This window comes from Sphingomonas sp. SORGH_AS_0789 (genome assembly GCF_031453055.1).
Taxonomy (GTDB): Bacteria; Pseudomonadota; Alphaproteobacteria; order Sphingomonadales; family Sphingomonadaceae; genus Sphingomonas.
The window spans coordinates 3,565,738-3,622,584 of record NZ_JAVIYV010000001.1 but is presented as its reverse complement, the minus strand read 5'-3'; the positions used below and the strand labels follow the sequence as shown (position 1 = coordinate 3,622,584).

Sequence of the window (56,847 nt, the reverse complement as noted above, 5' to 3'; positions counted from 1 at the left end):
CGGCAATGTGGCGGTCATGCATGACAGCAATCTCGGCCGCACGACCAACGCCTATAGCGCGGTCAGCGGCGCCACCGAATATGATCCATATACGGGGCGCGGCTATAACCCCAATGTCGATCAGTTTCCGGGCGAAACCTATAAGCTCGCCCTGCGCAAGCCCAGCCTGTCGGGCTATACCGACAGCCGCTTCACGCGCCTGCACGATATCCTCAGCGCCGTCCGCGACCAGAAGATCTCGATGATCCTGTTGTTCGACGTGAAGGACGTCGCCGTCGCCAAGGCGGCGTGGGAGATCGTCAAGGGTTACAAGAACGCCTGGGGCACGCCGGCGGAACGCTGGGTCTATTTCAAGATGCCGGTCAGCTCGATCGGCAAGACGCCCGCCGAATTCGAGCAGAAGGGAATTTTCGATCCGTCGACCGAAGGCGGTCGGTTCCGGCTGATCCCCGTGTTCGGCGCCGACTTCATCGATGCGAGCGGCGGCCCGTCCAACGCGCTGTCGAATTGGCAGGCCTATTACGACAAGGGCTATGTCTATGCGACCGAAGTGCGGATGAAGCAGTATGATAATTCATTGAGCTATCCGCTGGATAACATCGTCAACCGCTATTACGGCCTGCGCACGACGCAGCGGACCACCAAGATCCTGGGCGCGTACCAGCCCGTGCCCGAAACGCGCAACAATACCTATTTCGCGCTCGACGGCCATTGCTGCACCGAGCCGAAATACTGGCTGTGGAAATCCCAGCATGGCTGGGGCCAGGAAACCGCCGACAACCGGCCGGACCTGAACTGGCTGACGGATGTGGTGAGCGGAAGCTTCTCCTACATCATCACCGACGACCCGATCACTGCCATTTCCAACCTGCGTGGCAAGAATCGCCGCAACACGTCGGTCATCAGCAACTGAATCCGCCGGGGGTGGGCCATCATCGGATGCGCCCATCCCTGGTCACGGCATCCCAGGGGATCGGATGATATGCGCTTTGCAGCCGGGGTGGGAATGGCATGTATCACGGTGCTGACCATCGTCATCACCGTGTCGTTGCTCGTCATGCGGTCACACGGTCCTGCGTCGCCACGCGATACAGGCCGCGTCCAGGTGGTCGGCGGCGGCGCGACATCGACGCCGCCGGCTGTCACCGCCCCCAGGCCAACCGCGCCGATCGCGGCGGCGGCGATTCCGGCCGATGATGGGCAGCACCTCGTCACGCTCGTAACTGCCCGCTTCCCGATGATCCGGGAGGGGCGGATCGAATGCGATCGATCCTGCAAGCTCATCCTGGCGCTGGGCGACCAAAGCCAGGGGCCATCGCCATTCAACGGCACGCTAGAACGCTATCTCAGTGAACAGGGCTATATCCTGACCGGGCCTCTGGTGGTCGACCAGCCGGGCGACAACGACACGTTGCTGACGCTTCCATTGCGTGTGCCCATGGAAGTGTCCCGGATCGGAGGCGGGGCGCGCGCACTGACGATGAACAGGTGATTTCCAAAGGACAAGTTTCACCCATCGCCGGTCGGCAGGATCGCCACCTCCGCATAGCTATGCTTCTCTTAGGGGATGTCCCCATGTAAGCCGTTCTCGTTGGGAACCGCTAGCGCGACGGGACGAGCGCAACGGTCTTTCCTGGGCCTATAGGCGGCAGTTTTGCCACAATCTATTCCCGACCACTCTTTCCTGAAACTGTCCCGAGAGATGGAGAACTGGGACTGCCAAATGCGTAGCCCAGCAGCAAGTGCCGGGTCTGAGAAGCGTACGACGAACGGCTTGCAACGGGGCGATGCTGGTCGCTTGGTCGAGCACCTGCGACTTACCGCTTTCGGCCAAAGCAGCCATTTGGATCTTGCTTCCCGAAAGACCTCGATTGGTAGCCTGCTGCCGGTCGTTCGTGGGACGAAGACGACGTTCCGAACTGGTCCGCGAAACGGCGGTTTCCGACAACAGCCGACGTTCGCGCGCTGAGCCATTAAAGATCGGCGGCGGTGAACATCAGCCTGCCTGCTTTCAACGGAATGACCTACATTCGGTCATTCATTCATAACCTGGTTTGGCGGCAGCCCGAACCAAGGCACCTGCTTAGTCCGGACGAGCTGATGCGAGCACCCGTGCTGGAATTACAGCATTTTGATTTGCCTGAGCCACAGTTTGACCAGCTCCGGCCATTTTCCGACCGGCTCCTTCGGATGGCGGAGTGCAAAGGCGTGTCCGCCATGCGCAAATAGGTGCAATTCGGTGGGCACCCCCGCCTTGTCGAGCGCGGCGGCATACATCAGGCTGTTGCAGACGGGATCGGTCTGGTCGTCCCAGGTCTGCACGATGAACTGCGGGGGTGCGGCTTTCGTCACGGGCAGTTTCGGATCGAACGACCCGTCGTCGCGGCAGATATGACCGGGATAGAGCGCGATGCCGAAGTCCGGACGGCTGCTGATCTTGTCGATCGCATCGACGGGGCGATAGGTCGGCGCGAGGATGGTGCTGGTCTGCGCCACCAGATAGCCGCCAGCGGACATGCCCAGGACGCCGATCCGGTTGGAATCTATCCCCAGTTCGGCGGCCTTAGACCGCACCAACCTTATGGTGCGCTGGGCATCCTGCAATGCGCGGGGGATCTTCGGCGTGATCTGGCGCTGTGTAACCGGATCCCAGAAATCGTTACCGCCCGGCGCCCGGTATTTCGAGACGATGCAGGTGATGCCCCGGGCCACCAGCCAATCGCAGATTTCCGTTCCTTCCAGCCCGACGAAGACCTTCTGGAAGCCGCCGCCCGGAAAGACGATGACCGCCGTCTTCGTTTTCGGCTCTTTGGGTGACATGATGGTCATCGTCGGAACCGCGACGTTCATGACAACCTGCGACCAGCCACCTGCCACGCCGGGATCGCGATATGTTCGGACGGTTTCGCCGCGCTGCGGCCGGAACGTTCCATCGGGCGCCGCGCCCGGCCAGATATTCATCTGCCGCGACCCGGTGGGCGCTCTCCAGGTCTCGACTTTCTCAACCGCATCGTCAGGCGGCGAAACAGGCTTGCTCTGCTCGGCTGCCGTCGAGCCACCACAAGCACAAAGAGCACCTGCCACGGCAAGCAGCCATATCGTATCCGATCGGGTCATGCCTGATCTCCTCGTCATGATGAATGGATGCGACCTCCGCGCGCGCCGCGTAAACCTCCTGGCTACATTCCCTGCCAGTCCTGGAGGGAGCATATGTTCGGGGCTCACGGGCCGACAAAGGATATTAAATCGCGTCAGATCATAGATTCTCTCATGGCGGATATTGGGCCGTCTTCGGACTGCCGGATCGACGCGGCCACCGTTTCTGAAGGGCCGGTCCTATGACCTCGACCCGGTCCGTCCAGATCAGGCCGCCGAAACCATCCGGGACTTTGGCAAGCTCGTCGAGCGTATCCAGCCGGGTGAAGTCGTTGGAACCCAGGCCGGATACCGATCCGATCAGCATGACATCGGCGTCGGCGCTCGCCATCCGCCCGAGAAAGCGATTGGGCCATCCCCAGGCCAAGGCTCGCATGTTCATCGCGACGAGCATCGTGCCATCTCGACATGCCTTCGGACCGTAACCTGTCCAGCCCAGCGCGGCATAGGTGAGCGTGCATTTCGCGCCGCGTCGGTCATGGACCACCGGCACCTGTGGTCGAAGCTTTTTGGCTGCCTCCGTCGCTGGCGTGTCGCCGAACAGGGCGATGCGGCCCCAGGCGTCGGGATGTCGTTTGTCGATGTACAGGACAAGGTTGGTGCCCGACGACGGGCCGTCCTTTAGCTGGACGAGGAAGCGCTGCTTCGGAAAGGCGCCAAACGCTTCGTCCAGCGTGGTCATCAGCCCGCGGCCCCGACCCCGGAGCGGGTAGGTCTTGCCGCCGTCCGCCGTATAGCCATAGCCGACATCCAGGAATTTCATGTCGGCGAAGGTCGTCTGATTGACCGCGCCTTTGCCATCCGTGCGACATTCGAGCCCGAAATCATGGAACAGCACGAACTCCCCATCGGCCGTCTCCCTGACATCCACCTCGACGATATCAGCGCCGGCTGCGATGGCGGCGCGGATCGACGGCAACGTGTTCTCGATGAAGGGATTGCGGGGCGGCAGGATATGCCGGGCCTTGCAATCCTGGGGATCGTCCGAACTCCTTTTGAAAAGCGGATGCACGCCGCGTTGCGCAATGAGCGTCGGCCGCCCCGTCGGCGGGTTTGCCAACCAAGACGCGTTCGCGAGGTACAGAGGCACCAGGATCACGCCCGCGCCTATTGCCGCCCGATACCGACGTTTCATGTGTCCCCCCATTGTTCAACGCGATGGTTCAGTCGGCGTGGCCTCGCCACGCTGGGCGACCTGCGGGCGCGGCCAGCGCCGCAACACCGCAGGGCCGATCTTCTCGACATCGTCGGTTATGATCCCGCCGTCGAACGCCTGGGGAATCGCGGCCAACTGCGCGGGATCGGCAAGGCCCTGATCGCCGTCCTTGTTACCGATCGGTGCCACCATGAAGACGTCTGCGTCGGCGTCGCGCATCCGCTGAAGAAAGCGGTTGGGCCACCCCCAATAGGCCCAGCGCAGGTTCACGGGCACGCCGATCGCGCCGTGGCGGCAGCTGTCCGGGACATATCCGCTCCAGCCAAACGCCACATATCCGAAGGCGCACGCCTTGCCGCGCGCCGTCGACAGCAGCCTGGCCCGCGGGGCGACGACCCGCATGCGATCCAGCACGGGGTCGCTGGCGACGACGTGCAGCCGTTCGTCCGTGGGATCGCCCTTCGCGCGAAGATAGGCAACGAGTTTGTCAACCTCGGATGGATCGTTGCTCTTGATGTTGATGAGGAACTGCTTGCCGGGGAAGGTCGCCAACACCTCGTGCAGCGTCTTCATCTCGCCGACGAACTTGCCGCGGAAAGGATAAGTCTTGCCACCGTCCGCGGTATAGCCATAGCCGAGATCGAGCGTGCGAAGGTAGGTCATGCTCTGCTCGCGGGTGACGCCCTTGCCGTTGGTCCGGCACTCGAGCGACCAGTCATGGAACACTGCGAACTCACCGTCGGTGGTGGGATGCACGTCCAGTTCGATCTCATCGGCGCCCAGCGCAGAGCTCGCACGCATCGAACCGATCGTGTTCTCGAGATAGGGGTTGGTCGGCGGCCGCATGCGGGTCGCGGTGCAGCTGTTTTCCTTGAGGTCAGTCCGATCAAACGTCTGATGAACGCCGCGATGCGCCAGCAGCATCGGACGCCCCTGCGGCGTGGCCGCAAGCCACGATGCATTCGCCAGATACAGGCCGATCAGCCCGACCCCCGCCACGATACCCGCTGACTTGCGCTTATGCATCCATACCTCCCCTCGGTACGGATATGTAGCATAGCTACGGATTGTGGTCCGTCAATTTTGGTCGAGGTGCTCTTCGATACCCTTTACCACCCGTGCGACGACCGCGATGACATCCGCTCGCGTTGCCGGCGTCAACTGAGTCAGGATCGTTTCCATGATCGCGATGCGATTGGCCGCGACCTGCTCGTACAAGGTGCGCCCTTCTGCAGTCAGGGCGACATGGCGAACACGCTTGTCAGAGGACCCGCCGACGCGCTCGACGAAACCGGACTGGGCCAGGCCACTGATGATGCGGCTCATGGTCGGGTGGGACACGCGTTCGGCGCGAGCGACCTCGCCAAGCGGCAAGGTGCCGCGCTCACGGAGAACAGACAGCGCGGAGAATTGCGCGCTGGTGAGCTTATGGTCGGCGTGAGACGAGCGCGCGAGCCGGAGCATCCGCGTGGCGAGTATCTGAAGCCGGACCGCTGAGGCATGAACGTCGTCATCCATTCAAGCGGCGTAACGCAGTGGATCGCCTGCGAACAGTGAGGATGCCTGATCGATCAGGGGTACCTGCTATAATCCGATGTCGGCGCAACCTCGATCCATATCCTGCCGCACAACCGAACTGTCGCAGATGCTGATCCGTCGCCGTAAGCGACATGTTGAGAGCGGCACGGCGAAAAGTGGGACAAACTTGCCAACCACCGAGGCCAAGCCGACCGGCGAGTTCAACCGAGAGCAGCCGTTCACGAGCGTCCCGGTCGGGATGATATATTAGAGTAACCCTATCCGTCCCAGGTCACTGCCACCCTGCCGAGCGTCTTTAGGGTCGTCTCGTCCGCCGGCCGCACATCCTCCGAGAAATTCGGGTTTTCGAAATAGCCGGTCACGATCAGGGGGCTACGACCTCCCGGAGGCATGAGCACCGCCAGATCGTTGGTCTTGTTGCCGACGCCGGGGCGCATGCCCGTGCCGGTCTTGTCGAGACCATGCCAACCAGCGGGCAGGCCCGCCCGGATGCGCTTCGATCCGCTCTGCGTCGCTGCCATCCAGCCACGCAGCCGGTCGCAGCTGGCTGGGCGCAACACATCGCCAAGGACGATCCGCCGCACCGTTTCGGCCATCGCCCTCGGCGTGGTACTGTTCTCCTGCGTGCCGGGCGGGATCACGTTGATGGCGGGTTCGTAACCGTCAAGCCGGCTCACGGCGTCCCCGATGTCGCGCCAGAACTGTGTGACCGCGTCGGGGCCTCCCAGGCGGCGCATGAGCACGTTCGCAGCGGCATTGTCGCTCGTAACCTGCACGGCTTCCGCCAGCGCTAGGATAGGGAGTGTCCCCTTATCCAGATTCTCCTCGACGACCGGCGAATAGGCGACGATGTCGGCACGGCTGAAGGGGAGCGTCTCCATCGGGTCGAGGCGCCCGGCATCGGCTTCGCGGAGCGCCATGGCGGCCAATGACAATTTGAACGTCGAGCAGTGACAGAAGGGTTCGTCGGCGCGCCAGCCAAAGCTACGTCCGCTGCCGGTGTCGAATACGAATGCACCCAGCCTGCCGCCCGATGCCCGCTCGATCGCACGAAGACGCGCGGTCGGATTGCGCATGTGCGTCCCTGCATCAACGCGGTCGGCTAGGACCAGGCTCGCGCCAATCGCCAGCATCACATCGCGGCGATTCATCATGCAACTATCGTCATTTTACCGACCACGCCACTGATACGATCCGCCATCCGCTGTTGGTATTGACGAGAAGCCAATGCTCCATGCCGGTGTTCAGGACCACGCCGTCGATCCTGAACGCATAGTCGAACGACATTGCCGCCGATTCACCATCCCCTGCGATACGGATGTCGTTGAAATCCTCATCCGCGTTACCCTTTCGGGCAACGATGCTGTCGATGAACGCGACCGGATTGTTCCCTGGATCATAGGCCGCCTTGATACCCTTACTCGAAGCGTCCTTTGCCAAGGCCTTCATACTCATGACCTCCTGCCAGTTGGTGGCAGCCGGATTAAGGAAGAGTGACAGGAACTCCGCTTTATCCCGGTGGCGGATCGCATGCTGAAACCTGACCGCTACAGCCCGAACATTCCTGTCCGTGCGGTCGGGGGTCTGGGCGGAAACGGGACCGGCAACGGCAACGGCGATCAGCATGGCGGCTGTAAGGTGTAAAGTCACGGGCGATGTCGTCCTCTGGCGCGATACTGATCTGTTCGGCTCATCTCCGTTACGGGACTAGGCGATCCCGCAAGCCCCCCCACTCTATCGACGCGGGGATGCGTTTTCTACGACCGCCTGGAATATCTGCGAGCGATCCGGCCCCTCCGCGATGTGCAGCACGACCCAGCTATCGGCGCGCTGGGCGATGAGCACCCGTATCCCGTCGTTGAACAGGCCGTCCGCAAGCCCGACCGGCGCCACCTTGCCGGAATTCAGGATAAGCGCGCCCATGTCGCGCCCGCAGGACGGGCCGACGCACGAATAGGCGATCGAGAACCCGGCTTTTTTTAGCATCTCGCCGTAATAGCGTTCGATCTGCAACGGCGCGGTGGCGGGTTTCACTCGATAGTCGATATGGGTGATCTTGCCTTCCAGCACCTTTCTGTTCGCCTGCGCCTCTATGTTGGCGATAGGGCCGGTCGGTATGACAATTTCGTCCAGCGAGGGCGCGCGATAGCCGTCGATGACAGATTGCGGGTAGCGCGGGAGATCGGGGTGATCCTGACCGTCGCTGTCCTGTGCCAGCAGCGGACTGCTCAGGGCCAGCGATGCCCAAGCCGCAATGCGCCAATATCCGCTCATCGGTCGCTCCACGTTCGCTCTCCCTTCACAGTAAGGCACTACTGTATTGTCCAGATAGACCACAGACAAGGCGCACCAGCTGATCAACCAGATTCTGGATTTAGAAGGTTGGGCGAGACGGCGGGGACATTCCCATTGGGATCGAGTAAGGAGAATCGGTCGATCTTCTCAAAAGACATATTCGGAAGGCAATAAGAAAGCGGCTTTCCGATTTTGCCCAACAGTATGGGCGGATCGGTGCCGAGACTATCGACAGAATTTACCAAGTGCCATGACGGAAAAGGCGGGCCGATGTTCGACGTACAACTGACCGCCCCTTTCGTATCAGAACTGCTTCCGGACCTGCACCCCGGTGGTTGCGGCGCGTTCGCCGTTGGCGACCCGGACGCCGAGGTCGATCCCGAGGTCCCAGCCCGATGGCAGGGTCAGGCCGATGCCCGGTGCGAACAGAAGTTGTTCGCGCGACCATCCCGATGCGATCAGGCTGTAGTAGGACGGCCCGGTCACATCGGCATAGTCCAGCCCCTGGCGGGTACCATCGGTGAACTCATGCAGCCATTCGGTCCGCAGCCGCCCGGTCAGCACCCCGAACGGTAGCTGGCGCTGCCACCCCAGACGGACGCCGAGCGCACCGGTCACGGATTCCAGGGTGCGATCGTCGAAGCGCAGATTGTAGATCCCCGCGCCTTCTTCGACGTAGCGGCCAAGACGTCCGTTCAGATACTCTGCACGGCCATAGAGCGACCAGCGCAGTTCGCCGGTGGTACGATCGATCCCCGACGACAAGGCGCCGGTGGTGAACGTCCCAGTCCGGTCGGCGGTGGCCAGCGCTCCGGCTCCCGCATCGAGGCGACGCAGCGAATAGTCCAGCCAACCGCGTGCGAGCATGCCGTCGACGAACAGTCCCTGGACCGGGGCCACGCTGCCATAGACGGCCAGCACCTGGCTGTCGCTGTTCACCTGACCGGCCCCGCCCGCGATCGTGCTGCGGTCGTGACCAAGTCCCCCGCCGACACCAAGGGTCACACCCTTGGCGACGTGCAGGTCGACACCGGCACTGACGCCCGAGGTCGTGGCACTTACCTTCGAACGGCCGGTGATCGCATCGCGCGTACCGATGTCGATGGTACCACCCGCCCAGACGCCGACCTTGCCGCCGCACCCGGTCGGCGCTTCGACCGGTGCTTCGTCCCGTGCCGCCGCTTCGGTGGTACGCGAAGTCCGTCGATTGCCATCCGGTGCGCTACCTTCGATCGGCTGCCCCGGCATGTGCCGTTGATACGCCAGGTCGGTCGAACCCAGGCGCAGGTTGTTCGTCGACCGGGCGCAATCGGCCCCGTGCAGCGTCTCGGCATGGTTCATGAAGTTACCGACCTGCGTCCGAGAGAAGCGACGTGCCGCTTCTGCCTGTGCATCGCTCATCGCCCGGACGTTTGCGTCCTGAGCCGGGTTCGGACGCGCGGTGACGGTTACCGTCACGATGGCGGGTGTCGAGGTACCAAAGGCGTTGGCAAGGGTATAGCCGACCGTGATCGTCCCGCTGAAACGCGCCTTCGGCGTCATCTGCAGACGGAAGGTCCGGGCATCGGCAGTTCCCCCGGCAACGATCGTGGCGGTCGCCTGATCGGCAGGCGATACGCTGGTGACCGTTGCGGCAGTGAACGGTCCGCCGCTGGCCGCAGCGGTCAGGTCAATCGAGACGGGCTGACCATCGATCGCCGATGCGGTGATCGCCTGTGCCGCGGGTGCCGTGCCGACCACCTGGATGGTGGCGGTAGCCGGTGTCGACGTGCCACCTGGTCCAACCGCGACATATTGGAAGGTGTCGGTGCCGTGATAGCCCGCTTCCGGGGTATAGACCGCGATGACCTGACTCGGGACCGACACCGACGACATCGCCAGCGCTGCGGCCATCAGCGGTGAGCCACCAAAGCCGCGCATGGCGAGCGTCCGCGAGATCGTGACCGTGCCATGGGCGGGCTGGGTAACGATGCGGATGTCGTCGAACTGACCGGTGACCAGGCTCGACAGGTTCAGGCTGACGCTCTGCCCCGCCTCGGTCTTGGTGTTGGCCGCGACCGAGGTCGTCACCGGATTCGCCGCAACCGGCGGGGGCGGCGCGCTGACAGCGAGCGTGTAGCTGGCCGTACCGGCGGCACCATTGGCGTCAGTGACGGAAACCGTGGTGCTGTAGGTGCCGGCGGTGGTCGGCGTACCCGACAGGGTGCCGTCGCTTGCCAGCGTGACACCGGCGGGCAACCCCGTGGCGGTGTAGCTGTACGGCGCGGTGCCACCGGTGCTGGTCAGCGTGGTGGTGTAGGCGGTGCCGACGGTAGCCGCAGGCAGCGGACCCGACGCCGGCGCGACGACCAGCGTCGGTGCGGTCACCGTGATGGTGACGGTTGCGGGCGTGCTGGTGCCGGAGGCATTGGTCGCGGTGTAGGTGAAGCTGTCGCTGCCCGAATAGCCGGCGGTCGGGGTGTAGCTGATGCCGGTGCCCGAGGCGGTGGCGGTGCCGTGTGCCGGTGCGGTGGCGACGGCGACCGACGTCGCCGCGCCGCCCGACAGGGCGAGCGTAACGGCATTGGCGGTACTGTTGGCGGCAACAGTCGTGCTGACCGCACCGGCCACTGGTGCCTGGACGCTGACGGCGAGGCTGTAGGTCGCGGTGCCGGTGGCTCCATGCGCATCGGTGGTGGTGACGGTGACGGTGTAGTTGCCCGCAGTGGTCGGCGTACCCGACAGGGTGCCGTCCGCGGCCAGCGTGAGGCCGGCGGGCAGACCCGTGGCGGTGTAGCCATAAGGCGCGGTGCCGCCAGAACTGGTGAGCGTGCTGCTATAGGCGCTGCCGACCGTAGCCGCAGGCAGCGGCCCCGAGGCCGGTGCAACGACCAGCGTCGGGGCGGTCACCGTGATGGTGACGGTCGCAGGACTGCTGGTGCCCGAGGCATTGGTCGCGGTGTAGGTGAAGCTGTCACTGCCCGAGAAGCCGGTTGCCGGCGTGTAGCTGATGCCGGTGCCTGAGGCCGTGGCCGTGCCGTGGCTGGCCTGGGTCACGACTGCGACCGAGGTCGCGGCCCCGCCCGACAGGGCGAGCGTCACCGCCTTGGCGGTGCTGTTGGCGGCGACGGTGGCGCTGGCAGCGCCTGCGACCGGTGCCTGGGCTGCAACGGTGATGGTGTAGCTGCGCGCGGTGGTGAAGCTCTGCGCGTCGGTCGCGGTGACGGTGAGGTTGAACGTGCCCGCTGCGGTCGGCGTGCCGGCGAGCGTACCGGTGCTCGACAGGATCAGCCCGCCCGGCAGTGCGCCGGCGGTGACGGCATAGCTGTAGGGCGCGGTGCCGCCCGAGGTGGCGAGCGCCTGGCTGTAGGCGGTGCCGGCTGTCGCACCCGCCAGCGTTGCCGGCGAGATCGCCAGCGTCGGCGCGGTCACCGTGACGGTGACGGTCGCAGGGCTGCTGGTGCCCGAAGCGTTGGTGGCGGTGTAGGTGAAGCTGTCGCTGCCGGAGAACCCAGCGGTCGGGGTGTAGCTTATGGCGGTGCCTGAGGCCGTGGCCATTCCGTGGCTGGCCTGGGTCACGACTGCGACCGAGGTCGCGGCCCCGCCCGACAGGGCGAGCGTCACCGCCTTGGCGGTGCTGTTGGCGGCGACGGTGGCGCTGGCAGCGCCTGCGACCGGTGCCTGGGCTGCAACGGTGATGGTGTAGCTGCGCGCGGTGGTGAAGCTCTGCGCGTCGGTCGCGGTGACGGTGAGGTTGAACGTGCCCGCTGCGGTCGGCGTGCCGGCGAGCGTACCGGTGCTCGACAGGATCAGCCCGCCCGGCAGTGCGCCGGCGGTGACGGCATAGCTGTAGGGCGCGGTGCCGCCCGAGGTGGCGAGCGCCTGGCTGTAGGCGGCGCCGACGGTCGTGCCTGGCAGCGTTGCCGGCGTCAGGGCTAGCGTCGGTGCGATGACCGTGACGGTGACGGTCGCGGGCGCGCTGGTGCCGGACGCATTGGTGGCGGTGTAGGTAAAGCTGTCGCTGCCCGAGTATCCGGCGGTCGGCGTATAGCTGATGCCGGTACCCGAGGCGGTGGCGGTGCCATGGCTGGCCTGCGTATCGACAGCCACCGATGTCGCGGTCCCGCCCGACAGGGCGAGCGTCACCGTGTTGGCGGTGCTGTTGGCGGCGACGGTCTTGCTGACCGCACCTGCCACCGGTGCCTGGATGCTGACGGCGAGCGTGTAGGTCGCAGTGCCGGTGGCGCCGTTGGCGTCGGTGGTGGTGACGGTGACCGTGTAGTTGCCGGCGGTTGTCGGCGTACCCGAGATCGTGCCGTCCGCAGCCAGCGTGACGCCGGCGGGCAGACCCGTGGCGGTGAAGCCGTACGGCGCGGTGCCGCCCGAGGTGGCGAGCGCTTGGCTATAAGCGGTGCCGACGGTGGCTGCAGGCAGCGGACCCGAGGCTGGTGCTACGACCAGCGTCGGCGCGGTGACCGTGACGGTGACGGTTGCGGCCGCGCTGGTGCCGGAGGCGTTGGTCGCGGTGTAGTTGAAGCTGTCACTGCCCGAGTATCCGGCGTTCGGGGTGTAGCTGATGCCGGTGCCCGAGGCGGTGGCGGTGCCGTGTGCCGGTGCGGTGGCGACGGCGACCGACGTCGCCGCGCCGCCCGACAGGGCGAGCGTAACGGCGTTGGCGGTGCTGTTGGCGGCAACGGTTTTGCTGACCGCGCTGGCGACAGGTGCCTGGACGGCAACAGCGAGCCTGTAGGTCGCGGCACCGGTGGCGCCGTTGGCATCGGTGGTGGTGACGGTGACGGTGTAGTTGCCCGCAGTGGTCGGCGTACCCGACAGGGTGCCGTCCGCGGCCAGCGTGAGGCCGGCGGGCAGACCCGTGGCGGTGTAGCCATAAGGCGCGGTGCCGCCAGAACTGGTGAGCGTGCTGCTATAGGCGCTGCCGACCGTAGCCGCAGGCAGCGGCCCCGAGGCCGGTGCAACGACCAGCGTCGGGGCGGTCACCGTGATGGTGACGGTCGCAGGACTGCTGGTGCCCGAGGCATTGGTCGCGGTGTAGGTGAAGCTGTCGCTGCCCGAATAGCCGGCGGTCGGGGTGTAGCTGATGCCGGTACCCGATGCGGCAGCGGTGCCGTGGCTCGGTGCGCTGGCGACGGCGACCGAGGTCGCAGCCCCACCCGACAAAGCGACCGTCACCGCATTGGCGGTGCTGTTGGCGGCGACGGTCGTGCTGAGCGCACCCGCCATTGGTGCCTGGCCGGCAACGGTAATGGTATAGGCGCGCGTGACGGTGAAGTTCTGGGCGTCCGTCGCGGTGATCGTAAAATTGAACGCCCCCGATGTGGCGGGCGTGCCCGACAGCGTGCCGGTGCTCGACAGGGTGAGGCCGTTCGGTAACGCGCCAGCGGTCACCGCATAGTTGTACGGCGCGGTGCCGCCCGAAGTGCTGAGCGCTTGGCTGTACGCAGTCCCCGCAGTCCCGCTCAGCAGCGTTGCCGGCGCCAGCGTTAGCGTCGGTGCACTCACCGTCACGGTGACGGTCGCGGCCGCGCTGGTGCCCGAGGCGTTGGTCACAGTGTAGGTAAAGCTGTCGCTGCCCGAATAGCCGGCGTTCGGCGTGTAGCTGATACCGGTACCCGAGGCGGTGGCAGTGCCATGCGCTGGCGCGGTGGCGACGGCGACCGAGGTCGCAGCCCCGCCCGACGAGACGAGCGTCACCGCATTGGCAGTGCTGTTGGCAGCGACGGTCGTGCTGACCGCGCCGGCCACCGGTGCTTGGACGGCGACGGTGAGGGTAAAGGCACGAATAGCCGTGAAGTTCTGCGCGTCGGTCGCAGTGACGGTAACGTTGAACGTGCCCGCAGCAGTTGGCGTGCCGGACAGTGTGCCGGTGCTCGACAGGGTGAGCCCGGCCGGCAACGCCCCTGCAGTGAGGGCATAATTGTACGGTGCGGTCCCGCCCGAGGTGCTGAGCGCCTGGCTGTACGCAGTCCCCGCAGTCGCACCCGGCAATGTTGCCGGTGCCAATGCCAGCGTCGGCGGGGTTACAGAAATGGTGACAGTCGCAGGCGCGCTAGTGCCCGAGGAATTGGTCGCAGTGTAGGTGAAGCTGTCGCTACCCGAGTATCCGGCGCTCGGCGTGTAGGTGATGCTGGTGCCATTGGCCGTTGCTGTGCCATGAGTTGGCAAACTTGAGACGGCCACCGAAGAAGCCGAGCCGGAAATCGAAAGGGCTACGGCGTTGCTCGAACTGTTGGCCACCACTGTTGCGGCAACATTGTTGGCAATCGGTGCAGCTTCGGCTCTCGTCACGGTGACGGAATAAGATTTAGTAGTTAGGCCATCGGCCGCCCTGACGATGATCGTCAGCGAGTTCGAACCGACTGCGAGGTTTATTGGCCCTGAGGTATTGCCCGACGCAACTGAGGAGCCATTGACATTAATGGTGCTTCCGCTGTCCGTGGCGGTGGGCATAACCGTCAGCGATGTCGTCGCGTTGCCGACGAGGGAACTGTAATTGGTTGTGCCGCTGGAAAAGACTGGTGATAGACTGCCCGTGGAAAGCGACAGCCCCGAAAGAGTCGCGTCCGTGGAAGCGGCCGAACGACTAGTGCAGGTGAACACTAGGTTGCTGATCTGACCACGAGAGGTGCTCGCTCTTATGCTAGCCCCATAAGCCTCGAGACTGCCAGCCGGAACAGTAATTGTAACGTTGTTCGTGGTATTGCTGGTAGAATTCGTGGCGTTGTATGCTTGGGTATTTGAAAGGTCGTAACGCGCTATGGCTACGCTGTCCGTATTCCTAGGGTCCAGCCCCTTGCCAGCGCCGCTATCTGTGAACCGTAGCGTCAAGGAGTCACCAGTCGCAAACTCTGACGCGCTGTATCTATTGCTGCCGTAGGAAAGAGACGAAGAACCGGAGAGCGCGTTGATAGCGCTGCAGCCATTCGACATTGCTAGAGCCGGATTGATGTTCACAAACATCAATAATGAAAGCAAGGCGGTAGGGAGCAATGACCGTTTGATTGCGCCACAAGCTCTGGCAGGATGTTTTCTGCCCAATAGGGGTGAGGATGGCAAGTCGGTTGTGCCGACAGCCATCGCTCCTGTGATCAGCCTCAGAGTGCGCCAATCCCTTTTTTGGCTCATATGGAACGTCAGATCGATCAACATGGCTGTGATTTTCATCAAATTTTCTCGATGCATTCGCCACGGCATTCAATATTCGCCTTGTAGTACGGCGACTTACGAATTCGTCGCCGAGGGTAATCACGTATGTCTAAATATCTAGGAGCAAGCCCAGTGGCTGCATAATTCCAGCCATATGTAGAGCGAAGATTATTGGGAAACGGTAAATATTCGTTTAAATGCGAATTAGTGTGGATGCATCACCGTTTTGATCTTGGTACTGTTATGTCGCTTTCATCGAATTCAGCCATGTGTGGCCCGGTGGCGGCTTTGAGCCCTGTTCGAAGGCGGGGGGGGGGCGGGAGCATCTCGAACTGCGGTGCGAGCGCTCGGCGAGGAGGTCGATTGCATCTTCGTCCATGAAGTCGGCGACCTTGCCCCCCTCAACACGCAGATACTAAGTGGCGAGGCGACATCACGATGGCCACCGCGACCGATGCCCTCATCGTCAAGCGGAATGGTGCGACAGCAGAGTTCTTCCCTTTGCGTACGGCGTAGGGCCTCGCGCAGCCTGCGACGCGCCCCATCGATTGACGGCAAGTGACGGCAGCCGACCAAGGTGCTTTCTCGATCGCGATCCAGACCGTGCGAAAACTCGCGGTCATGAAGCCGCCCGTCGTCCTTTTGGTCAGAGTGGCAGATACTACTGATATGTTCGGGTTTCCCGCTGCATCGGGGTCAGAACGGCGTTGTGGGAAAGATATCAGACGCTGCACTGGCCCATATAGCAGCGAGGTTCAGGCTTGTACCGCCCGGATCAGCCCCTGTACGCCGACGAGGTTGATCGCCCGCCTGAGGTTGTAGGTGAGCGCCGTCAGGCTGAACTCGGCGCGCACCTTTTCCAGCCCGCGCATCAGGAACGCGCCCTGGTTCATCCACTGCTTGATGGAGCCGAAGGGGTGTTCGACCGTCTCGCGCCGGATGTTCAGGATCTCAGGCCGCACGGCGAGGCGTGTCGCCATGCGGTTGAGCACCGCCTCGCCTTCCCACCGCGTGATGCGGCGGAAGCCACCGCGGGTGAGCTGCCCCCTTCTGAGTGGTCCATTGGCTATGACAGTCTGGACCAAGGAAGGGACAACGAATGCCTTCGAAGAAGCACAAGCCCGAGGAGATCATCGGCAAGCTGCGTGAGGTTGAGATCGTGCTGGGCCAAGGCGGCACGACCGCCGAGGCGTGCCGGCGGATCGCGGTCAGCGAGCAGACCTATTATCGCTGGCGCAAGGAATATGGTGGCCTGAAGACGGACCAGGCGCGTCGGATGAAGGATCTGGAAAAGGAGAACGCCCGGCTGCGGCGTGCGATTTCGGATCTGACGCTGGACAAGCTCATCCTGCAGGAGGCGGCAAAGGGAAACTTCTGAGCCCCGCACGGCGCCGGGGCTGCATCGACCAGGTCCGGGGGGTACTGGATGTGTCCGAGCGGCGCGTGTGCCGCGTGCTTGGCCAGCACCGGTCAACGCAGCGCAAAGTGCCGTGCGGGGCAGATGATGAGCAGGCGCTCACCGACGACGTCGTCGCGCTGGCAAAGCAGTACGGGCGCTACGGTTACCGTCGGGTAACCGCGCTGCTGCATGCGGCGGGCTGGTCGGTGAACCACAAGCGGGTCGAGCGGATCTGGCGGCGCGAGGGGCTGAAGGTGCCGCAGCGCCAACCGAAACGCGGCCGGCTCTGGCTCAATGACGGCTCCTGCATCCGGCTTCGAGCAGAGTATCCGGGGCACGTCTGGGCCTATGATTTCGTCGAGGAGCGTACCCACGATGGGCGCAAGTTCCGCATCCTGACCATCATCGACGAGGCCAGCCGCGAGTGCCTGGCACTGATCGTGTCACGCCAGCTCCGCCACGAAGACGTGCTGGCCGCGTTGGCCGACCTGTTCATTGAACGCGGTCCGCCAGCGCACATCAGGTCGGACAATGGCAGCGAATTCATAGCCACCGCCGTCCAGACCTGGCTCGGCCAGATCGGCGTGAAGACGCTCTACATCGCCCCGGGCTCGCCATGGGAGAACGGCTATAACGAGAGCTTCAACGGGTCGCTTCGCGACGAGCTGCTCAATGGCGAGATCTTCTACAGCCTCGCGGAGGCCAGGGTGCTGATCGAGGCATGGCGCCGTCACTACAACACCGTCCGGCCGCACAGCAGCCTGGGCTACCGCCCGCCGGCCCCGGAAGCGGTGACACCGCCATTACCGGCCTCCGGTTCCGCTTCGCTCCACCTACGCCCGGCAATGGCGGCGGAGACGACAATGCACTAACTAACAAGCCGGACCACTCGGTGGGGGCTGTTCACTGCTGGAGCAATATGAGGATGGGCAAACACCGGGCCATCCGTTCAAGGATGCGCTCAAGGCGGCGTTCGAAAAATTTCTGGGCAGCTACCTTTCCGACGAGATTCGAAACTGCCGGTCGGAGCAGGACTTCGACAGCCTGATCGACCATCTCGAATATTTTGGCCGAACGTTCGCGTTCGACGTCGACAATCAGATCGCGTCGGCCAATGAGGCGCGTGACGAATATGTCGATTACGAAGAGCGGCGCGCTGATCAGCATATGGACGAGTATAAGGAATATATGCGCGAGGAACGCGCCAACGAGGACGGCATCCGCGAAATGTTCGGCTCTCTCCGCCAGGAGGGCTAAAGCCAAGCTATTCTTCCATCCGATAGCGGATAAGGACTTTAGGAATTTCAGCGATAACTTGCTTTTTGCGCTGGTCACCGCCCAGATTCTGCCACATGCGCTCGCGCTTGCGGGCGCATGTGAGCGACAAGTCCATCAGGTGCGCCACCGCCAACGCTGACTTGCCCATGTCGAAAAGTTGGTAGCACGTCTCGACGCCGCGCGGGGTCAGCCGGCCCCGATCATAGCGATTGTCCGGCCAACCCGGATCGAACAGGCCGGTGAGTGGCGATCCAGCCACGCTTAGCTCGTCATTGAGGGTGGCGATTGCGTCGCGACGCTGGCGGACTAGCTTGCGTATGCGGCGATTGAGCGCCTTGATGTCCGCTGACAGCGCGCGGTCGGTGGCATCGAAGAACAGCGACCGCATCGAGATTTCGCTCACATAATGCTTCGCGATCATGCGATCGGACAGCAGGCGGCGAGCCGCGCGCAACTTATCGAGCGCCTCATAGTCATGGCTTTGGCGATCGGGCATAAGGGTGAGCCAGTCGAGGACGAACGGATCGGTCGAGAGGTCGGCAGTTACCTGATCAAGATGGTGGGCGATGCTGTTCCGCTTCTCGATCAGAGCGACCATGTCGCGTCGCTCGTCGGCGGTGAGAACGCCGTCCTGAACAAGATGGGCGAAGGCCCGCTTGAGCTTCGTTCCCTCCTTTACGACTTCTGCCGGCGTGGCGGCGTCATCATCCGCGATGGCAGCGCGCAAGTACGCCTGCGCCGCCACCCCGTTGATGACATCACGCTTCAACTCTTCGGCATGGTAGATGATCAGTATCATCTGAAGCGCACGATGACGGATGAGGCAGCGTTCAAGCTCTGGGAGCGCGCCGCGCAACGGATCGGTGTAGCGCCGCTTGCGCCCCTCATGAATTTCGGCCGCTAGATCGATGTTCTTCCTCATGGCTTGGGTACTGGCACGGCATAATCGAGGTCGTGCCCGACATCGTCGTTGAGCTGGGCGCGAAGATGTTCGGCCGCTTCGGGTGAAGCGCTGAAGGCATCGACATCGAATTCGAAGCGCTTGAGGTCAGGACCAAGGCCAAGGTCGGCCTTGCCCGCGGCTTCTAGTTCGGCATTGACCGCGTCGAACAGTCGCTGGTAGCGATCCGCGATCTCTTTCAGGCGGGTTTCGAGCAAGGCCGCCAGCCGCGCCGAGAACGCCACTTTGTGCGCCGCGCGCGTGGTGTAGGTGCCGATCCGGGTCTTGCGGCGGTCTCCGTCCAGATAGAGACTGAGCACGACCGCTTCCTTTACCAGCGGGCCATCGAAGAGTGACTCGCCTCGGCCGAAGTGCGCGATAGCCTTGTTGCGCATGTCCATCGCCTCGTCATGTGTTGCGCGCTGATCGGGGTCGAGCTTGGCTTCGCCGAGCAGCTTCGGCCGATCGCCCTGGGTCTCGGTAGCGCGTGCGTAGAGAACGACGGCCTGGGTGAACAGCGCCCCCGTCCGCACGGTTTCCTCGTGCCGGGAGTTTTCGTTCGGCTCGGAGAAGCTGCGATCTTGAATGTCGACGATCTGCCGCAAAGCGTCGTGTGAGCTGCTGCCGGTTTCGTGGACACCGAGATAAGGTGTTTTTGAGACCGGAGGGTGTGCATGCAACGACGGAAGTTCAGTCGTGAGTTCAAGCTGGAGGCGGTGAAGCTGGTTCGGGAGCGCGGGGTGTCGGTATCGCAAGCCGCCCGCGATCTGGACCTGCACGAGAACGTGCTGCGCAAGTGGGTGCGTGAGCAGGCAGCGGACCCGGGATCGGCGTTTCCCGGTCACGGGGTGATGAAGCCCGAGCAGCAGGAGATTGAGCGGCTGCGCCGGGAGTTGGCCCGGATGAAGGCGGAGCGCGACATCCTAAAAAAAGCGGCGGCCTACTTCGCCAGGGACTCGATATGAGGTTCGAGTTCGTAGCGAAGCACCGAGGGATCTGGCCGGTATCGTGGATCTGCGAAGCGCTCGGAGTTTCGCGCAGCGGCTTTCACGCCTGGCTGGTTCGGGCACCCAGTGCGCGCGCCCGCAGCGACGAGGAGTTCGGCGCCTGGATCCGCGCCAGCTTCATCTCCAGCTATCGCACGTACGGTGCACGCCGCGTCTGGCACGACCTTCTGGCCGAAGGCCTCTCATGTGGCCTGCATCGCATCGAACGGCTGATGCGTGTGCAGGGCCTGAGGGCGCGTCCGCGACGTCGTGGCTTGCCCAAAGACGATGGTCTGCGGTCCGTCATCGCCGACAACATCCTCGACCGCCAGTTCACGGCCGAGGCGCCGAACCAGAGGTGGATCGCCGACTTCACCTACATCTGGACCGCCGAAGGATGGCTCTACGTCGCTGTCGTCATCGACCTGTTCTCCAGGCGTGTGGTCGGATGGTCGATGAACGACAGCATGACCGCGCAGCTCGTCACCGACGCACTGATGATGGCGATCTGGCGGCGCGGAAAGCCGGATGCCCTGCTGCACCATTCAGACCAGGGCAGCCAATATACGAGTGAGAAGTTCCAGCGGCTGATGACTGACAATGGTGTGACCTGCTCGATGAGCCGGTCGGGCAACGTCTGGGACAATGCCGCCATGGAGAGCTTCTTCTCATCGCTGAAGACCGAGCGGATCGGGCGCAAAACCTACCGCTCGCGCAATCACGCTAAGGCCGATGTGTTCGATTACATCGAGCGCTTCTACAATCCGACGCGCCGCCACTCGACGCTGGGCTATCTCAGCCCCATGGACTTCGAGCGGCAAGCGCAGGTAGCTTAACCTCGTGTCCGCGAAACCGGCAGCAGCTCAGTGCGCGGTTCGCAAATCCTCGCGGATTGAGCCAGCAGCAGCCGCGCGATCAATCGCCTTGACGAGCGCGGCATGGCGTCCGGTATCGCGCAAATGTCGCGCTAGGCTGGTTAGATCGATACGGCCGACAACGCGCATATGGGTACTCGTGAATTTACCCCTCAAACATGTTCTTGATGTGTGACGTAGGCGATCAAAAGTCCATGTTCTGAAAGTTCTCCCAACGGCGCGACCAAGCCTCGATAAAGGCGTCGACTACCTCCGGCCCCTCGGCGATGGCCTCGGCATATTCGGCAGAGTGCGCAGCGTCAAAATTGGGGTCGACGCCCCAGCGAACGAACTCGTGCGGGCTGGCGAGCGCGCCAGTGCTGAGAAGCGCATCAAGCGCGTCGAATGTCTCGCAGACCCCCGCATGGTCATCGGCACCGACGGGAATTACCGAAAAGCGGATGCTGTCGCCGAAGCGCGTAAAGTTGGTGGGTATCATGCCGATCTTTGGAAGGTGAAAATGGATGGACCCCTTGTCGTTTTCGACGCCTCCATGAGAGAATGGGTTGCGGATGCGCTCCTTGATGCGGCGCATGCGGCGAATGATTATTGCCGCCTCCGTTGAATAGGGCAGCCCAAGAACGTCCTTTAGCTTGTCACCCCAACGCATCTTAAGAAGCTTAAGCACCTCCCCCGGTCCAAATGGGCGCCCAGTGAAAGCGCGCAGCAAAATAAGACGATGCTCGAGACAGCTGAAATAGGCGTCGATCATCGCAGTGGAGTGGAAAAAGGCCTCGCGCTGCACCGTCGCCATGCGGTTCATCCGTTGGGTGATGTCTCGGCTGATGAACCCGGAATGCGTGGCGGCATCTCCTTGTGCACCGACGATGTCGTCGTGCGGCTCGAGTTTAAAGCGGTGCGCGGCATCGGCAAGCTCGCGATGAAACCGATAACGATCTTCAAACTCAGAAAAGTGATTAGCGATGACGACTTCACCGGCTTCGACCTGGGCTTCAGCAAATTCGGATAGATAAGTCTCGACCTCGCCCAGTGCGGCACGCAACTGCCCTTCTACACGCGCCTTCAGGTCTGCCCGATCCTTGGGAAGGAAAATGGTGAAACCGAACTTCTGCCGTTCGAACGCGACCCGTTGACCGTCGATCGTACCGCGCACCGTCCAAAGGACTTTTTCGCCGTGGCCGTACCACCGCCACCCCATGCCTTCGCGTAACGCGAAGAGAACGAGCTCCGGCACGGGAAATAGCGCTCGATCGGGACGGTAGGGGCGCACGGGGGTCTGCTCGGCTTCAGCCGATATTTCAGCGCTGAAGCCCTTGAGTCTAGCCGCAAGCGCTAGACGGAACGCGGCAGACCGGGCGCCTCCCTCACGTGAATTATGTTCCGTCTTGTCCACATGAATTCCCCGATCCGATGAGGAGCAGATTGCCATGATCATGTAAATCCGCAAGATTGATTGACACCATGAAGATCGTCGATCGCGTGCTTAATCAATCGGATTAATTCACCTACATCAAACTGAAATGCAGTGCCGGAAACAGTTGGAATTTCTTTTCTAATACCGCGGCTCTCATACTAGTCTAATTACGTCGCAGGGCGGCACTGCGATCATTTCATGCCAATGACGATTGTCGCTCGATGCTGACGCTCGAATAGGCGCAATGCTGATGGTGTGGTTCTGTCGACTTGTATGTCCGCTTCTGGCAGGATGCGACGTAGATCGGTTCATGTTTGTACGACCGAGTCTGGTCGGCATCCGACGGCCCTGTGGTTACGCCAGATATGCACAAGCTTCCGATCGCGACGTTGCCGCGTATTCCCGGTAGCGTCCGGTGAATTGACAACCGACGAACCATCTGTACTATTTGTAGTAGTACGGAGATTCTCTCATGAGCCGCATTACCCCTCTAGCAGTGTCCATTACTCCCGGCGACGGTCGTCCGCTCGTGCGGCAGATCGTCGATGCGGTGCGGATGCAAATTACCACCGGAGAACTGGCCACCGGCGCGCGACTGCCGAGCGTGCGCGGCCTCGCCGAGCAATTGGGGATCAATCCCAACACCGTGGCCAAGGCCTATGGCCAGCTCACGACCGAGGGCTGGCTGCTGTCCCAGCCAGGACAGGGCCTGTTCGTCGCGCCCCAGCGTCAGCGGCTCGATCCGACCGAGCGACAGCGCCGGTTCGACGATGCGCTGGAGGTGTTCGTCAGCGAGATAATCAGTCTGCAATATCCGCCCAGAGACGCGGTCCAGCGTCTCGACGATGCACTGGCCGCGCTTGATGCGCGCAAGCGGGCCTGAGCGGTGCCCTCGCTTCCCGACGCCATTCAAACACGCGCCCTGACCTGTCGCCATGGGCAGAAGCTGGCGCTCGACACGCTCGACCTGATCCTGCCGGTCGGCGGTGTGCATGCCATTGTCGGTGCGAACGGGGCGGGCAAGTCCACGCTCTTCCGTATCCTGTTGGGTATGATGGCGCCCACCTCTGGCGATGCCTTCGCGCTCGGTCGGGACTGCACGAACCTGACCGCCGGGGATCGTGGTCGGATTGGCTTCGTTAACGAAGAGCATAGCCTACCGCCCTGGATGACGGTGACGGCGGTCATCGCGATGCAGCGCGCCCATTATGTCGCGCGGTGGGACGAACGCCCGTTCGACGCCGTGCTCGCGAGCTTCGACCTGCTGCCCGGGCAACGGATCGCACAACTGTCGCGCGGCGAGCGGGCCGGGCTGAACCTGGCGCTGGCCCTGGGACAGAATCCCGAATTGCTGATCCTCGATGAGCCGACGCTGGGGTTGGACGTGGTCGCCAAGCGCCGCCTGCTCGACGCGCTGATCGACAGCGTCGCTTCGGACGGGCGCACCATCATCTATTGCTCGCACCAGATCGAGGAGGTGGAGCGACTGGCCGACAGCCTCATCATCATGGAGCGCGGACGGTTGCGCAGCCAGTCGGCGCCGGACGCATTCTGCGAACGGATCGATCACTGGATCGCCGACATGCCTTCGGAAGGACCGGCGCTGGCGCACGTGCCGGGACTGCTGCGCCATCGCCGGATTGACACGCTCCATCATTACACCGTGATCGACCAGGGCGAGGCGTTCGCAGGCTTCCTGCACGCGCACGGTGCACGGCACGTCCAGCGACAGGACGTGCCGCTGGATCGCGCCGTCGATGCCTTTCTGACCCGCCATCACGCCGGCCCGCAGGGCTGAGGCGAAAGGACCACCGATGTTCGCTTTGTGGATCGCGGAAATCCGCCGCTTTCGCTGGCTGGCGCTCGCCGCAACCCTCCTGCTGAGCGGCACGTTGCTGTTCGTCGACCGACTGGCCGATGCCTTGTTGCAGCCCCTCTCGACCTATCGTCTGGCGGCGGCGGTCTGCGCCCTGCTGGGATTGGCGCTGGGGCTGTATCAGGCGTCGAGCTATCGTCGGACCAGCCAGTGGATCACGCTGATCCATCGCCCGATCGCCCCCGTTCGCATCCTGGCGGCGCTGGGGCTGGGAGGCGGAGCCACGCTGATGATCGTCACGATCCTTCCCGTGTTGCTCATGCTGAGCGCCCATCAGGCGGGGAGCGGATCGGCCCCCGACAGCCGCCATTGGCTGCTGCCCGCCGCCGCGTGGCTGATCGGCATGATCGGTTATCTGGCGGGGCTGTATCTGGCGCTGGCACCGCGCCGCTATGGCTGGCTGGCGATGGTCCCGGCCTTCCTGCCCGCCGTCAGCGGAGCGGCCGGGTGGCAGGCGCTCGCCGTCCAGGCGGCGGTCACGCTGGTGCTGGCAGCGATGGTCGCGACGGTCTTCAAGCCCGATCTGGATGGTCCACCTCGAACCGGCGTCGCCCTGGCGGTAACGGCCTTGGCCGTGGCGACAGGAGTCTGGGCGGTCGGCACGATTATCGGCGACCTGGCCTTCCAGACCATCTGGATCGCGACCGGCACCGACCCGCTGAACGGCGAGGCGCCGCGCGGCGGTATCGTCGAGGCCAGCCGGGCGGACGGACAGGCGCTGATCGCCGCCGCCCTCATGCCCAGCAAGGCGCCCGAGGCCCGATTGTGGCGCGAGCAGGCGGCACTGTCCGAGGTCTATCGGATCGATCCGTTGACGACGGACTGGCCACAGCATGGAGCCCTGACCAATATCGGCGCGATCCGTTTCACCGACCCAGACCGGCATGTCGAATGGACCTTCCGCCATGACGATATGCGCTTCCACGGCCGGGCGACGGCGACGAAGCGTCGCGGTGGCGTGTTGGGACTGGGGGACGACAATAAGCCGCTCGGCCAGCCGCCGCTCGTCATCGACGACGGCCGGTTGCTGATGGCGTCGGGCATGGCTGCGTTCGACGAGGCAAGTGGCAGGATCGATCCGTTGCTGACCCTGCTACCTACTCATGTGATCGCGTCGCCGCCGGTCCCGATCGGCGATGCGGTGGCGCTGCTGACCAATCGCGACCTCCGCCTCTATGACGCGCGGATGCTGGAGGATGGAGACCGGCTCTATCCGGTGCAGGCGGTGCTGCCGCTGCCCGGCCCGGTCGGCAGCCTGATGCGGATCGACCTGATCGAACTGCTCGACGGCTATCTGGCGGTCTTCACCTTTGGTCGTGACATCAACTCGCCCGATGCGACGTGGCAGGCGATATTGCGTATCGATGACCGGCACCGCGTGACGCGGATCGCGGAGCGACGGCTGACACCGGATTATCCCGCGCTGTCGCGCTTTGCGAGCTGGTGGCTATCGCCTTCGCTGGCGACCGTGCGGGACGCGATCGTGGCGACATCCAGCGATCGCCATCCTCTCACCGTTCGGCGAAACGATCCGCCGCCCGGCATCATCTGGATGCTGGCATTGACCCTGTCGCTGGCATCCGCCGCTGCGACCTGGTGGCGCGCGCAATCATGGCGGATCGCGCGAGGCCGAGCCGCCTTCTGGTCGATCGCGACGCTCCTGATCGGCCTGCCGATGCTGGTCGCACTGGTCCTGATCCGTCCGGCACCGCGCCGCTAAGGGGGAACCTGTCCATGACGAAGCCGTATCGGTGGCTGCGCGGCGTCGCAGCCGCGCTGATCACCTGTGCCTTCACGCCTTGCGCCGCCATGCCGCTCGACAAATATGTCGCCATGGAGCGCAGCCGTCCCGTTCCGCCTGCCATAGCGCGCGATCGGTTTCTGATCGAGCCTGCCATTACCTCGGTCCAGTTGTCGCCGGACGGGCAGCGTGTCGCCTGGCTGCGCCGTCAGGGAAACAATACGGGTCTGTGGCTGACCGCGACGGACCGCATTACACCTCGGCGATGGCTGCGACGGGTCGATGCCGAGCGGCTATACTGGTCGCATGACGGGCGGTGGCTGTTCCTCGTCGCGTCAAAATCGCTTCGTGCGATTCCGATCGACGGTGCATCCGGGGCGGGCGTGATAGCGTCATTCGATCGACCGCAGGACTGGCGCGTCGTCGGTCCAGACCCGTGGCAACCGGCGGCGATGCTGTTGCTGGAGACCCAGCATCGCTTCGGTGTGCGGGAGCCGATCGGCACAAGGCTGCGGCGCGTCACGCCGGGCGGTCGCCGGACATTGGTGGCCTTCGCGCGCCGCCGCATCGTCGATGTCGCGGTTCGTCCCGATGGCCATGTCGCGTTTGCCAAGCTGGTCGATGGCAACCGGCATCTCGTCACGGCGCGTTCGGACGGCGGGCGTTACCGGGTCATCGCCCGCTGCGAGCATCTGCGCCGCTGCGATCTGCTCGGAACCGATACGACGGGCCGTAAGCTCTTCCTGCGCGGCGATCTCGACGGCGACCTGCAAGGCGTCATGGAGATGCGAGGTGATGGCCGGATCGAACGGCTTCAGACGGACCCTGCTCATGTCGCGGACATTGATACGGTGGCGCTCGCCCCAAAAAACGGACGTCCGTTGATCGCCACCTATCGCGGCCCCATCCCCTCGCTCACCGGGCTGACGCCAGAAGCGAACGCAACATTGCAGCAGTTATACCGCGTCCTTCCCGGCAGCGAACATCGGGTGCAGCCGTCCAGCGGGCGCGTGTGGCTGATCGAAGAACGTAACGCGCGAATGCAAAGCGGGCGCTGGCATCTGTTCGATAGCGGCAGCGGCCGATTGCGATCGCTGATCGACGATCCGGGCATGACCCCACGCATCGCGCCCAGCAATCTCGCGCGGGTGATGCCGTTCGCTTTCCGTGCGGGCGACGGCATGACGATCCGCAGCCTGCTCACCCTGCCACCCGGCCGCGATGTGTCCCACGCGCCGCTGATCGTTTTCGTCCATGGCGGCCCCTGGTCCAGCGATACCACCGATTATAGCGCGCAGACCCAGTTACTGGCGAACCGGGGCTATATCGTCTTTCGTCCACAATATCGCGGCTCCACCGGCTCTGGGCGTCGCTATCTGTTCGCGGCGCACGGCGATTTCGGCGATGGTCGCGTCCAGCGCGACATTGAGGATGGCACCCGCTGGCTGTTGGCCAGCCGGATCGGCGATCCCAAGCGCGTCGCGATCGTCGGCGCCTCCTATGGCGGTTACGCGGTGTTGCAGGCGCTGTCGGACGGTTCGCGCCTCTATCGCGCCGGCGTAGCGGCGGTGCCTCCGCCCGATTTCGGACGAACGATCGCACGCATGGTCGCCCGAGATATTGGCGGCGACTATCAGGGCATCGATTTCGCGTCCCGCCTGCGGGCGCTTGACCTGGACCCAGCAAACCCGACGATTATGGGTCGCCTAACGCACGAGGCACCGGTCAGGCGGATCGCCCGACTGTCCGCGCCGCTGACGATCGTCGCCGCCGAGCGGGACGACCGAATAGCGCTACGCGACGTACTCGATTACGCCGCCCGAGCCCGGCTATGGGGCAAGCCCGTCGATATGATCGTCGCCAAGGACCAGCCTCATGCGCCCGACGACATCCTGCCCCGCCGGGCCATGCTGTTCCTGATCGATGATGCGTTGGCCCGCCACCTTGGATTGCATGGTGCAGAGCCGCCCATCCGGCCCGTGCGCAAGTGGATGGCTGCTAATCTTCGGCGTGCCGACAAGGGGGTTCCTTGAGTCCATTTATCCAATGCACGAAGCCATTGCGCAGCAGCGATCTGGATTACGAATGGCTGGTTTTGACACTAGCCGACGTCACTCCTTCGCATCGGAACGACTTAAGCTGGTCGAAAGTGGACTGGCTGACGGTCGATTGTATGCGGGCGTCCAAACGACCGCCAGCGATGTAACAGCACTGTTAGCGTTGATGGTACGCACATCTACGCGCCGACGAGGCTGGCGACGTTTATGCCGCCGCCCTCACCACCTCGATCGGTGTCGCGTCGGCGTAGCTGCCCCCGGCGGGTATGAAAACCGAACCGTGCAATTCGATGCCGCGCATCTGATCGGCAGCTTCCCGCCAGCGCCGGTGCGCGCGCTCGATGCCGCGCTTGATGCGGCTGCGGGACGGCAGCGGCGACGCGGTCAGGATGGAGCGTGGCCCAACCGACCAGCGATGCGTGTCGCTGAGCAGTTCGATGATCCCGTCATCGCTGGCGAGGTACGGCTGCACGTCCGCGTGCCACTCGACAAGGACGTTGCCGCGTGTGGCAAGCGAGATGCCGACCGGCCCGTCGGCGATGGGCAGGTCGAATTGCACGAGGACGAAATCTCGGTTCGTCTGTTCGACGATGGCGGCGATTTCCAGCGCCTCGGCGAAGTTCTTGCGCCCGCCCGAGGCATAGGCGATCGGATTGCCGATGGGCGCATATTGCGGATAACCCATCGCCAGGCGCAGGCCGATGGTCCAGGCCTGCATCGTATCCATTGATTCGATGACGCTCATATCGTTGATCCTTCTTTCTTTTCCGCCCCTTCGAAGAGGCCATCATCACGGCTCAGTTGCAGGCCGAGGCTCCCAAGGTTTCCAGTTTGCGGGCTTCCGCCGCGAAGGATGCGGCGAGCAGGTCGTCGGCGTATCGCTGCCAATCGGCGGCGTAGGGTCGGTGGGCGCAGTGTTCGGCGACGAAGCCGGTCAGCCGACGTGCCGCCTCCAGGACGGAAACGGTGCCGCCGGAGAGGTGACGCCAGCGCATCAGCAGTGCCGTGGTGGTCAGAACGTCCCCTTCCGCGACCGAGCGCACGGCCGACCATTTGCCCTGCTGCATCAATTTCGAGACGAGGTTCGGCCGACAGGTCAGTTTGGCCGGGATGCCCAGCCGGGCGGCGACCTCGGCGAGGTGCGCGGGTGCCGCCCCGCCACAGATCTCGCTGCAGAGGTCGAGATGGCCCGACGCATCGCGCCGCCACGGCGACAGCAGACCGGTGAGGCTCGGCGGCAACCGCAGCCCCGCGTCGATCGCCCCGATCAGGATTTGCGGCAGGTCGGCGTGGAATCCACCCCAGGTCACGAGCTGGACATGGCCCAGTTGCTCCATGTCGGCGAAGAAGGCCTTCAGGACAGCGGATTCGTCCTGCTCCGGCAGGCCGCGCGTTTCCAGCCTGACCGGGCGCAGGCCGTCCTCGGCCTCGGTCATCACCAGCCAACTCAGCGTGGTGATCTGGTGACAGGGCCAGCGCGGCGTCACGCGCGGGTCCGTGTGCAATTCGCGCGAAGGCAGGTTTGCGGCATCGGCGGGCAGGAAGCGTTCGCTTGCCTGGTATCGGCCATGCGCTTCATGATCATAGGCGAGCTCTGCATCGAGGACGACGACGAAGCGGGGCGTGTTGCTCTTCCAGAGCGATGTCAGGTCGTGGTGCATGGTGATTCTCCGGCGGGCGGTCGTGTGCCCGCATTTCGATGGGTAAAGGTCAGCGGGCGGCGGGCTGCTCGCCCCGCCAGCGGTCCAGCGCCCGGAGGGCGGCTTGTGCGGGATGTTCGGCGTCGTCGAAATCGCCGAAGCCTTGAGCCCAGCATCGCCATCCGGCGATCGCCTCGCCGATCAGTTCGACAGCAGTCGTGCTCGGATCCGGCAACAGGAAGGTCGGCATTGACCCCTCGCATTCGTCGACTGGCGTCTGCAGCGGGCACATGCAGGGCATGAGATGCGCGCGTGCCTGACGAAGGTGCCATGTGTGGCCGGGCGGCAGGGCCCGCCATCGCCCCGCGGTGTCGGCTGCAGCTATGATGATCTGCGGATGGCGCGCCGGATCGGCCAGTGCGAGCAGACGGTAGGGCACCGCGCCGAAATTGTCCCAGCTGATCACGGCACCGGACGATGCGACGTGCGGCTCCAGCCAGTCGAGCAGATCAAGGACGGTATCCCCTTCGCCGAGGCAGCGAGCCTCGGTCGAAAAGCGGTAGCTGTCATGACCCGGGGTGACAGTGAGCACGCCGATCCCGCAGAGGATGCGGGCATCCGGTCTGTTACGCGCGGCGGGGCAGGCCCCGATGGTGCGGATGGCGAGTGCGATCGATGAGGGCGCGAAACCGCGCTCCTCGACCGACAGGTCGACGAGAGACATGGGCATTTCCTTGAACATTGGCCGTATGGCGGCCGTGTGGGATCAGTCGGCGGCGGACAGCAGGTCCGCGACATGCGCTTGCGCCGCGGCGTGATCGCTTTCGCCGAGCCAGACGGAGAGATGGTCGCTGAGGACGGCGGCGATGCTGTGTCCGACCGGATTCAGTGCAGAGAAGCGTCGTATGACGAGGCGGAAGGTGGCGATCGCATCGACTTGCACTTGCCCCTCGATCTCAATGATGTCCGACCGCAGCCAGCTGGCGAAGCGGCGCCCCCGATCGACCTGGGCATGGAGAATGTTCATGTTTGTGCAGGCCTGCGCGAAGGTCAGCCGTTTGTCGTCATGGCTGGCGGTCAGGTTCAGGGCATATTGCTGACCGCATCCCGCGAGCGCGCGGATGCAGGGCGACCATTCGGCTCCCGGCAGGTGGTCGAGAAGTGCCGCGTCATCGTCGAGGCAATATCCGGCAATCGTTGCCCCATCGCGGAGCAGCTGTTCGTCGAGCCAGGTCAGGAGCCATTCGGCGGGATCAGAAGGCTGGAGGACACAGCTGTCGAGGGTGAAGTGGATGAGCTGGCCGCGCAGTTCGGCTGTCAGGATGGCGGCACCGATGGGGATCTGGCGGTCGACGCCCAGGCGATGACCGATATCGAGCCGGGCGACGCTCAGGGCCGTGATGATAGGTGAGGGAAGCATAGGCGGATAGCTCCAGGCACGCGCCATAGGCCCCAGGCTGCGTGAAGCGGCTGGAGGGTAGGACACGCGGATGGTGGGGGATGACCGGCAGGACCGATCGACGACGAAAATTCTGACCCAAGGCCGAGCCGGCGGATGCCAACCCTATTTTTCCCTTCATTCAGAACCTTCGCTTCATCCGTTCGTACGGATCAGCGCCAACGGCGCCCCTTTTTCATGCCAGCAGCATGGCTGTGCCTATCCAGTGGCCCGTCGGACTGTCGCAATTTGTTAAGGATTGGCCTATAGCCTGAGGCGGTTCGCGGATTTTGTCCGTGAACCGGGGCGTCGAAACCCCGTAGCGAAGCCGGTCGCAAGACCAACAAACGGTCGCAAAGCTCTTTGTGACCGGGTGGCGGACGCGTATGTCCAGGCCACCCGGCTAAAGGCGCCCGCGCCTGTTCGCTACAGGTTTCGAACATCCGGTCTCCAGAGGGCCGGCACCCCGCCATTTCACGGGGTGCCGCCGGCTGTCCGGCGTGCATCCCCATCGGGGGATGATGATGGTTGCAATACGGGGGATTAGGGCAGCGTCGGTCAGCATGCTGGCGTTGACGATCGCCGCCTGCGGGGGCGGCGGCGCGATCAGCAGTTCGGGCAGCGTAGCGCCGCCACCGCCGACTGGCGGCTCGACGCCGACGCCGAGTCCATCACCGACACCGACGCCCGCGCCGACGCCATCGCCAAGTCCGACACCGTCGCCAACACCGTCGCCGAGCCCAACGCCAACGCCGTCTCCGACGCCTTCACCCACGCCGACACCGGCTCCCACACCAACGCCAACGCCAACGCCAACGCCAACGCCGCCCGTCTATTCGGCGCCGGTGCCGCCACCGCCGGGCTATGTCATCACGCCATCGGACCGCCAGCCGATCCGCTCGGTCAACGACACGCCCGAGTTCCGCCGCAACTACGGTGCGAACGAGTTCATGAATGCGCTCTACGCGCTCGACAGCGGGCACACCGGTCAGGGTGTCACCGTCGCCGTGGTCGACGATGGCGTGATGAACGTGAACGGCGAGCTCGACGGCCGCATCGACCAGACGCTGTCCAAGGACTTCGGCTATATCGTGGCCGCCGACGGCACCCGGACCAAGCGCAACGAGCTGGGCAGCGCAGCGTCGGACCACGGTACGGCGGTCGCCAACATCATCGCCGCCCGCATCAACGGCAACGCGACTGTTGGTTATGCGCCGTCCGCGACGATCGTCGCGCTCCGCGTCGCCGACTGGGACGAGAAGACGCAAGGCGAGATCCTGTCGCACACCGACGAGGCCATCCGCTATGCGGCGGACAAGGGTATCAAGATCGTCAGTTCATCGCTGGTCGGGGGCAGCGCGAGCTGGACTGCGGCAACCGAACGGCTGGCGGCAACCGGCGGGCTGCTGGTCAACTCGACCGGCAATTATGGCGCTGCCGATCCCCACAATAGCCAGTGGATTACCGTCGGCAATCGCAACGCGGTGCTGTTCGTCGGCGCGCTCAGCCCGGCGCTGAACGCCTACGAAATCGAGGCCTATTCCAATCGGGCGGGGTCGATGAAGGATCGCACCGTCGTCGCGGTCGGCTCCAATGTGACGACGCTGGTCGATGGCACGGTCGGCGTCTTCTCCGGCACCAGTTCGGCGGCACCGGTGGTCGCAGCCCTCGCCGCCGACATCCTGTCCAAGTGGCCGCAACTGAGCGGCCAGCAGGCGGGCGACGTCATCCTGAAGACCGCCAAGGACATCGGTGCGCCGGGACCGGACGAGGTATTCGGCATGGGGCTGGTGGACTTCAAGGCGGCGCTGTCGCCGGTCAATCCGACGCTGTCGAACGGATCGACCCAGACAAGCATCGCCAAGTCGGCGATGATGGTGCCGACAGCGGTCGGTACCGCTGCGATCCAGACGGCGCTGTCGCATGTGACGGTGCTCGACGCCTATGGCCGCGACTTTGCGGGTTCGGTCGCCGCGCTCGTCGTCCAGCCGCAGGTGATGGCCGACCGTCGCATCGAGCGACGGGTCCAGCAGATGGGGCGACAGGCGAGCCTGTCACTCGGCGGCTTTAGCGGGACGTTGGGCTTTACCAGTACCCGCTTCGGCCCTGGCCAGGATCAGGTCCGAGCCGCAGCGACGGCAGGCACCTTCGGTTACACTGACGGGACGACCGGGGTGCACGCGGCGTGGAACGGCGCCGACATGCTTCAAGCCGATGTCATGGGTCTGGCCCCCTTCGCCGATGGCGTACTCGCCTATGTCCCGCAGGCTGCGACCAGCCTCGGCGTCGACCGGGCGGTCGGTGGCGGGCGGTTCGGCCTGACTATGGCGGCGGGGCGAGCCAGCGGGAGTGTCGCGCAGGCGATGACGCTGGGCTGGAGCCAGGGTGGCCTCGATCTGCGCGCCTCATACATCGACGAGGACGGCACGCTGATGGGGATGCCGACCGGCAGCGGCGCTCTGCGGCTGGGACGCGGTGCCCGCACCGTCATGGTCGAAGTTCACCACCGCATCGGCGTGACCGACGGCTGGGCGCTGGAGGGCTATGGCTCACTGGGCATCACCCGGCTCAAGATCGACGCCGCCTCGCTGGTGACGGGCGCCACCCCGATCCTCGGCAGCCGGATCGGCGTGCAGGCAACCGGTGCGGTGCCCGGCGGCCTGCTGACGCTCGGGATCGCGCAGCCGCTCGCCATCGAGGCGGGCGCGGCGAAGCTAACCCTGGGCACCGGCTACGACCTTGCCAGCCGTTCGATCCTGTACGGCGTCACCCGCGCCAGCCTTGTGGGAGCCCGCCGTGTCCAACTGACCGCGGGTTACGTCACCCACACCGCGATGCCGCTCCGCCTCGGCGTCATGCACGACGTCACCGACGGCTCCGTCGCCACGCTCGTCGGCTGGCACACCGGCTTCTGATCTGACCATCTTACAGGGAGAGACTCATGCGTTTGACCATTGCACTCGTCATCGGGCTGGCCGCCGTGCCCGCCGCCGCCCAGCGGGCACCCATCACCAAGCTGCTCGACAAAATCCCATCCGTATTCGGCGGTGGCCCGAAGCAGCCCGCCATCACTATGCCGCCCACGCCGGTGATCGTCGGCCTGACCCGCGCTGCCGATCGCAGCGTTGCCGGTGATCCGGTCACCTTCGATCTTGGCGGCTTTCGCCTCGGCATGAGCGAGGCGGAGGTTTCCGCCGTCATCGCGACGCGAAAGCTGACCAGCCGGGGCGTGACCCGCTTCGTCGATTTCGAAAGTCAGGTTCGGAGCGCCATCAACATTAGTGGCGGCGCTGGGGGCGTGGAAACGCGGCGCAGCGTGCTTGGCGAGGCGACGCTTCAGGACGACGCGGGCGGACGATATACGCTCCGAATGCTCGTTTGGCCGGATGGGGCGCATTTGTCCGGGATCACCTATATCGCGCCACAAGGTACGGCGGCCGGCGAATGGCGGCAGATGCTCGTCACCAAATGGGGCACGCCCCATCAGGAGAGCAGCCGCGACACCTTCTCCGCGCGTTGGGGGAAAGCCGGGCTGGATGGCTACCACGCCGACGCCGATGTCGGACCTCGTGGTGGTACGGTCGGCATCGGTTCACCCGATGGATCATCCCAACGGCCAGCCGCTCTGGTGGCACAAGCCGCTGACGCCTTCTTTGCCGCTCGTGCCACGAAGCCGGTGCTGTGATGGCCGCGATCCTGAAGGGGACGATGCACATTCGTCCGCTGTTCGCAGCCGCCGCACTTCTCGCGCTGACCGCCTGCGGCCAGGGACCGGGTGACGCTGCCCGTGCCGCGATGGAGGCAGCCGGGCGCGGTCAGACTGCCGAGGCGCTCGAGCGGATCGACCCGGAAATCAAGGCGACCGCCGGGATGTTCATCACGCCGATGCTGCAGGGCAAGGCCGCGAACGCGGAGAAGCGGGGCGGAGTGACGTCGGTTGAGGTAGAGAAGGTCGACCAGTCTGACGCGGATCACGCACTGGTGACCACCGTCACCCGCTTTGGCGACGGGTCGAAGCAGACCGACACCGGCAAGGTGCGCCGCCTTGATGGCAAGTGGTACATTACCATGTGAGGTTACACACGCCCGTTGCGAGCCGATAATAGCCACGTTCCATTCTCGGCCTATGCGAGAATGGCTGGCTGGGGGCAGTCCAGCGTGCTGGCTTCGGCGCGCTGGACAAGCGCCTAGCGAGGATCGCCGCCGATCTGCCGGATAATGCCGTTCAGCGCAGCGGTGCATCCCTGCGCGCGGCCGATATCGTGATCGGTGCCGGCCGAGTTCCAGAACATGTCGAGCGGCCAGCGCTCTGGGCAATGTGCGATCAGGCAGCGCAGCGCGAGGCGCACCTCTATGGTGTCGACCTTGCCCTTGCCCGACCGGGCGGCGGCCCCGCGCAGGATGTGGAGCGACAAGTCTATGATGATCCGCTGATGGCGCGACATGGCGGGTCAATGAAAGTCGCGCGACTTGATCCGCACCACCTGCTCGGGATCCTGGCCATTGGCGTGCGGCGGCCAATAGCTGTCGCGCGGGCCCGGTCGCCAGCCGGCATCGCCACGGTCGGGCGACCCGGCATGGCGCGCACCGTCTCCCCGGCCGGTCGCATGAGGGAAGTCCATCTGTCCGACTTGGGCGAGCAGCCCGCCATAGTCGATGATCCGGTCGCAGATGACATGGATGACAAGCCCCTCGCGCTGGACCCGGCCCTTCATTCCGATCATCGCCGCCGACATGACGGTGCGGCGCTGTGCCTCGAACCGATCGGGCCAGAGGATGCCGTTGGCGATGCCGGTCTCGTCCTCGATGGTGATGAATAGCACGCCCTTGGCGCTGCCGGGCTTCTGGCGGACAAGGATGATCCCGGCGACTTCGACGTGGCGGCCGTCCTTGATGTGGGCGAGGTCGGCGCAGCGGACGATGCCGCGGCGGGTCAGGTCCTGGCGGAGGAAGGCGAGCGGATGCGCGCGCAGCGACAATTGCAGCGCGCGATAATCCTCCACCACTTCGCGGCCCTCGGTTAGCGGGCGGAGCGACACGGCGGGCTCCAGTCCCTCCGTGTTGAACGACGCGTGCCGCGCATCGGCGGCGGCGAACAGGGGCAGGGGGGCCTCGCCCAGGCCCTTCACCTTCCATAACCCCTGACGGCGATCCTCGCCCAGCGCATGGAAGGCATCCGCTTCAGCCAGTCGCTCGATCGCGGCCCTCGGGACGCCGGCCCGCCGCCACACTTCCTCCACCGACTGGAAAGGCGATTCCCCCCGTGCCGCGACGATCGCCGCACCATGCGCGTTGGCGAGGCCGCGCACCTGGCGCAGTCCGAGCCGCACGGCGAGGTAGCGGCCGGCGGTCGGCTCCAGCGTACAGTCCCAGCGGCTGGCGTTGATGCAGGCGGGCCGCACCTCGACGCCGTGCTCGCGCGCGTCGCGGACGACCTGGGCGGGCGCGTAGAAGCCCATCGGCTGGGCGTTGAGCAGCGCCGCGCAAAACACGTCGGGATGATGATGCTTCATCCAGCAGCTGGCATAGGCGATCTTAGCGAAGCTGGCGGCGTGGCTCTCGGGGAAACCGTAGGAGCCAAAGCCCTCGATCTGCTTGAAGGTCCGTTCGGCGAAGTCGCGGGGGTAGCCGCGCGACACCATGCCCTCGACCAGCTTGTCGTGGAAGTGGCTGACCCCGCCGGTGAATTTGAACGTCGCCATGGCGCGGCGCAGCTGGTCGGCCTCGACCGCGGTGAAGCCTGCACCGACGATCGCGACCTTCATCGCCTGTTCCTGGAACAGCGGCACGCCCAATGTCTTCTCCAAGACCGCGCGCAATTCCGGACGGGGATAGTCGGGCTTCTCGCGCCCCTCGCGGCGGCGCAGGTACGGGTGGACCATGTCGCCCTGGATCGGCCCCGGCCGCACGATCGCGACCTCGATCACGAGGTCATAGAAGCGCGCGGGCTTCATGCGAGGTAGCATACTCATCTGCGCGCGGGACTCGATCTGGAAGGTGCCGAGCGTGTCGGCCTTCTGGATCATCGCATAGACGTCCGGATCGTCGTCCTGCAGGTCGGCCATGCCGACGCGCAGGCCCTTGGCCTCCTCCAGCAGGTTGAAGGCGCGGTTCATGCAGCCGAGCATGCCGAGGCCGAGCACGTCGACTTTCATGAACTTCAGCGCATCGATATCGTCCTTGTCCCATTCGATCACCTGCCGGTCGACCATCGCGGCGGGCTCGATGGGGACGAGATCGTCAAGCCGGTCATAGGTGAGGACGAAGCCGCCGGGATGTTGTGACAGGTGGCGCGGTACGCCGATGAGCTGGCGCGACAGTTCCAGCGCGAGGCGCAATCGCCGGTCGTTCATGTTGAGGCCGAGCTGGGTGACTTGTTTCTCGCCGACGCCTTCCTGGCTCCACCCCCAGATGAGGCCGGCGAGCGCCTTGGTCAGATCCTCGGGCAGGCCGAGCGCCTTGCCGACCTCGCGCACCGCACCGCGCGCACGGTAGCGGGTGACGACGGCGGTCAGCGCGGCATGGTTGCGGCCATAGGTGTCATAGATCCACTGGATAATCTCCTCGCGCCGCTCATGCTCGAAATCGACGTCGATATCGGGCGGCTCGCGGCGTTCGCCGGAGACGAAGCGCTCGAACAGCAGCTCGTGCTTGATGGGGTCGATGCTGGTGATGCCGAGCACGAAGCAGACGCAGCTGTTCGCCGCCGAGCCGCGCCCCTGGCAGAGGATGCCCCGCCTGCGGCTTTCCGCGACGATGCTGTTCACCGTCAGGAAGTAGGGCGCATAGCCGAGTTCGCCGATCAGGCGAAGCTCGTGCGCGATCTGGTCGCGATAGGCGGGTGGCAGGCCGTCGGGGAACATTCGCGCCGCTGACTTCTCGGTTAGCTGTTCGAGCGCGCCCTGCGCGGTCAGCCCCGCGACCACCCGCTCGTGCGGATATTGATAGCTGAGTTCGCTGAGGTCGAAGGTGCAGGCGTGCGCTATCGCGGCGGTGGCGGCGATCGCATCGGGGAAGGCGGCGAAGCGACGCTCCATCTCGGCTGGGGATTTGAGGTGCCGGTCGGCATGCCGCTCGCGCCGGTAGCCCAGCGTGTCGACAGTGCATTTCTCACGGATCGCGGTGACGACGTCCTGCAACAGCCGCGCCTCGGGGGCATGGTAGAGGATGTCGCCGAGCGCAACAGCGCGGACGCCCGCGTTCCCGGCGAGCGCGGCGAGATCGTGCAGCCGCAGCGCATCGTCGGGCCGGCGGCGGAAGGCCAGGCCGCAATAGCCGCGCGCGCCGAAGGTGGTGTGCAGTTCGGCGAGCCGCGCCGTGGTCACCGCATCCGCCTCGCCCGGCAGCAGGATCGCAATCAGCCCCTCGTGCCACGCGACGACGTCGCTCCAGCCGAGCGTGCAGCCACCTTTGCCAGCACGCGACTTGCCGAGGGTCAGCAGCCGGGTGAGCCGCGACCAGGCTGGCTTATCGGTCGGATAGAGCAGCAGGGCCCGCCCATCGTCGAGATCAACACGCGCCCCTGCGATCATCCGCACGGCAGTGGCCTTCTGCGCCTCCCACGCGCGGACCAGCCCGGCGACGCTGCCCCGGTCGACGATTCCGAGCGCGGTGTGGCCGTACAGCGCGGCGGCGGCGAAGAGTTCATCGGGGCTGGAGGCGCCGCGCAGGAACGAGAAATGGCTCGTCACCTGAAGCTCGACATAGGTCGTGGTGGGGGCCGCCATCAGCCGAATAGCCCGTGGAGGTACCAGCTGAGATCACCGGTTGCGGCATCGACCCCGTCGCCGCGGCGGAACAGCCAGAAGCGTGCGCCGGTGTCGTCCTCGACCCGAAAATAGTCGCGCACCGCCCAGACCTCGCCGTCGCGCCGCCACCATTCGCCGTGAATGCGCTCGGGGCCATCGCCTGCGACCACGGCATGGACCTTGCCCCGCCAGGTGAAGCGTCGCGGCGGTGCGTCGGGCAGGAGCGCCAGCACCCCGACCAGCGGTTCGGGGCGCGACAGCAGACGGACGGGCCGCTTCCACGATGGCCAGCCCGTGGGGGCGGCGAGCGGCGACCATCGGCGCACGGCACGTTCGGGCACGTCGCTTTCCACTGGTGCGGTCGTGAACAGGGCGTCCTCGCCGACCCGCCCTGCGATCTGGTCGACCAAAACCGCGACGTCGGGTGGGGCATCGTCGCCGGCCAAACTGGCGGCCAGCGCGATCGCGCCCAGCGGATCGGTGTGGGGGGCAGCCAGCCGCATCGCCTCGATTCCGTCGCCCGGATCAACCCGGTCGATGCGTAGGTGGAAAAGCCGGGCGCGATGGCCTGTATCACGGGTCGCGCGCGCGGTGCCGATCGACAGATGCTGTTCGCTGCCATCGATCCGCTCCAGCGTCAGGATCAACGCCCGGACGCCGCGGCCACGCTCCACCAATTGCCGGATAAGGTCGGTGAGCAGGTCGCCGATCACCTGCTCGATCGCCTCGGCCGTGCCGATGGGTTCGAGCAGGCGGAGACGGGCGACGGACGTCTCTTGCGGAACCACCGGCACGATCGGTTCGGGGACACGCCCCAGTGCCTCGTCGAGGCGGCGGACACTCGCCATGCCCAGCCGCCGGGCGAGCGGCCCGCGTGGTAATGGCAGCAGATCGGCGATCCGGTCGAGCCCAAAGCGGTTCGCCGCCGCTGTTGCTTCCGGGGTCAGGCGGAGTGCGGCGGGGGGTAGGGTGGCCAGCGCCTGGGCCTCTTGTCCGCCGGGAACCAGGAGGATCGCATCGCGACCGAAACGGGCGAGCGCATGAGCTGCGCCCGGCGTGGAGGCGACCGTGACCCGTGCGGTCAAGCCGAAACGTCGGCAGAACCGGACCAGTCGCTGGCAGAAGCGTGCCTCGCCGCCATGCAGATGCGCGACGCCGCTCAGGTCCAGCCAAAGCCCGTCCGATCCGCTGACCGCGGCGGTCGGGGTCCAGTGACGCACGGCATGCAGTGCCAGATCCGCCAGCAACGCGGCATCTGCCGCCCGGTCGGCGGGTCGGATGTCGAGATCCGGGATCAGCGCCCGTGCCTGCGTCACTGCCATGCCCGGGGTCAGTCCGAGCGTCATCGCCGCCGGGCAAGCGGCGGCGATGACCTGTCGCTGTCCGATCTGCTCGGCCAATACCATCGGCACGAGGTTCAACGCGGGTGCTGGCCCTGATACTGCCTTGTGCTGGCCCGGAGCGCTGGAGCGTTTGAACGGATGGTCCGCCGCCTCGGACCGGCGACCCAGTTCGCGCATCGGCGGTCGCTGGTGCAGCGGTAGTGCCGCCACCTGCTCCTCGACCGCCCCACGCGCAGCGCCTTGCTGTGCCCAGCGCGCGCCGGGACGCCAGCCGCCGCCCCGTGGTACCGAGCAGGCGCCGGGGTCGTCGTCAATGGGAAGCATGGGCGCGGACCTCGGTTCAGGCAGCGCGCGCGGCCGCTCCAGCCGTCGCAGTCGCTCGATCGCGAGATGCGGCAGGTAGAGCGAGGCGACCCGTGTCATCGCATGCCTCCAAGTCCATCGTGAAACCCGGGCCACCGCGCTGGCGCGCCAGCTCGACCGTCCAGCGCGCGCGGCCGACCCCGGGGGCGGGAAGCGGCGTGGAAGGCACGCAGGCGATCCGCCACCGTGTCATCGCCGCCGACAGCTCGGTGAGTGGGCAGATGCCCTGTCGGCGCCAGCGGCGCGAAAGCAGGGCAGGGGTATTTCCCGTCATCGCCGCCAGCTGAAGTCGCCGGGTTGCGACCATGTCGGCGCGCTTTACCTCGCCGACGACCGCTGCAAGCCCGCCATGACGCAAGCCATCCTCCATGACGGCCAGAACGTCCTTGTCCTCACGTACCTCGGCGAAGAACAGCGTGGCCGGGCTGAGCCCAGCCTGTTCGAGACCCGGCGCATAGAGGTCGAACCGGGTGAGCGCCCAAAGCACCCGGCGGCCGCTCAGCGCTGCTGCGCGCGCGGCAATCCCCACCGCGAACAGCGTGGCAGCCGCATCATCCGTAAGGGTCGGTGTCGCCGAAGACGTCTCATGCAAACCGCCGAGCGCCAGGCCGCCGCCCGTCAATCGCGTGTCTACCGCTTCGATGCCGAAAGGGAGAATTGCGCCCTCGCTGCCGCGCACAGCGCCTATGGCGCTCCGCAGGCGAGCCAGTGTTTCGATGGGTGGGGCGGTGGAAGACATCATTGCTGCGACTCATATGTTCGCTATATGTTCCGTTGATTCCGCAGGCGGGTCAAGGCGTTGCGGAAGCGGATCGATAATCGGAACGGGACAGGGCGGTGGCAGATGAGGGCCGTAAAAGGGGCAGCCAAGAAGGCGGGGCAGGGGCCGATCACGATCATATCGGGCGGCGTCTGCGCACGTTGGAGGAGCGTGCCCTGCACAAGCGTACGCTGCGCCTCACCTGTCCAAAATGCGGTCACGGCCGCGTCTTCGATGCCGTTGCGCTCTGGTGGCTGTTCTACCGGCGAGGTTGGGACGGCACGCTGGGGGTGGTTGGTCGACGGCTATGTTGCTCGGCATGCCAGGCGGAAGGACGCACCCAGCGTCCTCATGTGGTGATCGGGCGGGACCAGCCTACGGGTGCCGCTCTGCCCTATCCGGATGCCGCGACGTGGAAGAAGCTTGTGTCGCGCTACCGGTCGTGATCGAACAGGCGAATGTGTAATCTTTACAACATCAAGGTCGATCCGCGGACCTATTTCGACGCGCTTGCTGCAGTCGACGATGCGAGCAACACGCTGGAGGTCGAGAAGGATTACGCGGCGCCCGGCAAACCCGGCTATGTCGTTCGTGTCGAGGAGGGCCGACGGGTGCTCAGCACAATGCGCTGGGGCTTCCCAACCCGCAAACCGCGCAAGCGGCCGGCGCGTGAGGGAGAACTGCCTTTCCTTTACGACTGGTGGACCAACGCCCGGAACATGCAGAGCAATATGTGGAAGCCGTGGCTGCTCAAGGCTGAGTATCGCTGCCTAGTGCCCTTCACGCGCTTTGCCGAGCCCAAGGCGGCCGCCGACCGGCAGGCGCCCGGTGACACCAATTGGTGGTTCACCGTCGAGGACCAGTCAGCGCCGTGCTTTGCCGGACTGTGGAAGGTCGACCAGGACCATGACCGGGTCTATGCGTTCTGCACGACCGAGCCCAATCCGCTGGTCGCGCCCAAGCATCCCAAGGCGATGCCGGTCATCCTGCTCGCCGAGGATCAGGAGCGCTGGCTGACCGCCCCGGTCGAGGAGGCGGTGACGATGCTGAACGCCTATCCCTCGCAGCTGATGAGCGTCGCCTGACCATGGCCCGCAACCGCTATTATGACGGACCGCTGAGCGATCACTACGACGGCACGCGCTTCTTCAACCCGGGGCAGGCCAGCACCGACCGGGGCCTGCGCGCGGTGCTCCGCTGGAAGCTGGCGGGCGGTGCCGCCAAGTGGCCGAAGTCAGTGCCGGTCACGCCCGCACGACCCGAGCCGCGCGTCGATGGCCTGTGCGTGACGATGGTCGGCCATGCGTCGCTGTTGATCCAGGTGGCGGGGGTGAACATCCTCACCGACCCGGTCTGGTCGAAGCGCGCCAGCCCGTTCCGCCGCGTCGGACCGATGCGGGTGACCGCGCCGGGATCGCGTTCGAGGATCTGCCGCCGATCGATGTCGTGCTGCTGAGCCATGCCCATTACGACCATCTCGACCTCGACACGTTGCGGCGCCTCCACGCCGCGCACAATCCCCTAATGGCGATGCCGCTCGGCAATGATGCGGTCGTCCGGGCAGCGGTACCGGCCGCACGATGCGTGACCGGCGACTGGTGGGACCGGCTCGACCTCGGCGGCGGCCTCGCGACAAAGCTGACCCCGGCCAACCACTGGTCGAACCGCTGGCCGAGCGACACGCGCATGACGCTGTGGAGTGGGCATTATCTCGACACGCCTTCCGGGACGATCTGGTTCGTCGGCGACACCGGCTATGGCGATGGACGCATCTTTAGCGAAGTTCGCGAGCGGCTCGGCGCACCCGACGTCGTGCTGATCCCGATTGGCGCCTATGCCCCGCGATGGTTCATGGCCGCACAGCATGTCGATCCAGCCGAGGCGGTGCGGATCTTCAAGGACGTCGGGGCAGGGCGCGCGCTCGGCATCCATTGGGGGACCTTCCAGCTGCCCGACGAGGCCCGCGAAGCACCGGTCGAGGAACTGGCGATAGCGCTGGACGAGGCGCACATCGCCCCGGACCGCTTCGTCGCGGCGGACGCGGGTGGGGTCTACCGCTTCGGCTAGAGCATCTCCAAGGGCACGCGTCCCTTGGGGGCCGGGAATAGTTCATCGAGGCGAGCGAGGGCATCCGCATCGAGCGTCAGGTCGGCCGCCGCTCGGTTCTCCCGCACATGCGCGCTGCGCCCGGCCTTGGGGATGGCGATGACATCACCCTGCGCCAGCAGCCAGGCCAGTGCCACCTGGGCCGGCGAAGCACTGAGTTCGTCGGCGAGCGTGCGCAATCCTGGATGCGCGACGAGGCGCCCCTGCTCGACCGGGCTGTAGGCCATGGTCGCCATGCCGCGTTCCGCGAGCCAGGGCAGGAGGTCGTGCTCGGGGCCGCGCCGCGTCAGATTGTAGAGGATCTGGTCGGTCGCGCACGCCGTGCCGCCGCTGGCGACCAGCTCCTCCATATCGTGGGTATCGAGATTGCTGACGCCCCAGCGCAGGATCTTGCCCTCTTCGACCAGCCGCTCCATCGCCTCCACAGTCTCTGCCAGCGGCACGCTGCCGCGCCAATGCAGCAGGTAGAGATCGAGCCGATCGGTACCGAGCCGCGCCAGACTGGCCTCACACGCGCGGGGCAGGCGATCACGCGACGCATTCTGCGGATAGGCCTTGCTGACCAGGAAGATGTCGTCGCGCCGACCCTCAATTGCCTCGCCGACCAACCGTTCGGACTCGCCATCGGCATACATTTCCGCGGTATCGATCAGCGTCAGGCCGAGGTCGACGCCCTCCCGCAAGGCGGCAATCTCCTCCGCGCGTCGGCGGCGATCCTCCGCCATCATCCAGGTGCCTTGGCCAAGCGCGGGGACGGCGGTGCCGTCGGGCAAGCGGATCGTCTTCATGCCGAACCCAACGTTTCATGGTAATTTCCGAGCCACGGCAAACTCATAGGCAGTCCTCCGCGTGGATGCGCAGGCGAATGTTCCCAATTCGTTCCGAATCGGGTAAGCTCGCGTCCATGGTCACGCGCAAGATCATCCATGTCGATATGGACGCATTCTTTGCGTCGGTAGAGCAACGTGACGATTCGACGCTTCGCGGCAAGCCGGTCGCGGTCGGCTCCGCCGCGGCGCGCGGCGTGGTCGCAGCGGCGAGCTATGAGGCGCGCTCGTTCGGCGTGCGGTCGGCCCTGCCGTCGGTCACGGCGCTGCGTCGCTGTCCCGACCTGATCTTCGTGCGGCCGCGGTTCGAGGTCTATCGCGATGTCTCCCGCCAGATCCACGCGATCTTTGCGCGCTACACCGACCTGATCCAGCCGCTCTCGCTCGACGAGGCCTATCTCGACGTGACTGCCGACAAGCAGGGGGTGGGGACCGCGTGGCGCACCGCCAAGGTGATCCGCGCCGACATCCTTGCCGAGACGGGGCTGACGGCGTCGGCCGGCATTTCCTACAACAAGTTCCTCGCCAAGCTCGCCTCCGACCACCGCAAGCCCAATGGCCAGTTCGCGGTCACGCCCGAGATGGGCGGGGCCTGGGTCGAGACGCTGCCGGTCTGCCGCTTCCATGGCGTCGGACCGGTCACGGCCGCGAAGATGAAGCGGCTTGGCATCGAGACGGGGGCCGACCTCAAGGCCAAGTCGATGGCCTTCCTCCAGCAGCATTTCGGCAGCTCGGCGGAATGGTACCACGCCATCGCGCGCGGACAGGATGACCGACCCGTCAACCCCAACCGGGTCCGCAAGTCGTCAGGCTCGGAGACCACTTTCGACCGCGACCTGATCGAAGCAGCGGAGATCGGGGTCGGAGTGCTCAAGATGGCGGATGATGTCTGGGCGTGGTGCGAAGGCCGTCAGGCGTTCGGCCGCACGGTCACGGTGAAGGTCAAATATGGCGACTTCCACCAGATCACGCGCCGACGCAGCCAGCCGATGGTCGTTGCCACGCGAGAGGCGCTGCACCGGGCCGCGCTCGACCTGATCCGATCGGTCCTGCCGACCCAGAAGGGCATTCGGCTGGTCGGCGTGACGGTATCCAACTTTGCCGAGGCGCATACCGAGGCGGTCGACGAACTGCCGATCTTCGTGGAGGCGGCGGCCTGATGCTCGACCTGTTTGATGCGCCCGCTTTGCCCGGCCTCACCACTCGCCATGATCTGATCAGCCTCACGGAAGAGCGGATGCTGATCGATCGCATCGATGCGACCGATCTGGCTCCCTTCCGGTTCCAGGGCTGGACCGGCAAGCGGCTGACCACGTCGTTCGGCTGGAGCTATGATTTCGAAATTGGGCGGCCCAAGGACGCTCCACCGATCCCGGACTGGCTGCGGCCGTTTCGTGACCGGGCGGCCAGCTTTGCGGGGCTCGACGCCGACGCTCTGATCCAGGCGCTGTTGATCCGCTACGATCCCGGCGCCGGGATCGGCTGGCACCGCGACCGACCGATCTATGGGCATGTCCTCGGCATTTCGCTTGGCGAGCCGGCCGTCATGCGTTTTCGGAAGCGGCGTGCCGACGGGTTCGATCGCGTTTCTGTGCCGCTCGATCCGCGCGGCGGCTATCACATGACCGGCCCCGCTCGGCACGACTGGGAGCACAGCATCGCTCCGCTGACGCGACCGCGCTGGTCGATCACGTTCCGGAGCCTGGCGGATCGGTCATGATCCGCACCAATGCTACTGGGGCATCGTATTCCGTCGCCCAAGCGCAGCGGTCATGATGTTCCTGACTTGAGTGAAAGGCTCATGATCTTCAGGATTTCGCGTAGCGACACGGGGCGCCCACGCCCCGCCCGAGGCGGCGAAGCCGCGACCCCCGCGTTAGCGCTGGCAACGAGAGAGCGGTGCCACCTCGGCGCGTCAGCGCCGATCCAAGCGGCGCCAAAGGCGCCGCCGCACACAATTTTGTCGCGCCGTTAGGTGCGTCAAATTGTAGGTATTGCGCCTGTCTTGAGTGGGCGAAGGAGCTGTGGCGACACTCCTTCGCCGAGTGGTTTGGAAGACGATCGCTTTGACGAAGGGTATTCGCGATAGGTCTTCGCCGACATTGCACCTTATCTGCGCCGCTATGGTCGGCGCTTTTCCATGCTGCTCAGAAAATTTTTGCGCGATTTCGCTTCGAATCCTACAAAGTGGTTTGTTTGCCTTTTTCAGGTGAGGCCATGTCGATTTGGAGGATTATCGAAGACGACGCACTCAGCGGTGTTCTTGCGGGGATCGCGGAAGCGGTACGGCAGCGGGAGGAGCTTACCAGAGTCATCGCGGATGCCTCGGCGGATCGGCTTGCTAATCTGACGCCCCAAGAGAAGATGGAGGCTAAGCGGAAGGCCAAGGCCGCCAAGCAGACCCTGCAAAATCCACGGGGGCGCAAGGCGTCGCTTGCGCAGGAAGAAGCGGACCTGACCAAGGCGCTGAATAAGCTCCTTATCGAACACCGGCCGGACTTGGGCAATATGGTAAAGGTCGTCGTTGAGGCGCTGATCCTCGGCACCCAGATCGATGAGATCCGAAAAGAGCGCGCCGAGGTCAAGGCGAAGCCGACGCTGACCCGAAAGGACAGCGCGGCTCTGAAGGCGCTAGAGGACGCCGGATGCCCGCTATGGCAACTGGCCCGCCTATCCAAGGACGACCTCTCGTTCGTCGCCACCTTCGTCCGGGAAAAGCTGCGTGATCCGCGGCACCAAAAGCAGGACGGCGTGGGGATGGCCGCATTCCGGGCAGGCCATCTCGAACTTGCCGTAGAGGGGCTAACGCCGGATGAGGAGATGGCCGTGCTCTTGGCTGCGGGCAGAATTTCGGAAGCTGATATCGCCGCGAAGTCCGCGTTCGAGGCAGCAGCGGGTCGACCGCTACAAATTTCTCCAACCCTCGCCGGGGCGTTGTCGCGGGCGGCGGAGCGACAGCGATCGGACGGCGTCTGGCCCGGCGCAGATCGCACCGTTGATCATGTCGAGGAAAAGGCCTTTCAGCAGGACCTTCAGTCTCTGGCCGAGGCCCTCGGCGGCGGCGAAGCGGCGGAGGAGCGCGCATGGGACATCCTGTTCCCGCCGTCACGCTCCGTCGATGATCCGTCCCTTGAGGATGCTGAATCGATCGCGCGCCAGATGCTGGAGCATCTCCACGGTCCCGATCAAGACCGCTGGAAGGCGCTGATGGACACGATCGGTCACGACGTCAGCATGCGGCGCGCCTTCGCGGATCGATTGACCGAGGCTGACCGAGACAAGTCGGGTCAGGCATCCTGGGCCAAGACGATCTTGTTGGCGGAAGACTGGAGACTTGCTCTCGAGCGTCAGCATCGGGAGGAGGTCCGAGACCTCGCCCTGTTGGTGCGCGATCGGGCCGACGTGCGCTGGCTGGCGCAGTCGCGCGGCATCGATGTTCCCCTCAACCTGACGGTCGAATTGCCGCTTTCGCGTACCGCGAATCTGCTCCGGCAGCCGGTGACTGAGCTCATCTGGGAGCTGTTCGACTTGCCGCCCGAGCAGCAAGCCTCGCAGCCTGTCGGATCGCCATCGGGATATCCGGCTTCCCGGATTTCCGGTGCGGACATGCTCGGCATTGATGACGAAGACTATTGAGGATCAAGTAAATGAGCAATGAAAAGACCGATCTCGTCGTCGCGACGCCGCGTGCGGTGGTCATTCACGACCGCCCGCAACTGCCTGTGACGGCGGCGGCGTCCAACCTACTAATCGACAGCATCACTGCGACGCTGCTGGTCGTGACCGGCGAAACTGGTGGAGCGGGTGTGGATACGCTCGTCGGCTGTATCGTCGCCCTTCTGGACGGAGCCGGAAGAGGATGCCGAGTAATCGAACTGGGAACGACCCGTGGGTATCTGAAGGGCACGCTCGAACCCGGAGAGTATGTCTTCGTCGACGTCGCGGACCCGGATGTCGTCGCCAACCTCCTCACGGCTGTGTCGGAGGTCCCGACCGGCTATCCGATCCTGCTGAGCGTCAACGCCGGGGCGTGGAAGGATTTCGTTGAGATCGAAGGTGAACTTGCGCCATGGATCGAACGGGCGCCCGAACGCTACCGCGTTCTCGTCAAGTTAGCCGAATGGAGCGAAGATAGCCGGGCTGAGGCCTATTACCGCAAGAAGGGAGGCCTAGGCCGGGTTATCCGGTGTTTCACTGAGCCGCGTCGGGGGCTTCGGGCCGGTGCCGGTGCTACGAACATGCGCCACGATCCAGAGGGCGGCGTATTGCAGGTGCCCCGGCTCGGTGAGCGGCTCCAACAGGCATTTTACAAGGACAAGCGCCGCCTCAGCTCGGCTTTGCTGGAGGCGTCGGCAGGAGAAGCCATGCTGCTCGCCCGAGCCCTCCGGCTGCTCAACGCCGGGCTGGAGGACGTCCTGTGACTCAGTGGCGCGTGCTCTGGTATCAGATCTGGCCTGATGAAGAGCCCGATGATCGGGTGGCCGCGTCGTTGGACGAGATCGCAAGCATATGCGCGCCCTATCAGGACGATCCCTTTCTAGTCATCGCCATGTACCAGCACCGTCATGGCCAGGTGCTCAAGTCGTCGATCGCCGACTGGCTGGAGGACCATAGCCCGGCGCTCCTGGAAAATGTGCGTGGCACCGCCCATGCCGCGTCGTTGCTGGAGGATGCGGCGGGAAGAGCCCAATCCTCGGTAGTTACGCTCACGGCCCTACACGTTGATCTCGGTGCCCGCATTCGCGGCACGGTTTCGGCGCTCGAGCAGGCCAAGAGCGACCTACGCGATCAGGCCTACGAAAGTCGCTCGGCCTATCGGGCGCTGCGAGAGGAGATATCATGGGTGCGACCGACCCTGCTGACGCTCCTGACGGCGGCGCTGCTGATCAGCATTCTCTGCACAGCTTTTCTGGCGAAGCGCACTTTCGCAGACCGGCCGGGAGACGTCGTTTGGGAAGCGTTGTCCGATGAGGAGCGGCGCCAGCTACCGGAATTCATATCCTCAGGTTCGCTGGCCGACGTTATGACCTGTCGATTGCCTGGGATGAGGATCGTCAAGGATCGGTGTGTGCAGCTACACAACTCGGCATCCGAGGAGGTCCCAGGATGGCAACTGCCACCGGAAGTCGCTGCACGCGCTGCTCACCGGTGGAGCGCTGAGCGCCCTTGAGAACGGAAGAATTGCCAAGTGTGTACGATACCAGTAAGTGACGCCAGTGAGTGTAACCACTCGTCATTGGCGTTTCGCGAATGCGTTGAAAGTCAGTCACTTGGCGGAGGCAAGGGATTCTTAAGTGAGGATCCTGCCGCCCCAGCCATCTGCCTGAAATCCCAGCCAATTGGCTGCTAAGTGTTTGAAGATGCTGGCTGACTATCAGGGTCGGCCGTTGGCACATGCACAATTGTGCATCGGATTGTGCCAATGCGCTGGCCGGGAAGGCCGCGGTTTTGGACTGTCTTCAGCATGTATATCGGCGCGGGCATATTTTCTGGTGGCGCCGAATTCACCGTTTATTGGATAATGGCACCCTAGATGTCCGGCTGTCGCTGCGGACCACCGACCGGAAGGCAGCGCGCAACATGGGGGCGGCGCTCACGGCGGTGACGCCGAGGGTGCTGGAGATGCTCGACAGGCGGGCCAGGCAGAAGACCGATATCACCGAGCAGGAGCTCCAGGCGATCGCCAAGCGATGTACGAGGAGCGGCTGGCGGAGGTCTGCACCCTGCAGCGATCGACGCCGTACGATGTCGAGACCCACTCGGCCGCCAATCTGGCGTTCGTCGACTATTTCCGAGCGGCTGAAGAACCAGGGCGGTCGCGTGTCCTTCCTGCCGTCCGAAGAGCGAAAGTTGCAGGCGGAGGGCTGGAGCGCGCAGCGGATCGCCGACCTGCGCACGATCATCGCCATGCGGGAGGAGCAAGGGATCGACCCGATCCGGCAGGACGAGATCGATCGCCATCTTGCCGCCGCCGGTTTTGCGGTCGATGACCGGCTGCGCTGGATGCTGGAGCTAGCCCTCTATCCGGCCTACCGCGACGCCTATGCCGCCGCAGAGGCGCAGCTTCGAAGTGCGGCCACACCCAGGACGGTGGCGCCTGGCAATTCGGCCACGCCTGCACCGGCGCAGCCGTCGCCTTTGACCGTCGCTGGCGTTCATCCTGCGCCGGTCGGTACGGCTCCGGGGGTGCCAGAGGACTGGCTGCATTGCACCCCCGTCGAGGCGGCGGAACGGATGATCGCCACAACGCCCCGCCTGCTGGAGCATCGCAAGGGCGGCAAGCGTGAGAAGGACAGCGTCGGCGAACAGACGTTGCGCCAGATCCGCTGGGCCGCCGTGCTGCTGCAGAAGTCGTTGCCGCCCGGCACGCCGATGTGGCGGGTTACCAAGGCGGACATCGTCAAGCTCGACAAATGGTTCGATCAGCTCTCCGTCAACTATGGCAAGGCGGCTGATGTTGCTGATCCCCGCATAGGTAGAATTGGGTGCTGCCGCGCCCTTGCGGTTCGCCACTTCCACCGCGACGCGCTGTGCGAAGGATTCGGTCTTGCGGGTCTCGGTGATCTTGTACCCGGCCTGTTGCAGGGCCGCCTTCACCTGCTGCGGCGTGTCGCCGAGCCGAATGCCGGCCACGTCCATGGTTGACGGATCGGCGGCATAGGCGGGTGCGGCGAAGGTGAGCAGTCCGGCTGCAACCGCTGCGAATTTCATTCTGTCGTACATGGCTATGTCCTTGTGGTGATGGGGGATCAGCGGAGGGTCAGGCTGAGAAAGCCTGCGGTGTCCTGCGCGCCGGCGACGTGGCCGGCATCGAAGGCATGGGCGATGCCGAGCCGCAGCGACGAGGTGGGCGACAGCGCAGCCGACCAGCCAAGCTCGACATCCATCTCTCTCGCGGTCGGTGTCAGGTCTGGAACGCGCGCTTCAACGGTTCGACGGAGCGCTGCTCGTGGTCAGCCACGACGCTCGCCTCATGAACGCGATCGGCATCGAGCGGTCCGTGGCCATCACCAGCATCAAAGAGGATGTCGTCACGCCCGAGCTTGGTTAGGCTGGCGCGATGCAGCGTCTTCACATCGCCATCGCGGGCTGTGGCCCGGCGGGTCTCGCAACGGCGTTGCTGCTGCATCGCGACGGCCACCATGTCACGCTGTTCGAGCGGTTCGATGTGCCCCGCCCGGTGGGATCGGGGCTGATGATCCAGCCGACCGGCTTTGCCGTCCTGCGCGAACTCGGGCTGGCCGACGCGCTGCTCGACCACGGTGCGCGCATCGATCGCCTCCACGGCGAGGCAGGAAGCAGCGGACGGGTCATACTCGACGTTCGCTATGCCGCGCTCGGCAAAGGCGCAGGGTTTGGCATCGGCGTCCACCGCGCAACTTTGTTCGCCGTGCTGCATGAGGCCGTCGCTGCCGAGCGGATCGCGATCGAAACCGGCTGTGCGGTGACGGGAAGCGAATTGGCAGCAGACGACCGCCGGTTCCTGCTGCTTGAGGGCGGTCGCCGCGTCGGGCCATTCGACCTGATCGTCGATGCGCTCGGCACGCGGACGCCGCTGGCGTCGCCCTGCGGTCGCAAACTGGCCTATGGCGCGCTCTGGGGCACGTTGGACTGGCCCGCCGATGCCGGTTTCGATCCCGGCGCACTCGAACAACGCTATCGGCGGGCGAGCGTGATGGTCGGCGTCCTGCCCGTCGGGCGGTTTCCCGGCGCCCCGCGCCAACAGGCCGCGCTATTTTGGTCGTTGCGCGCGGATCGGCTGGCAGAATGGAGGACGGCCGGGCTCGACGTCTGGAAGGCCGAGGTATCCGCACTATGGCCAGCAACGCGAGGATTGCTCGACCAGATCCGATCAGCCGATCAACTCACCTTCGCCCATTATGCACATCGTACGTTATCGACGCCTGCGGAGGCGGGCATGATCCACATCGGCGACGCCTGGCATTCGGCCAGCCCACAATTGGGCCAAGGCGCGAACATGGCGCTACTCGATGCCTATGCCGTGGCGCTGGCCTTGCGGCGATCACCGGATGTCGCAGCGGCGCTCGGTTCGGCGATCGCGATGCGCCGGCGGCATGTCCAGCTGTACCAGGCGCTGACCGCGCTGTTCACCCCCGTCTACCAGTCCGACAGCCGGGCGATCCCCTTCGTGCGCGACCGCATCGTCGGGCCGTTGTCGAAGCTCTGGCCAGCCACCCGCATCCAGGCGGCCATGGTCAGCGGCCTCATCGGTAATCCGCTGAAGCCGCTGTTCGGTTAGCGAGCCCGCGCATCGGAATGGACGAATGCAGCGTGTGGTCTCCGACCAATCGTTGGCCATCGCTCACAACGACCGCTGCTCCGAGGGAAGAAAGGGCTTTCTCATACCCTATACGCGCAAGACGGCGTATTCGGACACAGACGGAGAAAATATATCCGCGGCTGTCCGAATTCGCTGGCTTGTCCGTATAGGGTGATAGAGCTCGACCCGGATCAGTCAGGCGGCCTGCGCCCACAGCATGCACTGCGCGGCGTCATATTGGATGTCCGGCCGCGTGACCTGCCGGGTCAGCCACGTGCTGGCGCGTTCGATGCCCTCACTCAGATCGTCTGCGGGCTTGCTGTCGATGTGCACGATCTCGCGCGGCGCGAGACGGAAATGTCCACGCACATGGGCCTGCGGCAGGATCAGCCCGCGGCTGCCCGCCTTCGACAGCCACAGGCGGCAGCCGCTCTGGATGTGGCAGCGGCCATCGCGCGGCAGAAACAGCGCGATGCCAGTCAGCGCCGGGGTCGGACAGTTGCGAAATTCGAGATGCAGCAGATCGGAACTGGTTTCCACGGCATGGCGGCCCATCTCGATCTTGTCCTCGATCCCGAGCGGATCGCCACCGGTGATGACGACGCCGGGCTTGAGCTTGCGGCTGCCGAGCAGCAGCTTGACGATGGCGCGGGTGACGGCGGCTTCGAAGGTCGTGATGGTCATCATTCTATCTCCTTGTTTCATCCCCGCATCGGGGCCGTTCATCATCTCGTTCATCTCAAACCTGGTTCTCGCTCCGGCAGGCGCGCACGATCTCGGCGGCGGCGCACTCCAGTCCGGCAGCGCGGTCCCACAGGCAGTTCCAGGGCAGCCGGGTGCCGATCTCGACCCCGTGGCGGCCGAGCTTCACCGACAGCCCGCCGCGAGCGGGCACAAGATGCAGGCCCTGGTCGCGGTCGCGAAAGAAACTGAGGTCGGTAAGCAGCAGCGGGCCGGTGATCGACCGCAGCGCGACGTCGACGCGGACCGGGTCGATCGTCTCGGGGTGAAAACCGTGCCGAATCAACAGCGTATCGCGACGGCGCGTCGCTGCACAACGCAGCAGCGCCTGATCGAACATTGGCTCGGTGATGGGGGTCATCGCGACGATGACGTTACGGTCGAGGCATTCGACCGCACCGGGCAAGCCGGAGTTGCCGAAGAGCGGCGCGGGTTCGTCGCAGCCGAGGGCTGCGAGGGCATAGTTCATCAGCGCAACCGAGGCGGTCGGCAAAACATCGTGGATCATGAGAGACATGGGACCTTTGTGGACGTGCGTGATCCCCGGACCGGCTGGTCCGGTTCAGGCCCCTTCGATTTTCATTGCTCGTCAGGGCTTCGCTCGGCCCCGGCCGATCCTCCCCTCTTCACGCGGCAGCGGTCGCGGCCATCGCGGAAGATGGCGTTGCCGATCACGGCATAGGCCCAGCTATCGAGCGTGCGGGCGCTGTCCGCGATGGTGCCCGAGCGATGGATCGCGGCGGCCGGGCAATACACCTCGGCCATGGCGGGCACCCAGTCGGCGATGCTGCCGGCGGGCTGGCGCTGCCACCATTGTCCGGCGATCAGGGCGGTAAACAGCAGGACGGCGCTTAGGCGGAACACCAACGGCAAGCGGCGTCGCTTCATTTTCTTTCCTCCAGCAGATTGTCGCTGCTGAAGAGGTAAGCGTCTCAAAATATCGCGGATTGTGCAGTCATAAGCCGCCCAGCTTGCCGCATGTTGCAGCAATCCGAACGTCATTCCTGCACGGCGGGACTTGGTTCGTTAACGGGTTCCGCCTACACGCGCAGGCCAGCGCCGTATGCCACGCCGAGTGCCGCGCGGTATTTGATGCCCGGCGCTGCTTCCAGCAGTCGTGCGACCTCGTCGACGCTCAGCACATCGGGCAGCTTCCGGGGACGCGGCGCCAGCACCAGCTTGCGCGACAGATCCGGCCGGTCGAGCGTTACCCCGAACAGGAAGCGCAACGCCGATACCGTAGCGCCGATACCGTAGCGCCGATGACGGACTCGCTGGTGCCGTGTTCGCGCTGGTGAACCTGGAAGCGCCGCACGTCCTCGGCGGTCGCCGTGTCGGGCGAGCGACCCAGGAACGTCGCGAAGGCGCGGACGTGGCGGACATAGTCATGCTGGGTTCGCGCCCGCATCGAACGCATCGCCATGTCGTCGAGCATCTGCTGGCGCAGCGGAGTGGTGGGTGCTTGGGTCGGTGACGTCGTCATGGCGAGGTTCCTCATGTTGAAGGAACCCCATCGTCCGCCTCCGCTGCCGCACGGCAAAACCTCAGCGCAGACGCGTTGCCTCACCACCAGCACCAGTGCCGCGCAGCGGCTTCGTGCTGTGGGTCATCAAGGTGAAGGGCAGGGCGGCCGCTAACGACCACAATGCGCCGTTGGTCGGCTGCGCTTCGAGCGGCAGCTTTTCTTAAAAGCCGACGCCCAGCACTTACCCGACCGCAGTCATCGCGGAGTGCCGCAGAATGGGCCGTTTGCCGATATGCCGCTTTCAACTGCGGGAGGCAAAAAGCGGCTGCTTGGCAGGTGTCACAACCGCTCGGTTGTGACACCTGCTGGTGCGGGACCGCTCGCGTCTGTCATTCAGGCCAATAAACAGATTGCTTGTTGCAGCTACACTTCTACCTTTAGACTAGGCTCAGGACCTATTAAATAGCTTGCATGATCGGTGGCGGGTTGATTCATTGGCGGTGGAGGTGCCGCCGATGAGTGACCTGTTCTGGCTGACGGACAAGCAGATGCAGCGGATTGAGCCGTATTTTCCGTTGTCGCATGGCGTGCCGCGCGTGGATGACCGGCGGATCGTCAGTGGCATCATCTTCGTGATCCGTAACGGCTTGCGTTGGCGGGATGCGCCAGCGGCTTATGGTCCGCCCAAGACGATCTACAACCGGTTTATCCGCTGGAGCCGGATGGGGGTGTTCAACCGCATCTTTGCCGGACTGGCAGCCGAGGGCGGACCACCGGATCAGCTGATGATCGACGCCACGCATCTGAAGGCGCACCGGACGGCAGCCAGCCTGCTCAAAAAGGGGCTCTTTCCCGATGTATCGGGCGCACCAGGGGCGGCCTGAACTCCAAGCTGCACGCCGTCTGCGACGATCGTGGACGCCCGCGTGTCATGCTGCTCACCGAAGGGCAGGTGAGCGACTACAAGGGCGCTGCCCTCATGTTCGACGCGATGCCGCCCGCTCCCATTCTGCTCGCCGATCGCGGCTACGATGCCGACTGGTTCCGCCAAGCGCTCACCGCCCGTGGAACTGCTGCCTGCATCCCGTCACGCAAGGGCCGCAAGGCGCCGATCCCGCATGATGTTGCACTCTACCGCCGGCGTCACAGGATCGAGAACATGTTCGGCCGCCTCAAGGACTGGCGGCGCATTCACACCCGCTACGATCGATGTGCACACACCTTCATGTCGGCCATCGCCCTCGCCGCATCCTTCATCTTCTGGATCAATCAATGAGTCCTGAGCCTAGGCCCAGACCGACGCTGGCCGCTGCCCAGCCGATCAGGAGGAGCCAGCGCCAGATCCGTTTCGTCCGCTGCGATCCGTCGGCATCGACGCCGGGGCCATAAGCGGGATGGAGGGTCCGCGCATCGCTGGCATAGGAAAAGGCCATTAACCTTCCCGATGGTCCGAAAATACCGATGTCGCCGCTGTCCAGATCCAGCTCGCGCGGCACGTCCCGGCCTGGGCGCACCCAGATGACCGGGTGGTCGCCGGTCCGCAGCACCTGCACCACGGTCAGCCTGTCCAGCATGTCCGGCGGGATGACCGTGACGCCATCCTGACGGACGAGGCTCACCGGGCCGAGATCGAAGCGTATCGGGGCGATAAAATCGGGCGGCTGCTGTCGCGAGACATAGACCAGCCCCCCGCCTTCCGCGAACGGACGGGCCCTAGGCGCCAGGGCATTGCGGACCAGCTTGCCGAATGCCTGATCGACGTCCGGTCCCTGCAAAAGGGTCAGGCCGGCCCGATAGCGGCTGGCAAGATGCGCGAAGGTTGCGTCGGCGCGGGCGGCATCATAGTCTTGGCGCACGGGGCCGACGACGCGCACCGAAGCGGCCAGAGCGCGGCAATAGGAAGTCTCGCATTGCGGCACATAGGCGGCCACTTCGACCAGGCTGCGCATCGACAGCAGGCGTTCGTCCACATTGGCGCGCAGCGTGACGCTGTCCTGACGCCCCAGCCATGTCCGCGCGATCACAACGCCGTTTACGGCCATGGACACCCAGGGCTGCAGGTGGCCGCTGCCCGCTCGACCGTGCACGTCGACGGTCAGGGCCGACAATCGGGAGCGCGCGGGCAAGTCCCGCAGATCGATCACATCGCGCCGGATCACTGTGCGCGCGGATTCCGTCGCCCCGGACGGCGTGGCGGCACCCGCCAGCAGCGCAAGATGGAGAGCGGTCCACATGGGTTTCGATCAAGGCAGCGGGCGAACGGGCGCGTGGAGGTTGCCC

At 64.9% G+C, this 56,847-nt stretch carries 53 protein-coding genes (1 of these 53 only partly in view); 22 read left to right on the top strand and 31 right to left on the bottom strand.

Going from position 1 to position 56,847, the window contains the following annotated elements:
- On the top strand, window positions 1–913 hold the 3' portion of the coding sequence (locus tag QE360_RS16365) for a glycerophosphodiester phosphodiesterase family protein (protein ID WP_309703272.1). Its footprint begins 287 nt before the window's first position; only the last 913 of its 1,200 coding nucleotides appear in the window; its start codon lies off the left edge, out of view; the stop codon is at window positions 911–913.
- 108 nt (window positions 914–1,021) lie between these two features.
- Window positions 1,022–1,492, top strand: coding sequence for a hypothetical protein (locus QE360_RS16360; protein WP_309703270.1), 471 nt, complete (start codon window positions 1,022–1,024; stop codon window positions 1,490–1,492).
- A 629-nt stretch (window positions 1,493–2,121) separates the two neighbouring features.
- On the opposite strand, the gene QE360_RS16355 is transcribed toward QE360_RS16360, so the two are convergent.
- The 9 genes from QE360_RS16355 to QE360_RS16315 form a co-directional block, all read right to left on the bottom strand.
- Window positions 2,122–3,117 carry an alpha/beta hydrolase gene (locus QE360_RS16355; protein ID WP_309703268.1) on the bottom strand — a complete coding sequence of 332 codons (996 nt, stop codon included), beginning with the start codon at window positions 3,115–3,117 and terminating at the stop codon, window positions 2,122–2,124.
- A 151-nt stretch (window positions 3,118–3,268) separates the two neighbouring features.
- Window positions 3,269–4,291 carry a glycerophosphodiester phosphodiesterase family protein gene (locus QE360_RS16350; RefSeq protein ID WP_309703266.1) on the bottom strand — a complete coding sequence of 341 codons (1,023 nt, stop codon included), beginning with the start codon at window positions 4,289–4,291 and terminating at the stop codon, window positions 3,269–3,271.
- Window positions 4,292–4,306: 15 nt separating this feature from the next.
- Complete coding sequence (locus QE360_RS16345; protein WP_309703264.1) at window positions 4,307–5,338, bottom strand: glycerophosphodiester phosphodiesterase family protein; 1,032 nt, start codon at window positions 5,336–5,338, stop codon at window positions 4,307–4,309.
- 51 nt (window positions 5,339–5,389) lie between these two features.
- Entirely contained in the window at window positions 5,390–5,830 is a 441-nt protein-coding gene (locus QE360_RS16340) for a MarR family transcriptional regulator (protein ID WP_309703262.1), read from the bottom strand.
- Between the two features lie 278 nt (window positions 5,831–6,108).
- Window positions 6,109–7,005, bottom strand: coding sequence for a class A beta-lactamase (bla, locus tag QE360_RS16335; protein ID WP_309703260.1), 897 nt, complete (start codon window positions 7,003–7,005; stop codon window positions 6,109–6,111).
- 10 nt (window positions 7,006–7,015) lie between these two features.
- Window positions 7,016–7,477 (bottom strand): hypothetical protein, encoded by a 462-nt coding sequence (locus QE360_RS16330; RefSeq protein ID WP_309703258.1) that lies wholly within the window; start codon window positions 7,475–7,477, stop codon window positions 7,016–7,018.
- Window positions 7,478–7,585: 108 nt separating this feature from the next.
- The gene (locus tag QE360_RS16325) at window positions 7,586–8,125 is read right to left on the bottom strand and encodes a hypothetical protein (protein WP_309703256.1); all 540 of its coding nucleotides are present in this window, start codon (window positions 8,123–8,125) and stop codon (window positions 7,586–7,588) included.
- Window positions 8,126–8,449: 324 nt separating this feature from the next.
- Window positions 8,450–15,073: an Ig-like domain-containing protein gene (locus tag QE360_RS16320; protein ID WP_309704209.1), complete on the bottom strand. Its 6,624-nt coding sequence runs from the start codon at window positions 15,071–15,073 to the stop codon at window positions 8,450–8,452.
- 971 nt (window positions 15,074–16,044) lie between these two features.
- Window positions 16,045–16,281: a transposase gene (locus QE360_RS16315; protein WP_309703254.1), complete on the bottom strand. Its 237-nt coding sequence runs from the start codon at window positions 16,279–16,281 to the stop codon at window positions 16,045–16,047.
- 107 nt (window positions 16,282–16,388) lie between these two features.
- Between QE360_RS16315 and QE360_RS16310 the strand changes: the two genes are divergently transcribed.
- Window positions 16,389–17,560 (top strand): IS3 family transposase gene (locus QE360_RS16310; RefSeq protein ID WP_309703252.1). Its coding sequence is split into 2 segments (ribosomal slippage): window positions 16,389–16,653 and window positions 16,653–17,560, totalling 1,173 coding nucleotides; the frame shifts between segments, so codons are not numbered across the junction.
- Window positions 17,561–17,591: 31 nt separating this feature from the next.
- Here QE360_RS16310 and QE360_RS16305 read toward each other — a convergent pair.
- From QE360_RS16305 to QE360_RS16295, 3 genes are read right to left on the bottom strand one after another with little or no spacing between them, the layout of a single operon-like run.
- The gene (locus QE360_RS16305; protein WP_309703250.1) at window positions 17,592–17,951 is read right to left on the bottom strand and encodes a hypothetical protein; all 360 of its coding nucleotides are present in this window, start codon (window positions 17,949–17,951) and stop codon (window positions 17,592–17,594) included.
- Window position 17,952: 1 nt separating this feature from the next.
- A complete protein-coding gene (locus QE360_RS16300) occupies window positions 17,953–18,888 on the bottom strand; it encodes a hypothetical protein (protein ID WP_309703248.1) in 936 nt (311 codons plus the stop codon).
- Window positions 18,885–19,511 (bottom strand): hypothetical protein, encoded by a 627-nt coding sequence (locus QE360_RS16295; RefSeq protein WP_309703246.1) that lies wholly within the window; start codon window positions 19,509–19,511, stop codon window positions 18,885–18,887. The genes QE360_RS16300 and QE360_RS16295 overlap by 4 nt, the downstream gene beginning before the upstream one ends.
- Before the next feature lie 69 nt (window positions 19,512–19,580).
- Between QE360_RS16295 and QE360_RS16290 the strand changes: the two genes are divergently transcribed.
- Window positions 19,581–20,728 (top strand): IS3 family transposase gene (locus QE360_RS16290; protein ID WP_279333320.1). Its coding sequence is split into 2 segments (ribosomal slippage): window positions 19,581–19,842 and window positions 19,842–20,728, totalling 1,149 coding nucleotides; the frame shifts between segments, so codons are not numbered across the junction.
- 223 nt (window positions 20,729–20,951) lie between these two features.
- Here QE360_RS16290 and QE360_RS16285 read toward each other — a convergent pair.
- Window positions 20,952–22,160 (bottom strand): hypothetical protein, encoded by a 1,209-nt coding sequence (locus tag QE360_RS16285; protein WP_309703242.1) that lies wholly within the window; start codon window positions 22,158–22,160, stop codon window positions 20,952–20,954.
- A 493-nt stretch (window positions 22,161–22,653) separates the two neighbouring features.
- On the opposite strand from QE360_RS16285, the gene QE360_RS16280 reads away from it, so the two are divergent.
- Genes QE360_RS16280 through QE360_RS16265 form a run of 4 tightly spaced genes read left to right on the top strand, consistent with a single transcriptional unit; the run spans window position 22,654 to window position 27,831 of the window.
- Window positions 22,654–23,064: a GntR family transcriptional regulator gene (locus QE360_RS16280; RefSeq protein ID WP_309703240.1), complete on the top strand. Its 411-nt coding sequence runs from the start codon at window positions 22,654–22,656 to the stop codon at window positions 23,062–23,064.
- 3 nt (window positions 23,065–23,067) lie between these two features.
- Window positions 23,068–23,979: an ABC transporter ATP-binding protein gene (locus QE360_RS16275; protein ID WP_309703238.1), complete on the top strand. Its 912-nt coding sequence runs from the start codon at window positions 23,068–23,070 to the stop codon at window positions 23,977–23,979.
- Window positions 23,980–23,995: 16 nt separating this feature from the next.
- Complete coding sequence (locus tag QE360_RS16270; RefSeq protein ID WP_309703236.1) at window positions 23,996–25,777, top strand: hypothetical protein; 1,782 nt, start codon at window positions 23,996–23,998, stop codon at window positions 25,775–25,777.
- Between the two features lie 14 nt (window positions 25,778–25,791).
- Complete coding sequence (locus QE360_RS16265; RefSeq protein ID WP_309703234.1) at window positions 25,792–27,831, top strand: alpha/beta fold hydrolase; 2,040 nt, start codon at window positions 25,792–25,794, stop codon at window positions 27,829–27,831.
- Window positions 27,832–28,060: 229 nt separating this feature from the next.
- On the opposite strand, the gene QE360_RS16260 is transcribed toward QE360_RS16265, so the two are convergent.
- The 5 genes from QE360_RS16260 to QE360_RS16240 all read right to left on the bottom strand — a co-directional run bounded on the left by QE360_RS16260 (window position 28,061) and on the right by QE360_RS16240 (window position 31,743).
- A complete protein-coding gene (locus QE360_RS16260; protein ID WP_309703232.1) occupies window positions 28,061–28,600 on the bottom strand; it encodes a hypothetical protein in 540 nt (179 codons plus the stop codon).
- A gap of 52 nt (window positions 28,601–28,652) precedes the next feature.
- The gene (locus QE360_RS16255; RefSeq protein ID WP_309703230.1) at window positions 28,653–29,516 is read right to left on the bottom strand and encodes a hypothetical protein; all 864 of its coding nucleotides are present in this window, start codon (window positions 29,514–29,516) and stop codon (window positions 28,653–28,655) included.
- Window positions 29,517–29,565: 49 nt separating this feature from the next.
- Complete coding sequence (locus QE360_RS16250) at window positions 29,566–30,219, bottom strand: hypothetical protein (protein ID WP_309703228.1); 654 nt, start codon at window positions 30,217–30,219, stop codon at window positions 29,566–29,568.
- 42 nt (window positions 30,220–30,261) lie between these two features.
- Window positions 30,262–30,942: a hypothetical protein gene (locus QE360_RS16245; RefSeq protein WP_309703226.1), complete on the bottom strand. Its 681-nt coding sequence runs from the start codon at window positions 30,940–30,942 to the stop codon at window positions 30,262–30,264.
- Window positions 30,943–31,539: 597 nt separating this feature from the next.
- Entirely contained in the window at window positions 31,540–31,743 is a 204-nt protein-coding gene (locus QE360_RS16240) for a hypothetical protein (RefSeq protein ID WP_309703224.1), read from the bottom strand.
- A 35-nt stretch (window positions 31,744–31,778) separates the two neighbouring features.
- Between QE360_RS16240 and QE360_RS16235 the strand changes: the two genes are divergently transcribed.
- From QE360_RS16235 to QE360_RS16225, 3 genes are read left to right on the top strand one after another with little or no spacing between them, the layout of a single operon-like run.
- Window positions 31,779–33,848: a S8 family serine peptidase gene (locus tag QE360_RS16235; protein WP_309703223.1), complete on the top strand. Its 2,070-nt coding sequence runs from the start codon at window positions 31,779–31,781 to the stop codon at window positions 33,846–33,848.
- A 26-nt stretch (window positions 33,849–33,874) separates the two neighbouring features.
- Window positions 33,875–34,618, top strand: coding sequence for a hypothetical protein (locus QE360_RS16230; RefSeq protein WP_309703222.1), 744 nt, complete (start codon window positions 33,875–33,877; stop codon window positions 34,616–34,618).
- Window positions 34,618–35,007 carry a DUF4878 domain-containing protein gene (locus QE360_RS16225; RefSeq protein WP_309703221.1) on the top strand — a complete coding sequence of 130 codons (390 nt, stop codon included), beginning with the start codon at window positions 34,618–34,620 and terminating at the stop codon, window positions 35,005–35,007. Before QE360_RS16230 ends, QE360_RS16225 begins: the two co-directional genes overlap by 1 nt.
- A gap of 113 nt (window positions 35,008–35,120) precedes the next feature.
- Here the strand turns inward: QE360_RS16225 and QE360_RS16220 are convergent, their stop codons facing one another.
- From QE360_RS16220 to QE360_RS16205, 4 genes are read right to left on the bottom strand one after another with little or no spacing between them, the layout of a single operon-like run.
- On the bottom strand, window positions 35,121–35,378 hold the full coding sequence (locus QE360_RS16220) for a hypothetical protein (protein ID WP_309703219.1): 258 nt from the start codon (window positions 35,376–35,378) through the stop codon (window positions 35,121–35,123).
- A 6-nt stretch (window positions 35,379–35,384) separates the two neighbouring features.
- Complete coding sequence (locus QE360_RS16215; RefSeq protein ID WP_309703217.1) at window positions 35,385–38,660, bottom strand: error-prone DNA polymerase; 3,276 nt, start codon at window positions 38,658–38,660, stop codon at window positions 35,385–35,387.
- The gene (locus QE360_RS16210; RefSeq protein ID WP_309703215.1) at window positions 38,660–40,447 is read right to left on the bottom strand and encodes a DNA polymerase Y family protein; all 1,788 of its coding nucleotides are present in this window, start codon (window positions 40,445–40,447) and stop codon (window positions 38,660–38,662) included. The genes QE360_RS16215 and QE360_RS16210 overlap by 1 nt, the downstream gene beginning before the upstream one ends.
- Complete coding sequence (locus QE360_RS16205) at window positions 40,365–41,129, bottom strand: protein ImuA (RefSeq protein ID WP_309703213.1); 765 nt, start codon at window positions 41,127–41,129, stop codon at window positions 40,365–40,367. Before QE360_RS16205 ends, QE360_RS16210 begins: the two co-directional genes overlap by 83 nt.
- Window positions 41,130–41,605: 476 nt before the next feature.
- Between QE360_RS16205 and QE360_RS16200 the strand changes: the two genes are divergently transcribed.
- The 3 genes from QE360_RS16200 to QE360_RS16190 are packed head-to-tail and all read left to right on the top strand — an operon-like array spanning window position 41,606 to window position 43,214.
- The gene (locus QE360_RS16200; RefSeq protein WP_309703211.1) at window positions 41,606–42,232 is read left to right on the top strand and encodes an SOS response-associated peptidase family protein; all 627 of its coding nucleotides are present in this window, start codon (window positions 41,606–41,608) and stop codon (window positions 42,230–42,232) included.
- A gap of 2 nt (window positions 42,233–42,234) precedes the next feature.
- A complete protein-coding gene (locus QE360_RS16195; RefSeq protein WP_309703209.1) occupies window positions 42,235–42,603 on the top strand; it encodes a hypothetical protein in 369 nt (122 codons plus the stop codon).
- Window positions 42,501–43,214 (top strand): MBL fold metallo-hydrolase, encoded by a 714-nt coding sequence (locus tag QE360_RS16190; protein ID WP_309704207.1) that lies wholly within the window; start codon window positions 42,501–42,503, stop codon window positions 43,212–43,214. Before QE360_RS16195 ends, QE360_RS16190 begins: the two co-directional genes overlap by 103 nt.
- Here the strand turns inward: QE360_RS16190 and QE360_RS16185 are convergent.
- Window positions 43,211–44,041 (bottom strand): aldo/keto reductase, encoded by an 831-nt coding sequence (locus QE360_RS16185; protein WP_309703207.1) that lies wholly within the window; start codon window positions 44,039–44,041, stop codon window positions 43,211–43,213. The two genes, QE360_RS16190 and QE360_RS16185, sit on opposite strands and share 4 nt — an antisense overlap.
- A 116-nt stretch (window positions 44,042–44,157) precedes the next feature.
- Here QE360_RS16185 and dinB point away from each other — a divergent pair, with 116 nt between their 5' ends.
- From dinB to QE360_RS16155, 6 genes are all read left to right on the top strand, one after another.
- On the top strand, window positions 44,158–45,240 hold the full coding sequence (gene dinB / locus QE360_RS16180) for a DNA polymerase IV (protein WP_309703205.1): 1,083 nt from the start codon (window positions 44,158–44,160) through the stop codon (window positions 45,238–45,240).
- Complete coding sequence (locus tag QE360_RS16175; RefSeq protein ID WP_309703203.1) at window positions 45,240–45,800, top strand: alpha-ketoglutarate-dependent dioxygenase AlkB; 561 nt, start codon at window positions 45,240–45,242, stop codon at window positions 45,798–45,800. Before dinB ends, QE360_RS16175 begins: the two co-directional genes overlap by 1 nt.
- 497 nt (window positions 45,801–46,297) lie before the next feature.
- A complete protein-coding gene (locus tag QE360_RS16170; RefSeq protein ID WP_309703201.1) occupies window positions 46,298–47,716 on the top strand; it encodes a hypothetical protein in 1,419 nt (472 codons plus the stop codon).
- Window positions 47,717–47,727: 11 nt separating this feature from the next.
- The gene (locus QE360_RS16165; RefSeq protein ID WP_309703198.1) at window positions 47,728–48,501 is read left to right on the top strand and encodes a hypothetical protein; all 774 of its coding nucleotides are present in this window, start codon (window positions 47,728–47,730) and stop codon (window positions 48,499–48,501) included.
- Window positions 48,498–49,250: a hypothetical protein gene (locus QE360_RS16160; protein WP_309703196.1), complete on the top strand. Its 753-nt coding sequence runs from the start codon at window positions 48,498–48,500 to the stop codon at window positions 49,248–49,250. The genes QE360_RS16165 and QE360_RS16160 overlap by 4 nt, the downstream gene beginning before the upstream one ends.
- A gap of 224 nt (window positions 49,251–49,474) precedes the next feature.
- Window positions 49,475–50,725 carry a hypothetical protein gene (locus QE360_RS16155; protein ID WP_309703194.1) on the top strand — a complete coding sequence of 417 codons (1,251 nt, stop codon included), beginning with the start codon at window positions 49,475–49,477 and terminating at the stop codon, window positions 50,723–50,725.
- A gap of 104 nt (window positions 50,726–50,829) precedes the next feature.
- Here the strand turns inward: QE360_RS16155 and QE360_RS16150 are convergent, their stop codons facing one another.
- Window positions 50,830–50,967 carry a hypothetical protein gene (locus tag QE360_RS16150; RefSeq protein ID WP_309703192.1) on the bottom strand — a complete coding sequence of 46 codons (138 nt, stop codon included), beginning with the start codon at window positions 50,965–50,967 and terminating at the stop codon, window positions 50,830–50,832.
- A gap of 17 nt (window positions 50,968–50,984) precedes the next feature.
- A complete protein-coding gene (locus QE360_RS16145) occupies window positions 50,985–51,155 on the bottom strand; it encodes a hypothetical protein (protein WP_309703190.1) in 171 nt (56 codons plus the stop codon).
- Here QE360_RS16145 and QE360_RS16140 point away from each other — a divergent pair.
- The gene (locus QE360_RS16140; protein WP_309703188.1) at window positions 51,141–52,340 is read left to right on the top strand and encodes an NAD(P)/FAD-dependent oxidoreductase; all 1,200 of its coding nucleotides are present in this window, start codon (window positions 51,141–51,143) and stop codon (window positions 52,338–52,340) included. The two genes, QE360_RS16145 and QE360_RS16140, sit on opposite strands and share 15 nt — an antisense overlap.
- A 216-nt stretch (window positions 52,341–52,556) precedes the next feature.
- Here QE360_RS16140 and QE360_RS16135 read toward each other — a convergent pair whose 3' ends face one another.
- From QE360_RS16135 to QE360_RS16115, 5 genes are all read right to left on the bottom strand, one after another.
- The gene (locus QE360_RS16135; protein ID WP_309703186.1) at window positions 52,557–53,048 is read right to left on the bottom strand and encodes a hypothetical protein; all 492 of its coding nucleotides are present in this window, start codon (window positions 53,046–53,048) and stop codon (window positions 52,557–52,559) included.
- 52 nt (window positions 53,049–53,100) lie between these two features.
- On the bottom strand, window positions 53,101–53,610 hold the full coding sequence (locus QE360_RS16130; protein WP_309703184.1) for a hypothetical protein: 510 nt from the start codon (window positions 53,608–53,610) through the stop codon (window positions 53,101–53,103).
- A 71-nt stretch (window positions 53,611–53,681) separates the two neighbouring features.
- Window positions 53,682–53,990: a hypothetical protein gene (locus QE360_RS16125; RefSeq protein ID WP_309703181.1), complete on the bottom strand. Its 309-nt coding sequence runs from the start codon at window positions 53,988–53,990 to the stop codon at window positions 53,682–53,684.
- Between the two features lie 152 nt (window positions 53,991–54,142).
- A complete protein-coding gene (locus QE360_RS16120; protein WP_309703180.1) occupies window positions 54,143–54,331 on the bottom strand; it encodes a hypothetical protein in 189 nt (62 codons plus the stop codon).
- Window positions 54,310–54,585, bottom strand: coding sequence for a phage integrase N-terminal SAM-like domain-containing protein (locus QE360_RS16115; protein WP_309703177.1), 276 nt, complete (start codon window positions 54,583–54,585; stop codon window positions 54,310–54,312). The genes QE360_RS16120 and QE360_RS16115 overlap by 22 nt, the downstream gene beginning before the upstream one ends.
- A gap of 497 nt (window positions 54,586–55,082) precedes the next feature.
- Between QE360_RS16115 and QE360_RS16110 the strand changes: the two genes are divergently transcribed.
- A protein-coding gene (locus tag QE360_RS16110; protein ID WP_309703175.1) for an IS5 family transposase occupies window positions 55,083–55,843 on the top strand; the annotation gives its coding sequence in 2 pieces (ribosomal slippage) (window positions 55,083–55,416 and window positions 55,416–55,843; 762 coding nt in all).
- Here the strand turns inward: QE360_RS16110 and QE360_RS16105 are convergent.
- Window positions 55,833–56,801 carry a hypothetical protein gene (locus QE360_RS16105; protein WP_309703173.1) on the bottom strand — a complete coding sequence of 323 codons (969 nt, stop codon included), beginning with the start codon at window positions 56,799–56,801 and terminating at the stop codon, window positions 55,833–55,835. The genes QE360_RS16110 and QE360_RS16105 overlap by 11 nt on opposite strands.
- Window positions 56,802–56,847: the final 46 nt, after the last annotated feature.

What these genes read in the sequence shown, in the direction of transcription:
- QE360_RS16165 (WP_309703198.1), top strand. Translation starts at nt 47,728, where the DNA reads ATGAGCAATGAAAAGACCGATCTCGTCGTCGCGACGCCGCGTGCGGTG.
- QE360_RS16170 (WP_309703201.1), top strand. Translation starts at nt 46,298, where the DNA reads ATGTCGATTTGGAGGATTATCGAAGACGACGCACTCAGCGGTGTTCTT.
- QE360_RS16175 (WP_309703203.1), top strand. Translation starts at nt 45,240, where the DNA reads ATGCTCGACCTGTTTGATGCGCCCGCTTTGCCCGGCCTCACCACTCGC.
- QE360_RS16195 (WP_309703209.1), top strand. Translation starts at nt 42,235, where the DNA reads ATGGCCCGCAACCGCTATTATGACGGACCGCTGAGCGATCACTACGAC.
- QE360_RS16255 (WP_309703230.1), bottom strand. Translation starts at nt 29,516, where the DNA reads ATGCACCACGACCTGACATCGCTCTGGAAGAGCAACACGCCCCGCTTC.
- QE360_RS16130 (WP_309703184.1), bottom strand. Translation starts at nt 53,610, where the DNA reads ATGATCCACGATGTTTTGCCGACCGCCTCGGTTGCGCTGATGAACTAT.
- QE360_RS16280 (WP_309703240.1), top strand. Translation starts at nt 22,654, where the DNA reads ATGAGCCGCATTACCCCTCTAGCAGTGTCCATTACTCCCGGCGACGGT.
- bla (WP_309703260.1), bottom strand. Translation starts at nt 7,005, where the DNA reads ATGATGAATCGCCGCGATGTGATGCTGGCGATTGGCGCGAGCCTGGTC.
- QE360_RS16205 (WP_309703213.1), bottom strand. Translation starts at nt 41,129, where the DNA reads ATGATGTCTTCCACCGCCCCACCCATCGAAACACTGGCTCGCCTGCGG.
- QE360_RS16155 (WP_309703194.1), top strand. Translation starts at nt 49,475, where the DNA reads ATGCACAATTGTGCATCGGATTGTGCCAATGCGCTGGCCGGGAAGGCC.
- dinB (WP_309703205.1), top strand. Translation starts at nt 44,158, where the DNA reads ATGGTCACGCGCAAGATCATCCATGTCGATATGGACGCATTCTTTGCG.
- QE360_RS16260 (WP_309703232.1), bottom strand. Translation starts at nt 28,600, where the DNA reads ATGAGCGTCATCGAATCAATGGATACGATGCAGGCCTGGACCATCGGC.
- QE360_RS16355 (WP_309703268.1), bottom strand. Translation starts at nt 3,117, where the DNA reads ATGACCCGATCGGATACGATATGGCTGCTTGCCGTGGCAGGTGCTCTT.
- QE360_RS16115 (WP_309703177.1), bottom strand. Translation starts at nt 54,585, where the DNA reads ATGACGACGTCACCGACCCAAGCACCCACCACTCCGCTGCGCCAGCAG.
- QE360_RS16265 (WP_309703234.1), top strand. Translation starts at nt 25,792, where the DNA reads ATGACGAAGCCGTATCGGTGGCTGCGCGGCGTCGCAGCCGCGCTGATC.
- QE360_RS16200 (WP_309703211.1), top strand. Translation starts at nt 41,606, where the DNA reads ATGTGTAATCTTTACAACATCAAGGTCGATCCGCGGACCTATTTCGAC.
- QE360_RS16150 (WP_309703192.1), bottom strand. Translation starts at nt 50,967, where the DNA reads ATGGATGTCGAGCTTGGCTGGTCGGCTGCGCTGTCGCCCACCTCGTCG.
- QE360_RS16245 (WP_309703226.1), bottom strand. Translation starts at nt 30,942, where the DNA reads ATGGCGCGTGCCTGGAGCTATCCGCCTATGCTTCCCTCACCTATCATC.
- QE360_RS16330 (WP_309703258.1), bottom strand. Translation starts at nt 7,477, where the DNA reads ATGCTGATCGCCGTTGCCGTTGCCGGTCCCGTTTCCGCCCAGACCCCC.
- QE360_RS16270 (WP_309703236.1), top strand. Translation starts at nt 23,996, where the DNA reads ATGTTCGCTTTGTGGATCGCGGAAATCCGCCGCTTTCGCTGGCTGGCG.
- QE360_RS16135 (WP_309703186.1), bottom strand. Translation starts at nt 53,048, where the DNA reads ATGATGACCATCACGACCTTCGAAGCCGCCGTCACCCGCGCCATCGTC.
- QE360_RS16185 (WP_309703207.1), bottom strand. Translation starts at nt 44,041, where the DNA reads ATGAAGACGATCCGCTTGCCCGACGGCACCGCCGTCCCCGCGCTTGGC.
- QE360_RS16140 (WP_309703188.1), top strand. Translation starts at nt 51,141, where the DNA reads ATGCAGCGTCTTCACATCGCCATCGCGGGCTGTGGCCCGGCGGGTCTC.
- QE360_RS16225 (WP_309703221.1), top strand. Translation starts at nt 34,618, where the DNA reads ATGGCCGCGATCCTGAAGGGGACGATGCACATTCGTCCGCTGTTCGCA.
- QE360_RS16230 (WP_309703222.1), top strand. Translation starts at nt 33,875, where the DNA reads ATGCGTTTGACCATTGCACTCGTCATCGGGCTGGCCGCCGTGCCCGCC.
- QE360_RS16250 (WP_309703228.1), bottom strand. Translation starts at nt 30,219, where the DNA reads ATGTCTCTCGTCGACCTGTCGGTCGAGGAGCGCGGTTTCGCGCCCTCA.
- QE360_RS16105 (WP_309703173.1), bottom strand. Translation starts at nt 56,801, where the DNA reads ATGTGGACCGCTCTCCATCTTGCGCTGCTGGCGGGTGCCGCCACGCCG.
- QE360_RS16300 (WP_309703248.1), bottom strand. Translation starts at nt 18,888, where the DNA reads ATGAGGAAGAACATCGATCTAGCGGCCGAAATTCATGAGGGGCGCAAG.
- QE360_RS16215 (WP_309703217.1), bottom strand. Translation starts at nt 38,660, where the DNA reads ATGGCGGCCCCCACCACGACCTATGTCGAGCTTCAGGTGACGAGCCAT.
- QE360_RS16350 (WP_309703266.1), bottom strand. Translation starts at nt 4,291, where the DNA reads ATGAAACGTCGGTATCGGGCGGCAATAGGCGCGGGCGTGATCCTGGTG.
- QE360_RS16340 (WP_309703262.1), bottom strand. Translation starts at nt 5,830, where the DNA reads ATGGATGACGACGTTCATGCCTCAGCGGTCCGGCTTCAGATACTCGCC.
- QE360_RS16210 (WP_309703215.1), bottom strand. Translation starts at nt 40,447, where the DNA reads ATGACACGGGTCGCCTCGCTCTACCTGCCGCATCTCGCGATCGAGCGA.
- QE360_RS16220 (WP_309703219.1), bottom strand. Translation starts at nt 35,378, where the DNA reads ATGTCGCGCCATCAGCGGATCATCATAGACTTGTCGCTCCACATCCTG.
- QE360_RS16320 (WP_309704209.1), bottom strand. Translation starts at nt 15,073, where the DNA reads ATGTCGAATGGCTGCAGCGCTATCAACGCGCTCTCCGGTTCTTCGTCT.
- QE360_RS16125 (WP_309703181.1), bottom strand. Translation starts at nt 53,990, where the DNA reads ATGAAGCGACGCCGCTTGCCGTTGGTGTTCCGCCTAAGCGCCGTCCTG.
- QE360_RS16345 (WP_309703264.1), bottom strand. Translation starts at nt 5,338, where the DNA reads ATGCATAAGCGCAAGTCAGCGGGTATCGTGGCGGGGGTCGGGCTGATC.
- QE360_RS16325 (WP_309703256.1), bottom strand. Translation starts at nt 8,125, where the DNA reads ATGAGCGGATATTGGCGCATTGCGGCTTGGGCATCGCTGGCCCTGAGC.